A 52,239-nucleotide genomic window follows, 5' to 3' on the forward strand; every position below is an offset into this window, starting at 1 on the left:
ACTTGGTGCATGATCTATCGTAGCCTTGACGGATAACTGAATACTACCAAATTGGCTCGGAATTATTCAGAGGTTCCCTAAAAATTTTTCTTTGTTACTAGGTTGGTCTTTGTCTATTTTAAAGCTGACCTTTGTTCTAATGTTCTTGTATTCTTGGGGGCTCTTTTCATATTTGAAATGCTTGGCCGCCTCGATGGCCGCTTCTTCAAAGAAGCCGGTCGGAATACTCTCAACAATACTCAGGTTAACCGGATCGCCATTGTTGTTAACAAGGTACTCAACGATTACATAGCCTTCGGTATGATTTACCAGTGCTTCTGTTGGGTATATTGGTTGAGCCTTGTAGACAGGTACAGGACTCCCTCTTTTCCTGGCTTTGGCTTTTTCCTCTGCGCTGTACCTATAGAAGTCAATAAGCTGTGGGCACTCTTCATAGGAACTGCAACGCTTGGTTAATGGGGACTCAATGCAGCCAGAGAGAGCAATCGTGAATAATAAAACGAACCTTTTCATTACTAATTCTTCAAAATTTCCTGGTTTTTTTTTGGTTAGCTAAGCATTGTATAACTCAGGATTCACCAAGGGTACATTGGTGCTATAAAAGCATAATAAATATGCGACTAGGTCATAAGCAAGATATCTCGTGCTCGCAGCTATTTCCGCATCAATCTCAGCCCATTGAAAACCACCAACAGACTGGTGCCCATATCCGCAAATACCGCCATCCACATAGAGGCCTCACCGGCAAAGGCAAGTGCCAGGAAGATCACTTTGATGCCCAGGGCGAGGATAATGTTTTGCCAAAGAATATGGGCGGTAGTGCGCGAGAGGCGAATAAAGCTGGCGATTTTGCCCAGATTGTCATCCATCAGAGCCACATCGGCAGTTTCTATGGCGGCATCGGTACCGGTGGCACCCATTGCGAAGCCGATATCGGCGCGAGCCAGGGCCGGGGCGTCGTTGATACCATCGCCCACCATGCCCACTCGCCCGCGACCGGCCAGGGCTTCAACTTCGCGCAGTTTATCTTCAGGGAGCAGATTGCCCTGAGCCCGGTCAATGCCTACCTCCTTGGCGATGGCATCGGCGGTATGTTGGTTGTCTCCGGTTAGCATCAGGGTTTTTACCCCCAGCTGGTGGAGTTCCTCAATGGCTTTGCGGCTGGACTCTTTCACCGTATCGGCGACGGCGAATAGCGCCAAAACACCGCTTTCACCGACCAGCATCACGACGGTTTTGCCCTGGTACTCCAATTTTGAGAGCTGATCCTCAAGTTCCGAGCGGCAAACCTTTAGCTCCTCTACCAGGCGGTGATTGCCCAGATAGTAGCCGGCACCGGCGATCTCTCCGCGAATTCCGCGGCCAGCAAGGGCTTCAAAATTTTCCACTTCCTGAGTTTCCAGGTTTTTATGGCTGAGAAAACTCGCCACGGCTCTAGAGACCGGGTGATCCGAGCGCGAGGCGAGACTGGCGGCGAGGCTTCTCACACGCTCTTCACCGCCATTGGTCAAAACCTCGAAATCGGTGACCTCGGGCGCGCCGTGGGTGATGGTGCCGGTCTTGTCCAGGGCTACCCAGCGCAGGCGGCGTCCCTCTTCGAGATAGGCGCCGCCTTTGATCAGTGTGCCGTGGCGGGTCGCGGCCGCCAAGCCGCTGACGATCGTGACCGGGGTGGCAATGACCAAGGCGCAGGGGCAGGCGATTACCAGCAATACCAGGGCGCGGTAAATCCACTCCATCCAGGCGCCGGAGAAAAACAGGGGTGGAATCAGCGCCGTAGCCAGCGCCACCGCAAACACCAGGGGCGTATACCAGCGGGCAAATTGATCCACAAACCGCTGTGTGGGGGCTCGGCTGCCCTGAGCTTCCTCAACCGCATGGATAATTCGAGCGAGTACCGCATCATTGGCCGTGGCAGTGACCTTGTATTCCAGCGCACCGGATTCATTGATGCTGCCAGCAAACAGGTTGTCTCCAGCCGCTTTATCCACCGGCAGGCTCTCGCCGGTAATCGGGGCTTGGTTAACCGCAGAGTTCCCCTTGATAACCTCCCCATCCAGGGCGATGCGCTCTCCGGGCCTGACTCTGACTGTGGCACCGAGGGTAACAGTTTTTGCATCTTGTTCCCGCCATTCGCCGGTCTCTTCGAGTACCGTGGCGGTTTCCGGGGCCAGGTCCATCAGCTCGCGAATGGCGTTTCTGGCCCGATCCAGCGATTTGGCTTCAATCAGCTCGGCTAGGGTAAAGAGCACCATCACCATGGCGGCCTCGGGCCAATGGCCGATCAGAAGGGCGCCTGTGACCGCGATGGACATCAGCGCATTCATATTCAAGTTGCGGTTTTTAAGTGCGATCCAGCCTTTCTTGTAGGTGGATAAGCCACCGCCGGCAATGGCCGCCAGGGCCAGCAGCATCACTAGCCAGTTATTGCCGCCCTGAAGCCAAAACACCAGCTCGGCAGCCAGTGCGGCCGCGCCCGCAGCGCTCAAGATCCACCAGTTGGCTTTTGCGGCAGGTGGTGCGCTGTCAGTATCCGCAGGGGAGGCGCGCTTGGCATTGAGGTCCAGTGGCGCGAGTATGTCCAGGATCTGCTCTTGCATACCCGGGGCGTGTCCCACGCGCAGAGTGCGCTGTACCAGATTAAAGTCGAGACTATGAATCCCTTTGAGGGGCGTTAGCTTGGCGCGAATTAGACTTTCCTCGGTGGGACAGTCCATCTTAGTGATTGAAAAGAGAGAAACTTCGCCGTCTTCCCGGCCACCATTAGTGGGCGCTTGTTGAGGCTCAGTGGCATCACCACAGCCGCAGGGTGAATTTGGTTTATCCATGGTTAACTCTCGGATGACTCAACGAGTGAGACAGCATTACAATCCCTCTAGTAACTATAGAGTCAAGAGAGTATCAGCATGCTGTACCGGATAGGCGAGGTCGCCAAGCGGACGGATTGCAAGGTAGAAACGGTGCGCTACTACGAGCAGGTGGGGCTGCTCCCGCAACCTTACCGGTCCGACAGTAACTATCGCCTCTATAGTGAGGAACACTTGGCGCAACTGCGTTTTATTCGCCACTGTCGCTCTCTCGATATGCCACTGGAAGATATCCGTAATCTGTTAACGCTTAGGGAGCAACCGCATGAACATTGTGCTGAAATCAACACGCTTGTGGATAAGCATATCCGTAGAGTGAATGAACAAATGGCCTCGCTTGGGCAATTGCGAAAAAGCTTACTGGCCTTGCGCGGTCAGTGTGCTGGGCCGGGTTCCAGCGACACTTGTGAAATTGTGCGCGAACTCTCTGCTTGTGAATGTCATCAAGAGTAAAGCGGCGTATCACTCGCATAAAAAATAATTGGGATATTGAGCTGTGAACCTGGAGTCCGCCTGTTGAGAAAGTACCGCGTTGTATTCTCCCTTGTTTTACTTATTGGTCTATTTCTTGCCATCTGGGCGTTTTTCGCTGAACCCAGGAGTTTCAGTGTCAATGCGCAGACAGTGTATTTGGACACTTGGCCCAAAGCCTGCAGTGGGGTGCGAGTGGCCGTGTTGGCCGACTTACATGTGGGCTCCCCCTATAAAGGAATCGAGAGCCTGCGGAAGCTGGTTCGCCAGGTAAACGCCAGCCGCCCAGATCTGGTGCTTCTGCCCGGTGATTTTGTCATCCAGGGTGTACTCGGCGGTTCTTTTGTAACACCTGAGCAGGCGGCCGAAGTCCTTGCCGGGCTAAAGGCGCCCATGGGCGTGTTTGCAGTACTGGGCAACCATGACTGGTGGCTGGACCCGCAAAGGGTGGAGCGGGCGCTCTCCGGTCGAGGTATCAGGGTACTCGAAGATGCATCCACAGAAGTTGCCCACGTGAATTGTGCTTTTCGTTTGGTGGGCATCAGTGATTTCTGGGAGGGACCACACAATATCGGCAAGGCAATGGCGGGTATTGATGAGAATACGCCGATCCTGGCTTTTACCCATAACCCGGATATCTTTCCTCAAATGCCCAAGCGGATTGCCTTGACCGTTGCCGGACACACCCATGGTGGACAGGTGTATTTCCCTTTTCTCGGCCGGCCGATTGTGCCCTCCCGCTATGGGCAGCGCTATGCGATTGGCCATATTGTGGAGGAGGGTAAGCACCTATATGTCAGCCCTGGGGTAGGCACCAGTATCCTGCCGGTAAGATTCCTTGTCCCACCGGAAGTGACCCTTCTGACTTTGTCCGCGCTGGAAAAATAAGGCGTTCAATAGTAGCTGGTCGGAATGGTTATTTGTTTTGGCAGGATTGGAAGGGGGGGGCTGAAATAGAATGTCCAGCGATCTTTCAGCCTAAAGAGAAATCCAATGATAACCGTGAAGCGCAAGGTGCTGTTTGGAGACTGTGATCCCGAAGGGATTGTCTATACGCCTAGGTTTTCTCATTTCGCATTGGAGGCCACTCATGAGGCCATGACGGCGCTCTTGGAGGGACCGGCCATTACCACCATGAAGGCGCGCGGTGTCCTCACTCCGGTGCGGGCCTTTAATCTGGAGTTCCTGACCCCGGTTACCTGGGATCAGGAGTTACAGATAACGGTTGCCGTATTAATGACCGGCAAGCACTCGTTTACCTTGCAGGTGGAGGCTTATCTCCAACCTCGCGTGCTGGCTTTTACCGCAACGATCACCTACGTCACTCTATCGGCCACGAATAAGCAGAAGGTCCCTCTGCCGGAGTGGCTGAAGAGCGCACTCAGCGCCTATGCCGAGTAGAGAGGGCTTAGTTCATAAAGTTCTCTACTATGATGTCCTTCCAGTTTATCTCCAGAGTGACATTGACCTTTTCGGAAACCGGAAACATCTCTGGGTCTGTGAGGGTAATTTTGGCGAGCTGGTTCCGTTCCTGGGGTTTAAAGGTATTTTGGAATTCTTCCGGGAGTTGTGCCGAAAGGGGCAGTAACTCAGAGATAACCCCTTTGTCTTTGTAGCGGCCACTCTTTAACGTTACAACCATTCCCGGTTTGATTGAGAGAAGATAGCGGCGAGGCAAGTAGGCCAATACATAGGGCTCGCCCCAGAATACCTGCATGAGGGGCTCCCCCTCGCGATAGACATCCCCCACAGAGGGGACTGTGGCCCCAACCAATCCGGATACGGGGCTGCGGACCTGGCCATCGTCATAGTGCTTTTTCAATTTCTGAAAAGCTTCGGCAGAAACTTTGATGGCCGACTCCACGGCTTTTCTTTTCTTATCTAAAGTGGTGCTTTCTACTTGAATCTTGACGAGCGCTTGGCCGGCATCGAAATTATCCCTAAGCACCTCTTGGTAGCTGATCTTACTGATAAAGCCCTTATCGGCGAGCTTATTAATGCGTGCGATGATCTCTTCCACTTCGCGCTTGCGATGCTCCGCCGGGACCAGCAGTTGTTTGGCCGTTTCAGACAGCAGGGTGAATTCGGCGGAGATCTGTATCAGGTTAGCCTGACGGGCGGAGAGATCTGCCAATCGCTCTAGCAGCTCCATGGATTCAATTTTAAGGAGTAAGTCTCCCTCTTTAACGGATTGACCCTCATCGACTTCTACCGCAGTGACTCTTGTGATATAGCCCATTTCAACGGCGGCATAATCGCGCAGTACCAGTCCATCGCCCTTGAGCAGAAACATATCCCCAAATAAATAGCGGATGATACCCAGCGCAAATAGGATGAGTACGCCAATATAGATTCTTCTACCAATAGCGCTGTGATGGGGGCGTATTTCACTATCGAGGTTATCCGGGCGGATGTGTTTTCGTATGGTTCTCATTGTACTTACTCGCGCACACGATGTACTTTCGAAGGTGAATAGGTGTCGTAATAGGAGGTTTTAAATACCCACTCCTGTATATAAGAGTAGAGCCGAACGATACGCATCAGGTTGACATAAAAAATACTGTAGCCCAGCAGATAGGGCCAAAATGGTGCGGCCTTAAATTTATTTGTGGCGATCGCGCTGAGGGTAAAGGTAATAAGGTCCATGATGATAAGGACCATTTGGGCCGCTATAAGAATAAACCAGCCGTTGGAGCCGTAACTGTAAAATAGCCAGGCCAGATACACGGGTAGTATTAAGATCGCAACCACATTAAACAACAGAAACTCAAACTGGTGAAAGAACTCCCTGAATTTAACACGGTGATCAAAAGGGTTAATAAAGTGGCGATACTTTCTGAAGCGCAGGCGGATGGCATCCCGCTCCCAGCGGAACCGCTGCCGAATCAGGGCGGCCAGATTTGTGGGCACATCGGTATAGCAGATGGAGTCGGCCGCATAGCCTATTTTCCAGTTGTAATGGCGTAGACGCAGTGTGACATCCAGGTCTTCGCCGCCACCGGAATCGAAGCCGCCAGCCTCATTCAGCGCTGTTCTTCGGAAAGCGCTGAAAGCCCCAGAGGCGCAAGACATCTGCCCCAGCATAAAAAGCGCGTGCTTGCCAAGGCTAATACTAATAATATATTCAATGGCCTGAAAGATCGTGAGTAAATTAGCATCCCAGTTGCGCACTAAGATATTGTTTGAAGCTGCACCTACCTGGGGATTGTCAAATTGATGCAAAATGTTTTTTATTGCGTGGTAGTCGAAGGAGCAGTCGCAGTCCACATTTATAATGATATCCCCGGTGCAATAGCGCAGCGCTAGATTTACGGCGGCGGATTTTCCTCCGCGCAGCTCTGTTGAATGCGCACCATGGATAAGCCTTCGCCTTAACAAATTGCGTATTTTTTCTCTGGTGCTATCGGTAGAACCATCACTGACTACGATGATTTCATCGGGAGGGTGGCTCTGCTCCCACAAACTGAGCACACACTTTTCTATGGCATCCTCCTCGTTGTGGCCGGCAATGGTGACAGAGACTTTCCCCAAGCTCTTTGTGTCTACCTCAAATTCTGGTTTCGAGTTGAAAAATATTAAGGCGGTAAAAAATGAAAAGAGGTAGCGAGGGATTTCAAAAATAACAACTACCCATAGCATCAAAAAAAGCGTGGTATAGCTCTGGGAAATAAGGTAGTAGTAGCCGTCTTGAATGCCCTCCCACATCAGCTTAGGTCCTCTGGGCCATAGACCTGAAGGATAGGCTCCACATCCAGGCGCAAGGCACTGGCTGCCCTTTGCCCGGCCTCCTCACTGTATTTGTACAGGTCTTTCTGGTTGATATGGCTTACCAGGATAAAATCTTCGAGTCTGCCTTTGGCGGCGGTAACCGGGTACTTCCCTTTCATAACCTTGTTGAGGGAGTGGCTTAAGCTCTGGAAAAACTGATTGCGGCTATGAAAGAACTGACGATTACCGTGTTCCTGTTCTACAAGATATTCATTCTCGTATTTAATGCAGAGCAGGGCAAACTCGCTCTCCTTGCTTTTCCATTGTTTCAATTCCTTGTTTAAAACCACAATGAGCTCGAAGGGAAGCCCGGCGAAGATAGGGCTTTGCTGGGTGAGTTCCAGGAATGCATGACCAGCGTGTAGGTAGTGGACAGCCCTTTCGGTTAAATTGTATCGAAATACATCTCCGGTTTTGATCGAGTCCCCATCCGTATGTGTGTCGCAGTTGAGGCATAAAAAACCAACTTCTGTCTCTGAGCTGGTCTTTCCACAGGAGTTGCAAATCAGTATTGTGCCGGGCTTATCGTAATCGCTACCAAAATGGCTCATTTCCATTCTGCATTTGGGGCAGATCAAATATTCCCCTTGGCGAAAGTCTTCCTCGGGGCCCAGATAGGCACACTTGAAGTGATGCAGATAGAAAGATTCCGTTAAGTAGGGGGATCGACATTCCGGGCACTCTTCACGAACATTAAATTGAGATCCGCTACAGCCATTGCAGATATGCCTGCGATCGAAAAAGCTGCCCGAAAGCAGTTCCGCCGTCATCATTTTTGCACATTCGCTCAATACTTTTTCGGAATCCAAGAGAGTGTTGAAGCATACGGTTGTGCGTGAATCCGGTTGGTAGCTCGGGGCCAAACTGGCCCCAGAGACAAAGATGCGAGCCAGAATTTTATCGTCATCATTCTGGGGGTTTTGGAAATCGGGATGAAGCTGGGAGCGGCGGAAGTTAAACGAGTCGATCAGCTTGCCAATTTCTACAGGATCTGCCTTAACGGTATTGGAGGCGTCCAGATCCGCCCTGGCACCCAGTGTGCCGGTCAGGTCAATAACCGGCAGCAGGTGCAGGCCAATCTGGCTGTTCCAGAGCTTTTCAATACACTGCGGAGTCATGGGCTCCTCAACCACCAGGGCATCACACTGTTCAATGCCTGGGTGTACCGTATTGAAGTCGCTGGGCCAGCGAAAGTAGTTATAGGCATCACCGAGAAAGGATATGGTCAACTCTCCTACACAAGGGGCATCAAAGGCCACAAAGGGTCTCGTTCGCACGGTTGGCAGGGAAAATTCTGCCTCACGTAGAACGATAGCCCATGTGGTGTGAAGCGCCAATTCCCGGCTGAAAAGAGGGCGGCTGCTGGTGCTCAGTGGATGGTATGGGGGCAGTTCCGGGGCAGCGATATCGCTAATAGCGATAAATTGGCCACGGGCACTGACTGAAAGCGACTTGTTTGGTCAGCAAGGTGAGACCGACAGTATTGGCGAGGGCATTTGAGCGTGTCTGCGGGGGAGGGGTGACCGCCTCTGCGGTTTACTCCCTAACACGGTGTACTTTGGAGGGGGCGAAAGAGTCAGCATAGGACGTTTTAAAGATCCACTCCTGCACATAGGCATAGAGCCGCACTACCCGCATCAGATTGACATAGAGAATACTGTAGCCAATAAGAAAGGGCCAAAGTGCGAAGGTGCTGAATTTATAGGTGGCGTAGGAGGCGAGGGCAAAGGTGAGACAATCCAGCATAATGAGTACGATTTGGGCTCCGATTAAAATAAACCAGGCATTACTCCCGTAGCTTACAAACAGCCAAATTAAATAGATGGGTAGCGCTATTGCGGCGACCACATTGAAGATTAAAAACTCAAATTGATGGAAGAACTCTTCGAATTTTATGCGGCGCTGAAAAGGATTGATAAAGTGGCGGTACTTGCGGTAGCGCAAACGCACAGCATCCCGCTCCCAGCGGAGCCTCTGGCGAATCAGAGTTAAAATATTTGTGGGTACATCCGTATAGCATATGGCCTCCGGGGCAAAGGCGATATCCCAGCCGTAGTTGCGCAGGCGAAAAGTGATGTCCAGGTCTTCGCCTCCACCAGAATCAAATCCGCCAATCTGGTCAATGGCGGTCTTCCTAAAGCCGCTGTAGGCACCGGATGCACAGCACATCTGCCGGATCATGGCCAGCGCATGCCGACCAAGAGAGATACTGATGATGTATTCGATGGTTTGGAAGGCGGTAATCAGGTTGTCGTGGGGATTGCGCACAAACACATTGCCGGAAACCACGCCGACTTTGGGGTCTTCAAAAGGCAGCAATACTTCCTTCATGGTGTGGTGCTCAAAGGAGCAGTCGCAGTCCACGGTAATGACGATATCGCCGGTGCAAAAGCGTATCCCCAGGTTTAATGCGGAAGCCTTGCCGCCTCTGAGCTCCGTAGCGTGAGCCCCCTGGATAAGCCCCCTGGCCAATAAACTGGACATGATTTTTCTGGTGCCATCGGTGGAGCCATCGCTGACCACAATGATCTCATAGGGTTTGACACTCTGTGCCCAGAGGCTGTGCACACATTTCTCAATCGACTCCTCCTCGTTGTGACCGGCAATAATGACCGAAATTTTGCCGATTTTCTCTAAGTCCACCTCCTTCTCAATCCTGGAAGCAAAAAAGAAAACCGCGGTAAAAAACGAGAAGACATACCGAGGCAGTTCCAGAAAGATCACTATCCAGAACATGATAAACAGAGCACCCCGGCTCTGCGCGAACAGAAAGGTGAAGCCGTCGTGGATTGTCTCCCACATTAGAGCGGCTCACCATTGAGGGGGGCTTGGGGCTGCTTATGGGGGGAGCAACTTAAGAGGTCGTCGTAGGAATGGCTCTCTCTGAGCCTGAGCATGGTTATTCCTCCAGCTACGAGGTTAACCTGGTGGTCATTAGTGTCGACTTAATACATCTTTCAGGGCGCTTTAACCCCATTGATACGATAGATCAAGATGAGCAAGACGCCAAGAGATAGAGCCCAAGCAGCGCTGGCGCCCTGGGGCAGTTTGGCTGGGCAATTGGCCATTGCTTTGTTGCGTCACTCACTGCCTTTGGTCATTGTCCAGGCAGGCCCAATCCCGCTTGGTAGTTGAACCTAGATTTCCAACATAAGCGCCACCTATGGTTCATTATTTGATCAGGAGCGGCTCCGAGAATGGGTTGCCGCGAATACCATGTGTCCGTCCTTGCACGCTGGCAAACTCATTAGCCCAACCAATGATTAGTCTGACACTATTTGCGGCATCCTCCAGCATGGCCGACTGTTCTGAGTTCAATCTTAGCCAGGCACTTTGATTCTTATTAGGTGTTACATAGGCTGATAGGACTTTGTCAAATTCCGCACCAGTAATAATGTGTGAAGCAACCCTAACTCTCAGTGCTTCAGACATTGCTTTGCGGAAATGAACAACTCGGCTTGGGTGGAGCTTCCCCATCTCTTCTAGCATGGATAGCTGGGCTAGAGAGCTGACTTCGTCGACATCATAGAACCAGGCAAGTCCTTTCAGTATAAATTGTGGGGCTCGATAAAACTCACGCTTTACACGTTTAATATCTGAATAGGGCGCGGGTGGCTGGAAATTTTTATCATTAATGGCAACCTGCATAGCCTGCAGTCCCTGTTTTCTCTTCCTTGAAAGCAGCGTGTTAGAGCCAAATTCAATAGCTTGCTGACCTAAAACAAATTTAACTTCATCAACCAACTCTCTGTGTAACTTTGGATTGCCAAAAGCGTGAGCACATTCCTGAAGTCCGCTCACAATGTGTTTTCGTAGGTTTCGTTTAGGGTCACTTGGATACCGGTAGTACTCCTCGAGAAGCCCGCTAAGGGCCGATGTGGTATTAGTAAGGTCAAAAATAATACCGTCTTTTTTGATTAGGCCATCCCTGTTGTTTCTCTCCATCCATTTCTTTGTAACCATTCCCAGTGGATTTAGTCCTCCGGTACAAAAAACAAAACCTTTGCCAGGGCGGAGTGTTTTGACGCGGCTATCATTGATATCGTCCAATCGTTTTTTAACGGCAAGGTTGATATTTTTCCACTGTTTTTTTTGATTCTGGGTGATTTTGGGCACTACGATAAATGCATCCAGATCTGATTGAGGGCAAGCTTCACTCCTGGCACCAGAGCCCGTTATGCAAAAGGAAAAATCGGAAGGACAACCATGAGTTGTAAATTGGTCTTCATATAACCGCTCAATAAATGCAACCAGTTTCTTTGTCCATGAGGACATCATTTGCCAAGCGGTTTTATGGTTATCAAGCATTGCCTTGATTTCAGATCTTTGACTATCTAAAAAATCTGCCAGGCAGTGCGTACACGTATTTGTTAAAGCCCCGTTTAGTGTCGGACCAGGGCACAATTGGTTGTTGTGGTTGCAAGGCATCGGTTACCCCAAGTGAGAAAAGACATTTTTTGTACTATAAGCGAGGTTTAGTCGATTTTAGCACCATCTTCTTACAAGAAGATGGTGCCTGAAGTGTGGGCGAACGCTCATTTTGCTAGAAACTTGGGATGAGAGTATGGTTAACCGCTCTGATAAGTTGAGGTCACTGTTTATTCTTCTCCGGCTCATCTTTATAAATGGTATTGGCAACACCCTTTATCCCCGAGTAGAAGATAATAAGGCTAACCGGGTTAACACCCTCGTTACGTCCATAATGCCACTTATCGGTAACCTCGATATAAGCCCTCCCCTCATCCAGAGTGACGGTTTCCTTTCGATCTAATAAAGTAACCTTCAGCGATCCCTTGGCGACATAGACCCCATTAAGTACCGGGTGTTTATGCACAGGAAGGCGTGCACCGGGGGCGATTGTTACTTGTACGATGCTAAGCTCGGGTTGTCCTTCTTTTGGCGCGGGTAGAGTATCGCCAGCCCAGTCCTTGGTAGAGGCAACCAGGGTTTTAAATGTTACCCCTTTGATACTCTCCTGTAGTTGCGCGCTCAGTGGTAGCAACAAAAAGACCAGTAGGGTAATGATGGATTTCCATTGAGACATAATGAGCTTTCTCATAAAGGGTGGAGCGTACATCCGTGAAACCTGAACGACCTTCGACTTTTTTTATGAGCGCTCCAAGTACGCCGCAGTTGCCATACCACCCGCCGTGCAGACGCCGATAATCGCTTTATGTTTATTCCGCCTATCCAGCTCCATTAAGGTGGAGCCAAGATAGCGAATTCCGGACATACCATAGGGGTGGCCGAGAGCAATGGCCCCACCATTGACATTGGTTATCTCCCAGGGCGTGTCCAGTTCCGCTTGGTTGAAAAGCGTGGTAACCGCGAAGGCTTCGTGCAACTCCCAAAGGTCAATATCGCCCATGGCAAGACCGTGATGTTTCATCAGGCGCTGAATGGCTGGCGCCACGGCAATGCTCATTTCCTTGGGGGCTACCGCAGCCAGCTGCATCCCCCGGAATAAGCCGAGAACAGTTAGGTTTTTCTGTGCGGCTAGCTCAGCATCCATCATGACGACAGCCGCTGCACCATCGGAAAGCTGTGAGGCATTGCCCGCGGTTACGGTACCTCGCGCATTGACTGGCTCTAAGCTGGATAGCCCCTCTAAGGTGGTGCCGGGGCGGGGACCTTCATCTTCTGTCAGTAATACCGTCTTTTCGGAAATCTCCCCGGTCTCTTTGTCTTTTACCGACATCACCGTCTCGAAGGGGGTGATCTCCTGAGCCAATTTACCCGCGCTGATCGCTGCGGCGACTCTCTTTTGCGATTCCACCACATAAGCGTCTTGCGCTTCCCGCCCGATAGCGTATCGATCCGCAACGTAATCCGCGGTTTGGATCATGGTCCACCAAACACCGGGAAACTGATGCTGAAGGGGCTCATAGACAAAGTGGTTCAGGTTCAAATTGAATTGCACGAGACTGATGCTTTCTACACCGCCGGCAATACCGACCTGCATCTCTCCGTTGGCGATTCGGTTTGCCACGATTGAGGCGGCATTCAGGCCGGAGCCACAGTAGCGGTTAATCGTCAGTCCGGGGACACCGGTACCGCAGCCGGAAAACAGGGCGGCATTACGCGCGATGTTGTGCCCGGTGGCCCCTTCAGGGAGCCCACAACCGAGTACGACATCCTCGACTACCTGTGGGTCCAGGCCTGCTCTAGCAGTCACTTCCCGAATGACATGGGCAGCCATGGGAATACCATGGGTCTGGTTGAGTGCACCGCGTCTTGCCTTGGCAATGGCGGTTCTACAGTAGGCGACAACGGCGACATCTCGCATAAGTCAGATCCTGAAAGAGAGGGCGAATTTTTATACAGTAGATCAGTTATTGTTTATTGGAATTTCTTTGAAGTGGATAGATTACGTGAAGAAAATGGGGGTAAAAGAGGAATTCTTGGGGGCTACTTTAGGCATAAAAGTGTAGCTGTCTAAACGATCAAGGATGATATTTGTTACTTTTATAAGGTCTTATTGGATAATAATTCATCAAAAAGTCTCTTTTTGTAGAATAACCCGACTTCTTTGTTGGTACGTTCTCCTATAAAATGCGCGCCACTTCATATTATTTGAATTCTAAATAACAAACAGGAAGTTGGGGTTTATGACTGTCTCTCGTCGCACATTTGTCCAGGCAATGGGGCTTGCGCTGCTAACACCGTTTACCGTTCGCTCTCTGGCGGCCAGCAATAGTGAAACCTATGCACGCTTTAACCTGAGTGGGAGTCCATCGGGTTATGACATAGACCAGGATGGCTTGCTCTTTGATTTGTCTGTTGCCTCGGGCGACCCCAGCCAGACCGGGGTTGTGCTCTGGACCCATATCAACCCGGCAGCCCATGTGCCCGGTGAAATCCTGTACGTTGATGTGGCCCTGGACGAGGCGTTTACTCAGCCGGTTTTAAGCCTTCAGGTGAATGCCGAGGACATCAGTGCGGACCGGGATTACACCGTAAACCTCGATCTGGAAGGGTATCTTTCCCCCAGCCAGCGTTATTACTACCGCTTTAAGTACGGTGTCTTGTGCAGCCGCACCGGCCGCTGCCACACTCTACCCACGGGCGGCCTGGAAAGTATCAAGATGGCCGTGGTGACCTGCCAGGATTACACCACCGGTTATTACAACGCCTATAACCACCTGGCGGATGAGGATGTACACTGCGTTTTGCACCTGGGTGATTTTATCTATGAGTATGCGCAATACGAAGGTTTCGAAGATGCCATTGTTCACCCATTAAGCCTGCCTTCCGGCGGTAACGTGGCGATGGACCTTGAGGATTACCGTCACATTTACCGGGAGTACCGCAAGGATAAAAATCTGCAGCGTGCCATGGAAATGCATTCCTTTATCATTACTTGGGATGATCATGAAACCGCAGATAACGCCTATTGGGACTACGAGCGCGATACCTTAGGTGTGCCTTCCCATCCCTTCCAAACCGGAGATAACAACCCGGAGCAATTGCGTCAGCTGCGCCGCGACGCGCAACAGGCCTGGATTGAATATGTACCTGCGCGTGTGAAAGTCGACGAGGCGGCCAGTCACGCCTTTGACTATTTACAGATCTATCGCGCCTTCCAGTTTGGCGATCTGGTAGACCTGTACATGACGGATAGCCGTACCTATCGCACTAAAGAGCCCTGCAAAGATGGCAGTGCCTGGGAGAACTACTGGTGCACCGACTATGAAAAGAAATCCCAAACCATGTTGGGTAAAACCCAGCGCGATTGGCTGATCGATGGCATTGTCAATTCTTCGGCGCGCTGGAAAGTCTGGGGTAATCAGACCTTATTGGCGCAACTGGCCGGCACCGCTCTGGGGCAGCCACTGGTCTTTGCCAATTACGATGCCTGGGATGGATATCAGTGGGAACGTGAAAAGATACTCTCCAGCATTAAAGACAGCAGTACCGATAATTTTGTTGTTTTGACCGGGGATCTGCACACCAGCATTGCCTCTTATCTGAAAGTGAACTTTAACAAGATCAGCAACTGGAACTACGATAACCTGGTGGGCATTGAGCTGATGACCCCATCGATCTCCTCACCGAATTTAAACGATACGGTGGAAAGGGGCCGAGATGTAGGTGCTGTATTCACCTCTCTACTCAATGGTGGTGTGCAGGTGAATAACCCGCATATTAAAGATTTCTCCAGCGCTATATATGGTTACGCGGTCATTGAATTCAACCACAATGAGCTGAATTGGACCGTTTACAATATTGATAAGAAATCTGACAACCCTTCGACCAAGAAGAAGACGTATAAAAAGTTCAACTATGAACCGAAAGATATGTGGCTTACCGAGCAGTAATCCACACCACCAATAGTTATTTTCCAGAATCGCCACTTTGCTTAAGAGTGGCGATTCTTTCCGCTCCGTTCTGGCGAGCTTTTCTCTCGCTTGTCTTTCCTATACGCATTTATCCTTATTGGCCTATCTAATTGATCCATATGCCTCGGTTGATTAATGGTCAGCCGTAACCTATACACTCGGGAAGCTTATCGCCGGCCCAGTAACTCAGAGCGTCTGCTAATTTCTTGCCACCGGTTAAAAGGAAAGAATCGTGCTGCAAAAGGCCTACCCCTACTACCTAGCAAATGAGGCGGTTTTCGCCAATAAAGATCTTGTGGTTACGGATAAGTACTCTGGTGAAGTTGCAGCTCATGTGGCCATTGCGGATGCCAAAATCATTGATAGTGCGATTGATTGGGCGCTTTTGGCTGAAAAACCTATGGCAAAGCTGCCACCTTATCGCCGCCAGGATGTACTTAATCACTGTGTAAAGCGCTTTCATGAGCGCTTTGAAGAGCTGGCGGAGTCGTTGTGTATTGAAGCCGGTAAGCCAATTCATGATTCTCGTGGTGAAGTGACACGCCTGATCGACACTTTTCGGGTTGCCGCTGAAGAGTCTGTCCGTATCAATGGTGAGATTATCAACCTTGAAATTTCCAAGAATACCAGGGGCTACCGGGGGTATGTGAAACGTGTGCCAGTGGGCGCCTGCTCCTTTATTTCGCCTTTCAACTTTCCATTAAATCTAGCTGCACACAAAGTGGCTCCTGCCATTGCCTCTGGTTGTCCTTTTGTACTGAAGCCTGCGAGTAGAACGCCGATCGGTGCACTGATCATTGCCGAGGTTCTGGCGGAAACCGACCTGCCCAAGGGCGCTTTTTCGGTACTTCCCTGTCACCGAGAGGGTGCCGACTTATTTACCGTGGATGACCGCTTTAAGTTGCTCAGCTTTACTGGGTCACCTGCGGTGGGCTGGGACTTAAAAGCCAGGGCAGGGCGTAAGAAGGTTGTTTTGGAGTTGGGCGGTAATGCAGCCTGTGTGATCGATGAGAATACGGACCTGGATGATGCCGTACAGCGCCTGATCTTTGGGGCCTTCTACCAATCTGGACAGAGCTGCATTGGGGTGCAGCGTATCTATGGCCATAAAAGCCTCTATGAGGAGTTAAAACAGCGTTTAGTAGAGAGGACGAGGAAACTCAAGAAAGGGGACCCGAAGGAGGAGGGGACTTTTATTGGCCCGATGATCTCCGAAGGAGAGGCCAAGCGACTGCAGGGTTGGGTTAATGAGGCGATTAAAGACGGAGCCACGCTTTTGTGTGGTGGCGGCCGTGATGGCGCCATGCTTGACCCCACGCTCTTAGAAAACGTGCCCCACGAGTGTTCTGTCGTTCAACAGGAAGCCTTTGGCCCTGTGGCCGTATTGGAGCCATTTGATGATTATGATGAGGTATTGGAACGAGTGAATAACAGTGCCTTTGGCTTACAGGCAGGGGTCTTTACCAAAGACTTATATCGGGCACAAAAAGCTTGGGATACCTTAGAAGTTGGGGGCGTTGTGATTGGTGATGTACCTAGCTGGCGAGTGGACAACATGCCATATGGCGGCGTAAAGGATTCCGGCCTGGGTCGAGAAGGGGTACGCTGGGCAATTGCGGATATGACAGAAGAGCGTTTGATGGTAGTGCGTGAAATTGGAGATTAGGTGTTTAGAGACTCAATGTTTCCCTATATGCATTGGTAGATTTATTGGTGTGTTTGTGCAGATCATCGTGTCTATGTCAGTGCATTGATTCTAAATGTGGAGGGTATCAAAGCACTTAGCAGTTTTGATTTATGCATTATACGCAATAGAGGGCGTTCATTAGGGCCAATTGCGAGTAGGTTTTGGGGTTTCTTTTAGATTTGGGTTCCATCATCGAGGAGACCTTTGAATAATTCTGTGAGGCCTCTGATTTTCAGAGCGCTTCGCAATCAATGCACGCACTTGCGAAAAGGTCTAGACCTTCCAAGAAGTCGCAACATCGAGTGAGAATCGCTCAGAAAACCCCGACTGTATTATTCCTCACGCCCCAGTTGGCAGAGGAGCGGAGTCATCGACAAGGTGCGCTTGGCGCAGCTCTTGCCATACAGCCTCTGGAATAATGGTTTCCAGTGCCTCAACATCTTCTTTTATCCTACTGGGTTTGCTCGCGCCTGGTATGACTGCGGCGACTGCTGGATTGGCCAGTACAAATTGCAGCCCAATAGCCTTATTGCTAATCCCATATTTATCGCTAATCGCCTTAATCTTTGAAACTTTCTGCAATATAGACTCTGATGCTGGCGCGTACTCAAAATTTGGGCCTCCTACCAAAGCCCCTGAACTATAGGGTCCTCCAGCCACGATACCTAAGCCGCGCTTCACAACCTGGGGTATCACTCTTTGCAGGGCTCTAGAATGATCCAGCAAACTGTAGCGGCCAGCAAGCAAGAAACCATCGGGGCGAGGTCCCTCAAGGTCGAGAAGTATTTCAATGGGCTCCACTCGGTTCACCCCAAGCCCCCAGGCTTGAAGCACACCTTCATCACGCAATTTATCAAGAGCAACAAAAGCTCCTTTTCTTGCACTTTCAAATATACGAATCCATTCATCACCAAAAAAATCCTGGGCAACATCGTGAACCCATGCAATTTCTATACGGTCAGTCTTCAGCCGCTTGAGGCTGTCTTCAATTGAGCGCATCGTCGCATCGTAGGAGTAGTCATGAACTACCTTGTTGGGGCGGCCGTATTTGAAAATGTCACGTGTATCTTCAATGTTCCGGGTACTCCTATCCTCCGCTTCATCCAGGATCAAGCGACCGACTTTTGTACTGATTACGTAGTCTTCACGAGGGAACTTGGAAAGTGCTTCTCCCATACGAATCTCCGCAAGGCCGGCTCCATAAAACGGCGCAGTGTCAAAGTATCGGATGCCGTTTTCCCAGGCCGCCTCTACTGTTTCTAGGGCTTCTGCATCCGGAATCTGGCGAAACATGTTGCCAAGGGGTGCAGTACCAAAGCCGAGTTTACTGGGCAAGAGGTTTTTTAATTTCACGTAGAACTCCCATTCAATAGAGTTTATAAATCAAAATTTTTGACTGCCTGGCCTGAAATTTAGTGCTGTCACAGGCTAGCCTGCCATTACCCATCTACCGATGAACCCCGCTTGAGTGCAGCGAACTACAGAAGCTTTGTAGAGTTCTTGATGTAACTTTAATCAAAGGTAGTCGGTTGAGGCAGATAGTCTGCTGTAGTTGCTTTTGAAGAAAAAGCCGCCTATAAGCATATGACTATTGACTTGGAGTCAACAATGCAAATTACCCTTCAAGAGTTGCAGGTGTTTACTGCTGTAGTGGATACCGCTTCGATCACTTCGGCAGCCGAACGGCTAAACCAGACAGTCTCCGGGGTTAGCCGTGCTCTTGGCCGCTTGGAGCATAAACTTCAAACCACATTGTTACGACGGACTACCAGACGGCTGGAGCTTACCGAAGAAGGGCAGGCTTTTTTGAAGCATGCGCGAGATATCCTTACTTCCGTAGAGGAGGCGGAGGAGCAAATGGCGTCTCGCCTAAAGTGCCCCTCGGGTCTGTTGCGTATAGACGCTGCAACACCATTTATATTGCATGTAATCACCCCTTTGATAGAGAGTTTCCGTACCCAATACCCCCAGGTAGAGCTTGAACTCAATAGTAATGAGGGGATTACCGATCTGATCGAAAAGCGCACTGATGTGGCATTCCGAGTCGGCTCACTTCGGGACTCAACATTACATGCACGATTAATCGGCACTAGCAGAATACGAATACTGGCCAGTCCCGAATACTTAGAGCAACATGGTACTCCAGTGAATATGGAGCAACTTGCCCAACATACACTCCTTGGTTTCACAAAGCCCGAACTCCTCAATCAATGGCCCCTGCACGAGCGTAGCGGGGATATGTTGCAAATTAAGCCTGTGATTTCTTCATCCAGCGGCGAGACTTTACGGCACTTAGCGCTCTCAGGTGCTGGGATCGTATGCTTGTCAGACTTTATGACCCAAAGGGATCGTCAAGCTGGACGACTAGTGCAGTTATTTCCAGAGCAAACTTTAGAAGTTAAACAATCTATTAATGCGGTTTATTATCGTAATACCGCGCTTTCTTCACGTATCACCAGTTTTATCAATCACATTATAGAAGAACTTGGTGAGAGACCATTTGATGAACTTTAGCCACAGTTTTACAAGATTAAATAACCTAGGAAAGGCTTAAGTTGAAGCTATTGGTGGTTATTCTTCAGAATCCAATCGCTACAAAACGCTGCGATCCGATCCCACCCGGGTTCAAGCATTAAATAATGGCCGTAACCTACAGCATTATAAAAAGTGGTTGGCGCGCTCTGACGTTTGGCGATTTGGAGTGCCGTAGAGGGCGGTATTGCCAGATCATCGCTGCCAGAGACTATCAAGATGGGACAGCGGATCTTATCGTAATCAATCCTAGTGGTCTTGTTGTTATCGAATAGCCAGAAAAAAAGCTCAAAAAGCACTCGCCCAGACTCCGGCCCCAATCGGCTGAAGACCCGTTGTTGGTCTTCAATATCAAGTTTGTTGAGTCCAAATTTTGCCATTGTTTCAAAATCGGGTAATAGTACTTCCTCCCAAAAGCGGCCGGCAGACATAAACATCTTACCCAGAGCCCGCTCCTGCTTTGTGGTGGGGAGTATCCCCCAATTAACACTTCCGTTAAGCAGTACTATTGCTTCGGTTAGGCCCATGGCGGCCACTTTTTGTGCAATAACACCTCCCAGTGAATGGCCGACCACGATAGGTTTACGGCTTAAAGATTGTACGAATGATACGATGTCAGCGACGTAGTCGGCGATGCTTACTCCCTTAAGAAGTGTTTGCGATTCTTGCGATTTAAGGTTTTCATGATAACGATAGCTAGGGCTATGGCAGTGGAAGCCTTTCTGATTAAAGTACCGATGGAAGTTCTCCATAGTCCAGGGGCCGGCGTTGGTGCCATGGATAAGGACGATGGGCGTATCCATAATAATCTCCCGGTTAATCAACGACTTCTTACACATTGGGTGCGAGTAGAATGCCTATGCGGTCTCCAGGTAATACGCTGTAATCGTACCGTTTAGCTATAGTAGTTCAGACTTGACCTGATAGAGTATCTTCTGAAAAACCGGTAACCGTTAGATCAAGTCTGAACGACTAAATCTTATAGGTTCGCCCTGTGCTGAAATTGCAAATGAATAAAATCAACAAATTTTCTAATTTGAATGGGCATAAAATTCGATTGAGCATATTGCATAATAACTTTTCCCTGGTAGTTTCCTGAAACGTGCCAGTCTGGCAGTATCTCAATAAGTTCACCGGATTCAATTTCTGACTGAACGGTGAAATCCGGAAACGTACTTATGCCCATATGTTGTAAAACAGCCGCTTTTCGAATTTCTGTATGATTTACTGCAAATCGGCTTTGCGTTTTTACAGTGATTTTCTGGTGGGCGTTAGTGAATCGCCATTCATCATCGCCGATTTGTTCGCCTAATGAAATACATTGATGGAGAGCCAGTTCTTCAGGGTGCGCTGGATTTCCATGAATCTCCAAGTATTCCCGACTTGCACACATGACCAAATCGGCATTTGTTAAAGTTTTTGAAATCAAACCTTCCAGTGGTTGATTTGTCAGCCTAAATATCACATCCACTTCTTCTCCCACAGGATCTATAAAATGATCTGCGACCCGAAATTTAACGGATATCCCTGGGTAGCTATCTAAAAATGCCAAGACTATTGGCGAGAGCACATGTTTCGAAAAGGCTTTAGGCGCGGCAATACGAATCACCCCCGCGGCAGCGTCCAACATGCTGTGAGCCGCTTGAACGGCTGATCGTGCCGAATCAAGCATTTGCTTGCACTGCAAGTACACATCCGCCCCAGCAGTACTCAGTTTAACTTGGCGAGTGGTTCGCTCAAGTAGCTTTGTTTGCAGGCTCTTTTCCAGTCGATTTATAGAGCGACTAACGGATGAAGCAGCCATTCCAAGCTTTCTTCCTGCTTGTGAAAAGCTTTCTTCGTCCGCCACTGTGACGAAGACGGTCATCTCCGACAGTAGTGGCATGAGATCAGTATTGTTCATAGCGCAACAATCCTTTGCTTCGGGGGCGCATTGTGCCGATAAAATTACAAGTTATGATGTCCCATGTCAATTTGACATCAGTAATTATCTGTGGTGAAAGGAATTAGCACGTGAAAAAAATTAGAAGTATTGAGGATATCAAGACAGTATCAGGGAGAGTCGATCATATCTTAACGCTATTCAGCGGTGGCCTAGACAGCACATACCTATTAGAAATTCTTAAAGATATGGACGTTAAGGTCACTGCCTTAGCTATTGATCTGGGGGATGGGATTGATACCACACTTCTAAATCATATTGCGGATCACTATGGTATTGATCTGATCATTGAAGATGGTCGCCAGACATTTATTGAGCACTCTATCGTCTCTGCCGTGCAAGCCCAAGCGTTGTATTTGGGTGATTACCCTGTCAGCTCTTCTCTTTCACGCCCGGTTATCGTAAAGCATGCTGTTGCCGTGGCAGAGCAGCTTCAATGCGATGCCATTGTGCACACGGCAAATCAATCGCAAAACAGTTTACGTAGACTAAATGGGGCAATTGAGCGAAGTGAATTTAATGGTTACTACGGTTCTCCATATGAATACTCAGCTATATCACGCGATGACAAAATTTCCGGACTGTCTCTATCTGGACTATTTGAATTTAATAGCAGAAATGTAAGTGGCGATTCGAATTTGTGGTGCCGTGAATTTGAATCAGGCGTTTTAGATAATCCTGAAAAATTTCAGTTGTGCGAATCTCTATTTGATTGGTCGGTTTGGGACCCCAAAAAGCAATTGTCTAAACAAAACCATCAATTGGCCATAACTTTTCATAGGGGGATGCCAATAAAAATAAATAACCAAACCATGAGTCTACTGGACATGGTGATGTTTTTAAATCGACATATTGGAAGTTATCAAATAGGTCGGTATATCGGCTTTGATCATCTTGATTTTGGTGAGAAAGTGTTAGAAATCCGAGAGGCTCCGGCTGCTCACGCGTTAATGGCAGCTTATCATTACCTTGAAACGGCTATTTTAGAAACCGAAGTGTTAAGGATGAAGGCCCAGCAGAGTTTTGCTTGGACCAATGAAGCAGTTGAAGGTCGATGGGGTAGCATGCTGCAAAAGGCCACTCAGGCATTCATTAGCCATACCGCAGAAACGATTACCGGGACAGTGGCCTTCTCTTTATCACGAGGTCAAATGCTAATGAGCGGTATATATGCAGACCAACCCCGGTACCTTAAGGACCGAGATGCATGGGAAATCCAGGTGGCGTATGAGCGTAGCCAGCGTTCTTTAGTACTTAATGAGCCAAGTATGCAAATCGCCGTTAGCGCGTAAGGAGAAAAGCCGTGAATGTATCAGGAAAAATGAAGCCGGATTTTGGCATTGAGGAAAATGTTATTGCTCTAAAATCCAACCATTTCACAATGATTGAAGGGCCCCACATGCAGTCATTGTTAGGTTGCTCTATTGCAGAAGAAAATGAATTTTCCGCGCAATGGAACGAGCTCACTCTCGATCAATATATGGGGGATGGCGGTACATATCGCTTTCGTCGCTATGGACAATTTCAAAAATTTTCTGAGTCAAATAGTCTACAGCTGTTACCTCACGAGCCATATGTGCAAAGCAGTGAAGTCAATTATTTAAATGGCGATGTTAAGCGGATCTTCGATCCTCTTACAGATACTTTTGTACAATCACCGGTTTTGGAGCGAACGTTAATGCTGTTAGCGGATCTTTATGATCAAACATTAGGGCAGAAGTGTGACTGGAACATTCGTTTACACCCTTACCGTATTCAAACCACCTCTGATCAAATTGGGCAGCCTGCTCCTGAAGGGTTACATAGGGATGGGGTAACTTTCATAGCGTCGATGATGCTGCAACGTAGAGACGCGACTGGGGGGGTAACCCGATTAACCGACGATAAACGTCAGCCATTGGCAACAATTGAACTTAAGAATCGATTCGATATTGTTCTATCAGATGATGCAAAGACCTTGCATGATGTCAGCTCGGTGACACCTCTCAATGCAGCTGATATAGGCTACCGAGATGTATTGGTCATCGCATTTACTCTATTGGGGAACGCACCATGAATGCGACGGGTTTCGCCTGGCCTACTCGCGCGGGTATCCCCTGGATAGAGTTACTATTATTGCTGGTAGCCGTATTTTGGGGAACAAGTTACGGTATGACCAAAAGTGCGCTCGTTTATACCAGCGTCTTTATGTTTCTGGCAGTTCGCTTCTTGCTGACCTTTTTGGTTCTATTAATACCTACCTTACGAGACTTTAAGCAAGGGCGAAATAGTGATTGGAGAGCCGCGCTGCCAACAGGGGCGATACTGCTTTTGATTTTTTGTTGTGAGGTATTTGGTGTTTCACAAACAACCGCAACCAATGCAGCCATTCTTATCAGTTTGTCTGCTATCTTCACAGTTTTTGTAGAGATGTGGGTTAATAACAAGAGAATGAATCTTGGTTATTTGGGGTTTGCCTTCGCAAGTATTGTAGGGGTGGCACTGTTAACATTTGATGGGTCTTTCTCTGAATCGTTAAATACCGGTGACCTACTTATTCTAACAGCCGCTTTATTGCGCGCTTTTATGGTAACAACCACAAAACGCTTTACAGAAGGTAAGCAAATAACAACGCTTAGCTTAACTGCCTTGCAATCGCTAGTCGTTGGACTAGGTGCATTGTTTGTTGTGCTGGCCAAACCTGAAATACACTCAACCGGTTTACTTCCAGATGCAACTGAATTTTGGTTTATTACTGGTTACTTGGTGCTTTTTTGTACTTTGTTTGCATTTTTTGTTCAGAACTATGCAGTTAGAAAGCTGTCTCCAACCAAGGTTTCACTGCTAATGGGAAGTGAGCCTTTATTCGGTGCTTTGTTTGCGGTCGTCTGGTTAGGTGAGGCGTTAACATTAATACAGATCGGTGGGGCTATCACAATTTTCGTAAGTGTAATGCTGGTGACTATAAAGAAGGTGGAGTAATAACGTAAATAAGGATTGTTGGCGCCCATGAATTACTTTCTGGGCGCTGCTTGATTTCTGAAGGAGATTTCATCATTAGTGTATTAACTAATACCCTGAACAAATAGGGATTGTATTGTATGCTCTCAATTGTATTTTTTGTGCAGAGAAACACAACAGTTCTGATGGTTTTATAGAATCTTTATACCCGGTCCTGACTATTCCGCTAGTAGTTTTCTAACATTGTTTGAATCAAGAGGTTCAAGTGGTTAGGGCGCTATATAAGAGCCAAGCGTAAGAATCTCAAGAAGATAAATGTATATTTGAGTTTTTTTAGAAGCGTTTACAGGAATCGGACTTTACAGTGTAAGTTTTAGTGGGGCTCGCCAAATATCAAATTCCACTGCGTAATTTAATAAGTTTAAGTGTGGTTTAGCACATTGGAAATGATATTTTACTGGATGGTTATTTTTTATAATGTAGGTTATACATTACTTTACGACAAGGTCGTTCAATTGCGTAAAATAAAGATTAAGTCACTAAGCCTCGGATACGGCGAACGCAGAATTTGCGGCCTTTCCGTTTTCCGCTCTCAATCTTTTAAGTGCTTACGCTGCTATGTTTCGTCTCATCGCAACATAAGCCGTCAGGTCCACGGCGTTGAGCTTGCCAACATACGGTAAATCCTGAAAGAGAAGCCCATGTAACGGTCTTTGGGGTCTCCTCCAGTTAAGGCGCGGTTGATCTGGAGCTTAAGGAGGGAATCGAGGGTTTTGTAAAGAAGATTGATAGGGCACCGGATAAAACACACCCAGTGCCCCCGCTTTTCTGTGTCTTAGTTTTGCGGATCGTTACCTACCTTCCACTGATAAAACACTCCGGGCATCACTAAGAGCACAAAGAACAGTGTTGTTATCGTACCCCCCACCATGGGTGCGGCAATTCGTTTCATCACATCGGCGCCGGTGCCATCGGAAACCATCACTGGAATTAGCGAGATTAACAAAGTGAGGCTGGTCATCAGCATGGGGCGGATACGGCCGGCGGCTGCCTGGGCGACTGCCTTGGTGGCGGTAGGGCTCTGCTGGAGCCTGTTATCACCAGTGGCAGATAGGTAGTGCAGCATTAGTAGCCCCATCTCTGCGGCGAGGCCGGCCATGGCGATCATGCCGACCCAGACGGCGACACTGAGCTTGTAGTCGAGCAGGTACAGCAGCCAGAAGGCGCCGATTAATGCCATTGGCATGGCGGCAAGTACAAACAGGGTATCGGATAGCCTGCCGCGGTGGAGGTAAAGTAGGAAACAGACGGCAAGTAGGGTCAGCGGCACCAGCCATTGGAGGCGGGACTTGGCGCGCTCCAGGTATTGGTATTGCCCGGCCCAGGCAATCCGTTGGCCTGGAATCAGGTTTACCTGGTCTGCGACAACCTGCTTGGCCCGATTCACATAGTCCGCAACACCCACACCGCCTTTAAGATCGACAAAAACCAAGCCCACCAATTGTCCATCTTCATTGCGAATCATGGGAGGACCGGTGCGGAAGTCCAGGTCGGCCAGTTGGTTGAGGGGTACCTGTGAGCCATCGGAAGCCGGCACCAAGATTTGCTCCAGCTGTTCAGGCGTATCCCGGAAATCACGGGCGTAGCGCACGAGTACATCGTAACGCTCGCGACCTTCGATGGTTTGGGTTGCGGCCAGGCCACCGGCCGCTGCGGAAATTACGTCTTCGATATCCTGAACATTCAAGCCATGGCGGGAGGCCCGCGCACGATCGATATCAAAGTCTAAAAAGTAGCCGCCGGTAAGGCGCTCGGCAAAAACGCTGCGGGTTTCTTCCGCGGTGCGATGGTCGCTACGCAAGGCTTCTTCGATAGCAAGCGCCGTTTGCTCGATTTGTTCAAGGTTGTCACCAAATACCTTGATACCCAGTTGGCTGCGAATACCGGTAGCGAGCATCTCGGTGCGGGTTTGAATTGGCATCCACCAGATATTTGGCATGCCGGGGTAGCGCAGTTTTTCATCCATTTCCGCCAGAAGGTCGTCCCAGGTCATACCCGGCCGCCATTCGCTTTTGGGTTTTAGGGTGATGACGGTTTCCACCATGGAGAGCGGTGCGGGATCGGTAGCGCTGTTGGAGCGACCAATTTTACCAAATACCCGCTCAACTTCCGGGAAGGTTTTCAGTTCTGCGTCCATTTGTTGAAGCACTTTACCAGCTTCCGTCACAGACATGCCGGGTAGGGCGGTGGGCATATAAAGGATACTGCCCTCGTTTAGCGGCGGCATAAATTCGCCGCCCAGCTTGCTGATGGGATAGGCCACGGAGATCAGGGCCAACACCGCGAGCGCCACCACCAGTTTGCGTTGACGCACACAGAAATGGATTACCGGCTGGAGGGTAGAGATCAAAACACGGGAAATTGGATTATCCCTGGTGCGTATTTTGCCGCGCATTAACAGAACGGCGAGGGCCGGAATCAATGTGATAGCTAACAGTGCAGCGAAGGCCATACTGTAGGTTTTGGTATAGGCAAGGGGTTTAAACAGCCGACCCTCAGTCGCCTCCAAGGCGAAGACCGGCATAAACGATACGGTAATAATAATCAGGGAGAAGAAAATACTCGGGCCGACTTCCTGCATAGCCTGGATTATCAGCTTCCTTCGCTCGCCAGAAGATAAAGCTTTGTCGCCTACCGTGGCCAACTTTTTATGGATGTTATCCACCATTACTACAGCGGCATCCACCATGGCCCCAATGGCCACGGCTATCCCACCTAGCGACATGATATTGGCGGTCAGTCCCTGTAGAGAGAGCGGGATAAAAGCTAATAACACGGCAATGGGTAAAGTAATTACCGCTACCAATGCGGAGCGAACGTGGAGCAGGAAAATAGCGATCACGGCGGCGACCACCAGTATTTCTTCAATCAGGGTATTTTTCAGGTTGTCGATCGCGCTGTTAATCAGCTGGGAGCGATCATAAGTGACTACCAGCTCAACCCCCTCGGGTAAGCCAGCCCGGAATTGTTCGATGCGCTCCTTAACGCTTTCGATGACCTTCAAGGCGTTTTCACCGTAGCGCATTATCACGATGCCACCGACGGTTTGACCCTCGCCATCCAGTTCAGCGATACCGCGCTGCATGGCCGGTCCCAAGGTGATATCGGCAACCTGATCCAGAGTTACAGGAATTTTTGCCGTATTTACCCCGATAACGACATCTTCGAGATCATCAACACTGCGGATATAACCTCGCCCGCGCACCATATGTTCATGGCCGGCGATTTCCAGTACACGCCCCCCGGTGTCGTTGTTACTGCGACGAATGGCTTCGACCACTTTACCCAGGGGGACTTTAAACATCTGCAGGCGGTGGGGATCGATTTGAACCTGGTATTCCTTCTCGTAGCCGCCGATGGAAGCAACCTCCGCTACGCCTTCTACGGAAGTCAGCCAGTAGCGCAGTTTAAAATCCTGTAGGGCGCGCAGCTCCTGAAGATCGTGCTTGCCGCTGCGGTCCACTAAAGCGTACTGGAATACCCAGCCGACTCCAGTGGCATCTGGACCCAGCGTGGGCTGGACATCTTCCGGGAGTTGGCCGGCTACCTGGTTGAGGTATTCGAGCACCCGCGAGCGCGCCCAATAAATATCGGTGCCATCCTCAAAAATGGCGTAGACAAAACTGAGCCCAAAGAAGCTCTGCCCCCGCACATATTTGACTTTGGGCAGCCCCAACATGGCAGTGGAGAGGGGATAGGTGATCTGGTCTTCTACCAGGTCCGGACTGCGGCCGGGCCAGTCCGTCATGATAATCACCTGGGCATCGGATAAATCCGGAATTGCATCCAAGGGAACGTTGGTGAGGGCGCGATATCCAGCCAGCGCGGCAATGGCCACAAGTAGCAAGGTGATTCCCGGTTTGCCGGCACAGGCGCCAATAATACGGGCGATAAGCCCCTTGGGTTCGCGATTTACCACTGCTGCACCCCCGACTTCAGGCGGCTTTCCGCGGCAATCAGGAAAACACCGGAGGTGATGATTTTATCACCGGCCTGCAGCCCTGACCGAATCACGATACGGTCGCTATCACCATAACCGGTGCGCACCTGAACCGGCTCCAGGCGGCCCTGACCCAGATCGCGGAATACAATGCGCTTCTTGCCGGAAATCAGCACCGAATCCCGCGGCACAACTAATAGGTTGCCCAGTTCAGCGCTCAACATAATGTCGGCAAACAGGCCGGGACGCAGTTGGCCATCGGTATTGGGCAGGGCAACGCGCAGGCGTGCACTGCGATTGCTGTGATTGAGGAAGGGGTCAATTTGGGTAAGAGTGGCCGGGATTTCCTCGTGGTAGACGTTGGTTAAGCGCACCTTGGCAGGCATACCCTTTTCCAGCAACGGCAGCTGGTCTTCGTAGGCGTGGGCCTCAATCCAGACATGGCTCAGGTCGGCGACACGCAGCAGGTTGTCGCCCTTTTCAAATGCTGAGCCGGCGACAATGTTCTTTTCGATAATCACACCGCTGGCGGGGGCGAAAATCGGGACATAGTCCTGCGCCTTTTGCTGCTCGACCAGCCAGTCTATTTGTTCTTCGGAGAGCCCCCACAAGAGCAGACGTCTGCGCGCGGCTTTTTCAAGGGAGTTGCCTCGGCGGCGGGCCTTAAGATATTCGTCCTGCACCGCGAGTAGTTCAGGGCTATATACAGAAAACAGCACATCGCCGCGTTTGACCTCTTTGCCTTCAAAGTCCGCATCCAAATCACCAATCCAGCCATCGAAGCGCAAACTGATATCCCGCAGGCGGGTCTCGTCGTACGTTACCTGGCCGTGCAAGTGAATGGGTAGGGTGAAGGGCCGCCTTTCAACCGTGCCGGTTTTAATACCGATAGCCTGACGTCTACTGCTTTCAACGACGATGCTGCCGCTTTTCAATTCATCGTGACGAACCGGTTGTAAATCCATACCACAGATGGGGCAGGTGCCGGCCTCCGCTGCCCGTACCGACGGGTGCATAGCACAGGTGTAGTAAGCGGTATCGGAGGCCTCAGGTGCTGATTTCAAGCGCAGACCTTTGCGATTGGTGCTCATATCAAAGGCCAGGTCCACATGGCGATCGTGGCCGGTCGCTACATCTATCACCATGGGCCAAGAACCCACCATCGCGAGCTCGATCTCACCCTGGAAAATGCCGGGGCTGGTCTCGTTGATATCGGCCTGGGCACGCATCGCCGGCATGGCACCCATTGCGGGCATTTCTGCTACTGCACGAACTTCGGCTCCGCTGACTGGTTGGTTTTCTCTGTCCCTAACTTCGATATGAATCTGGTTCTTACCAGCGCGGGGCTGCTGTGGATCTACAGTTACGGCAATCTGGAAGGGGCCGGCAGGAATAAACTCCATATGGGCGGTCACAGCCAATCCGGTCGTTTTCTTCCAATAGAAGGCCGCGCCCGCCGCCACCAGCAAAATAACGAAAGAAACGAAGCTCAGTGTTTTGGCGCGGCTCATTGCACACCGCCAAAGACAGAGGGGATGAGGATTTGGGTACCGAGCTTCGTGCAAAGTTGGGCGCCAAGTTGACTAGCAAAGGTACTGCCCATTTCTTTGCTGCTACGGGCAGCAACGGCTTGTAGGGAAATCAAAGGGTTCACTCCTGGAACAATCTTTCTGAAGCCCAACAGCAGCAATGACAAAAGTCTAAAGACGCATGGTGCTGCGGGAAATTTCGTAAGTCAGAGAGAGGGAGTGATCAAATACGCAGGCGCAGAGTGGCCAACCAGGTTCTATTACCTGGGTAGCTGGAGGCTAGGGGGAAGGGTGTAACCGCGTTGGGCGCTGGTGGGGCCAAAATTTGCGGCCACTGGTAAGTGGGTGGTGGTGCCAGCTGAGGAAGTTCCAGGCCAAGGAAGGCAGCGTTTAAGGCGACTTCGTGATCATCCAGGGAGGTCTTGAGAGAGACCCGGGCATCGTATTCACAGCAGTCGACATCATCCGGCTGCGAGTTGGTAACCATGTGGTCACAACAACACTCCGCTGCCGGCTCCGGGCTCTCCATCATTTCGCAGGCAAGTACGGTTTGCACCTGGAACATCACCAGGAGCAGGGCCGCCATAACAATTAGTTTGGCGCGAAATGTGGAGGAGTAGTGCTTCATTACTGATAAATCATACACCAGAGATTGGCTGTCCGACAAAGATTGTCTTCACCACGTGACTGACTGGTGTTCTCAGGTTTCTCCAGGCAATGAAACATCTAAACGAGACTCAGCAATTTCCCATGAGCCCTATGGTGGGAATTCCGACATCCATTTTCTCTTCGAAGCAGGCTTCCAAGCGATAATTAAGCAGTGCCCCTCTTAATAATGGGCCAAGTCACATATAGCTATCGAAAGCGACATAAGGTTCCCCAATGCCATTCCTTCCAAATGCCGTCTTATTGTTGATTTCTTTAATGAGCATCATCTTTACAGCTTCGGCTGTCGCTAGCTCTACTCAAGATGCCTTACAGATATTGCATGCTACGGCGAATGATCTCAATAAGAAAATTGATAGCGACTGGATACTGAGTAGGGAACGGAATTTGACAGCTTGGCTGCGAATGAAAGCAGTTCGCCAAGCGAGTTATGACGGTGAAGACTTGTCTTTCCTCCAAAAGCACGGCCTTGAAAAAAAGAGTCCGACTTGGTATGAGGTGAATTTAAAAGAACATCCTGAGTGGATGACCGCATACCGGTTGCTAATGCCGTTATCCTCTTGGCGAGGACTGCCTGAACACCAAGCTAAACTTTATGAACTTGGCATGACGGTGGTTGAAGTCAATAGACTCACTGGCTATATCCTGGCCAATGATATTCAGGAAATAACGATCCAGGCAGCGTTGGATTTTTTACGGGAGGAGGAGTCCACTTACGTAAGTAGATTTCTTCAAGGAGGTGAAGACTTTTCCTTAATCTATTTAGAATTTGTGGATAAGTTTTACGCGCTCTCACATGTATTGGAAACCGATTGGGCGATAGGCCTGTTTAACCTGTTCGATCGTGATGGTCAAGATATTTTATTGACTTACAGTTTGTCGAAAGTTAACTCCCGGATAGGTCTGGGGAAGAGTAGTTTTAGCCTGGATGAGAAGGTTGACATATTCATGGGGTATTTTCTCTCTGGAGGATTTCATGCATCAACGAAAGAGTCATTGCAGAGACACAAAGAGAGAAGGCGAGCCGATAGAGCTAAAATTAATGTGGAATTTAAACCCCCGACCGATAATGCCATGAATGAGTGTCGCTGCGCCCCAAAGCAATGTTCGTATACCCATCCTTGAGTAATTTCTTGGTATCGCTTGCGTGGCCCAATCATAATTTTGAGTGGTAGTAGCAATGGTTGTAAGAAGGATCTGTATTTGTCTTTTCGTGCTCCTCATTTCATTGCCTTCACTAGCAGAGGATGCCACTCCCGCAACTGAATCCTACGGCCCCCTTAGAAAAATGACCAACCTTTGGCTAAGAGGGGAGATTAGCAAAAGGCAGATTAGAGAGCTGGCGCTAAGTGGACGCTACGTTAACAACTCCGATAATGATAATGCGCACGTTTCATTTTTTCTGGATGAGATGCAGATAGTTGTTCGTGGATCATCGGTAGCAGGGCGTTCCGCTCAAATAAATATCCAGGTAAATGAGTCCAAATTTGATCTGGATTATGATCTCGTTTCAATGCACCTTCTTATTAATGGCCATGGTAGTGGGCTCTCCAATGAGCAGAAATTCCTTCTGATTGTAATGCGATATCGATTGGCAGCCGAAGGTTGGAGTAAATCTCTTGGTATAGATCAAATGGAAAAGAGCCTGATCTATCGGACCCTAAATTATCTCTCCGAAATGCCGGCAGACTATAAGATGTGGGTGATGGCTAAGGAAATCAAATACCCTCTACATTGATAAGCGGGCCCATCAAGCAAACATGCGTTGAATGTTCCTTATATTTCATTCAGCTTCGTTCGTGCTGAAGAGTTTGTCCATCCACGAATAACTCACCAACGCCTTAAGTCCCACAAATCTAATGCTCTATTGGCTTGTAGGATGCTGGTCCAATGGAGGTCTCAAAAGATATAAGATTCTAGTCCGTCAATATGGAATAAAAATATCCTTTGGTGATTTTGATTATTTGGTACAGATGTCAATAAGAAATTGGTGATACTTATCGTCCCAAGCTTGTATCCCAATAAAAAAACACTAATCTCAGACTTTTTTCCTGAAATGGATTTGTATGCAAACTCGGATTTCACAGTTGGATCTATTAAGAGGTATTGCCCTGTTGGGAATTCCTTTTATGAATGTGGTGAGCTTTTCAATGCCCATGGCCGCCTACTTAAATCCAAAGGCTTATTTTAGCGATGGGCCATTCAATGATCTTGTTTTTATTGTTTTGCATCTAATTGCGGACCAAAAATTCATGGGGTTGTTTGCCATGCTTTTCGGGGCGGGCATTGTCTTACTGGCTGAGAAACGATTATACCAACAAAAATCTGCTGCCAAGATTCATTACAGTCGTAATTTCTGGTTGTTGCTTATAGGTTTGCTCCATGCAATCTATATCTGGGAGGGCGACATACTTACTGTTTATGCCATTGTCGCTATGGTGCTTTATGTGTTCCGTTGGCTACGTGGCGGTTGGTTCATTACTCTGGGAGTTTTGAGTTTAATAGGCGCTGTACTACTTTCAAATTATACCGGAGCTTTGTTATCGGGGCTTGGTGGGGAAGCTAAATATATAGTCTCAGATATCTTTCAGTAAAACTGAATGCAAAGCGAGCTTCACTTAATATGATTTCAGCTGTTACAAATCAAGGAGCAGTGGGCTTTCAAATTTACGAAGGGAGTATAAATGCCGATAGATTGATTGGTTTTCTTAAGCGATTAATCAAAGCAGTAGGCCGCAAAGTTTAGCTTATTCTAGACAGCCTTAGAGTGCATCATGCTCGAGTGGTTAAAGCTTGGCTGTTAGAACACGAGAGTGCGATAGAAATTATTTATTTGCCATCGTATTCACCCGAACTGAATCCAGATGAATATTTGAACTGCGACCTTAAAGGGGGTGTACATAGTGGAATTCCAGTACGATCCAAAAAAGTTGAAAAATAAAATACTTTCTCATATGAGAATGCTACAAAAGAAGCCCGCACGCGTAGCTTCCTATTTCCAGCATGAGTCAATTAAATATGCAGCATAAAGGAACTATTAGTTCGCTGAGTTAATAATTCTGTGCCCGTAGGCACAGAATTAAGTAGTTTATATAGATGTTCTGTAATAATTCAAGGTTATGGCTGTCATTCAGATTCCACTGTGATCACTAAAGTACCTGTAAATGGACCATCGCTTTCCCTGCCTCCCCAATCAGAGAAGGGAATTGCGATATCAAATCTTGCATTATTATTTGCGCAGTCACTTGCTTGAAGCATTAGCCCCTGCCTGGGCACTCCAGCTGTCACTGGTGTAGCTATTCCACCCGTGCTATTGGAAAAAAGAACATCGTACATGATAGGAGAGGTACCATTACTACTGATTAGGAAAAAGCTTGGGTCCGTACCAGCATTTGCAAATGTGATACCAAAGGTACTAAACCCTGTTCCTGCAACGCAAAATGAATCCGTGCCCAGCGCAAAATCCCCTGGGGTAGGGTCCGAGATAGTTACAGGATCGACGTTATCTATTATTATGTTTTCATTGAATTGCAGTGTGATTGCGCTTGATTCCTGATCTGTAGCGGATAGCGCGGGTATAGCAGCGCTCATGGCCATACTGATAACGACTATTAAAAATATTAACTTTGAAGTATGAATATTCATGACGTACTTCCTTGTAAAAAAATCAATGACACTCGCACTAAAAGCAACACAAATTATCCAGAGTATAATATTGGCCACTTAAAGAGCTTTTTGACCTTAAGAGGGTAGTCTAAGATCTACGATGAAAAATATTTGAGATTACTTTCATCTTAAATTGAGAATATATTACCAGGAAGAAGACTGGGATCGCGGCCGTGACTCTGCCGGTGAGCAATCTTTATCTTCAGAACAGGGTATTGGGCCGGACTCCACGCCGCCGGGGCGTCACGCTGTTGCATGAAATGCGTTCCCGTGAAATAGATGTTGTTGTTGCTTCAGATAATACACGGGACCCCTTTTGCGCCTACGGGGACCTCGATCTGATCGAAGTCCCGTAGGCGACTCGTATTCTGCACCTGGACCATCCGGTTGGAGACTGGGTTCGGTCAATAACGACCACGCCGGCGGATATCATGGGGATTTCTGCCGGTCGGATCGGGGCTGGTGAGTCGGCGGACCTGGTTCTCTTTCGTGCGCGCAATTGGAATGAGCTCCTATCACGCCCAAGCGGTCCGCGGCATGTGCTGCGCGCGGGGCGCAGCATCGATCAGGACTTGCCGGATTACCGCGAACTGGATCATCACATGCAAATGCACATGGGAGAGCAACGCCCATGACTGATATCTCCGCTTTGAAAGCGAATCTCCACGGTATCAAGGTCGAGGACGATCCACGGATAGTGAGAAAAAAGAGTCGGGATTTCTTCTGGTTCTCCCCAGTCCTTAAAGAGCAACTTGATGGTGTGACAGGTGATCTGCTGGTCAGCCCGAAGAATGTTGACGAGGCCATCCGCGTTCTAAAGGCGTGCTATGCCGCGGACATTCCGGTGACAGCTCGAGGGGCAGGGACCGGCAATTATGGTCAGGCCATGCCACTTTCCGGTGGCGTTGTCCTGGACTTGTCAGAAATGGATGCTGTTATGGACATTAATTCAGGCGTTGTTGTTGCCGAGCCTGGAGCCGTTATGGCGGATATCGATGCGCAGACGATATCCCGGACCGGTCATGCGCTGCGCATACATCCCTCCACATACCGTATCGCGACGATTGGAGGATTTCTCGCGAGTGGAGCTGCGGGAGTTGGTTCAGTGAATTGGGGTGGGCTCAGGGATCTGGGCAACGTCATCCGTTTACGAATGGTAACCATGGAGCCGGAGCCGAAAGTTCTGGAGCTGACAGGCAGTGATGTACAAAAGGTTCTACACGCTTACGGTACGACAGGCATCATCACCGAGATCGAAGTACCACTGACGGAAGCTTATGACTGGGTCGATGTGCTCGTCGGTTTTGATGATTTTATAAACGCGATCCGTTTTTCCGAAGAGCTGGCCAACATGGATGGCCTTTTGACAAAAAATATCACTGCGATTGAGGCGCCGTTGCCCTATGACTATTTTTTGCGACACAAAAAATTTATCCGCAAGGAGCAGTCCGTTGTTGTTGCCATGGGGGCATTGGATGGACTCCTGAGCCGATCATCAGGTGCTGGGATGTTGTACCGCTCCGATAGGGCAACCGCCGAAGATATCGCGCATTTGCCTCCGGCTTATGAATTCGCCTGGAACCACACAACCTTGCGAGGCTTAAGTGTTGATCCGTCAATTACTTATCTTCAGGTGCGTTATCCTGATGTGAACCCGCTTGAGACAGTCAGCAAGTTGCAGGGCATATTTGCTGAAGAGTTGCAGGACCATCTGGAGTTTATCCGCTACAACGGACGCCTAGTCCCCATTGGTCTGCCCATTGTTTGCTTCACGGATAAAGCCCGGCTTGATGAAATTATCAAGCGGCATGAGGCGCTCGGGTGTACGATTTTCAATCCGCACCGCTACACCCTGGAAGAAGGGGTTATGAAGCAAATCGACCCGGTGCTACTTGCATTCAAAAGGCAGACGGACCCCAAGGGGCTACTCAATCCGGGCAAGATGATCGCCTGGGACCATCCCGACTATAGGTTTGATAGTGATCAAGGGTTTTTGTTTCCGGGTTTGCAGCGTTCGTAAACTTACGCTGTTCACTGGAGCCTCGATAGGCAGAATAGTCGGATAATTAAAGACTTAAGGGCAAAGTGCATGGATGTTCTCGCTCATCCCTGCGAAACGAGTGTTGATGCTGTTTTAGCCGGAGCTATGTTTCCATTTCTCTCCAAATTACAGCGGGAACTTTATTGGTTCGTGTAACCCTCTGTAGTTTTTGTACCCGTTTTACCAGAAATGAGTTGGGGTATTGATGGACCATTGAAGCTAAATTGTGAATGCCGTTTAATATTTGTTTACTTACCTGCTTCGGTTCGGCAGCGCCAGTGAAAGTAATGGTAAAGACACTGGCCTCCCTGATAGCTGTCTCTTTTTTGCTTCGTGTGAGAATCAGCTGGACCTCCTCAACACCAGGAACCTGCTCTGCGAGTTCGATGACTTTACCAGTACTGATCAGTGCACTCAGTAGGCTTACTGAATCATCCGCACGCCCTTCAATAACTAGCGCCTCTGAGCGCCCACAGCGGCAGCTGGCCGGTTTAATCCTATCGCCCAATCGATAACGTAAGAGGGGTACTGTCCAACCATTGCCAATACGTGTAAGTAAAGCCCCGCGCTCCTGAGGCTCTATTAGTTGATCCGCCAAAAGGTGATAGGTGTCGCGGTCACACTCGGGACCATTGACCGCAATACTATGAGTTTCCACTGAACCATAGTCACACCAGAAGCCGGCACTGGGGAAGGCTTTGCGCACAGTTCTATATTTTTTCTCGGTCCAGGGTTCGGCCAACCAGATAATGGTATTGATTGCCAGCTCATCACCTCGATCCAAGATTCCCTTAGCGAAGTCAGCCAATCCAGTAGGAGCACCGGCTAGTGTATTAACGCCGACTTTCCGGAACATGGGCAGCCAAGTAGCGACTTCCGCTGGTGTAAAAGGCCCTGTAGGTGCGCTTACAGCCCGGCTTTGTTCCACAAGGGCTTGAATGAAATAATGGGCACCCCATAGTCGCCCCGGATTAAATAGATTAAGAACCACATTGCCCGGTCCGAGTGGACGCCACTCGGATAACAGCCTCCCTAAAGCCTGATGAAAGGGGGTGTACGCCAGTTTGGGGTTACCTGTAGTCCCGCCGCTAGACATTAAGATGGCACCATTCTCGCGAGCAAAAGCCCCAGTGATTCGCAGTATTTCCTCCGGGCCACTGATTGGTAGATCTTCTATACAGCGGGCACCATCCCGAACTTTGAGACCGCCGTGTTTGGATATTTCCCTGGCATGGGTTATTAATTCATCCCACTCGATATTCCCTATACTCATACTTAGCAGCCTTTATGCTTTTGCTCCATTTGTGTGCTTTTTTAACGTTTTTTGGCCGAGATTACAGAGAAGTAACCCAGTGATGGGTACGTTTGTGGTGCCTCAAAACCAGCATTAACCAATAGTTTATAAAGTTCGGGCTCAGAAAATAATTGAGCACCGTGGTTCATATATAGATGAAAGGAGAATAAGCTGGGTGTAAGGCGCTTCTCGTCATAGAGCATATCGTGAATGAAAATGTAGCCCCCGCTGGGTAATAAACAGAAAGCTTTTTCAACTAATGACTGACCGACAGGCTCAAGCCAATCATGCAGCACATTACTAAAACAGATCCCATCAAAGCCTTTGGGCCACTCTGCACTAAATAAATCCCCTTTCACAATGGTAATTTGTTCGGTTTTTTTGAATTTCTGTACATACTCTTTGGCAGCCTCACAAACTGGGGCAAGGTCAAAGAGTAGGGCACTGCGTTCAGGATAGGTATCGCAGAAAGCGAGTGCAATCGTCCCAGAACCGGCACCGGCATCCAGCAAAGTCTTCACTGGGCTAAACATACCCTTTGAGGCCGCGGTTACAGCGGAAGCGAAACCTTGTGAGTGCATTAGATGGGTAAAGGCTGCAGCCGAGTCACTATCCATCTCGCCTTGCTGCCACATATCTGTTACGGAATGACCTTTGCATTCAAGTTCATATTCACGTTTAAGACTGGTTAAAATCTTTTTATCCAAGTGATTGATGTCATAGATTGCGAAAGGGTCCAGCAGAACTTCTCCCCAATAATAGGGGCTACTTTTATTCAGGTAATTTTCAGTAAGTTCAGAGTTCGTAAAGTGTTGGTCTTCAATGTTGACGTAGCCCAAGTGATGGAGTGCCAAAAGGTATAGCTGCATACCTTTATTGCTGAGTTGTAATTTCTCTGCTAGTGCTGCACTTGTGTTATAACCTTCATTAATCAGCCCGGCAATATCAAGTTGTGCTGCGACTTTAAGGCAGGCAAAAGTATAGTTGCCCATTAGGCGATCCCAGAGTGGGGAGTCCGATGCGGTCGGTGCTTGTATATGCATTAGGCACTCCTTCCTTGAGTTGACAATTTTAGCGGTAGTGGATTACACCAGTTTTATACAGTTCTTCTATCTCTTCTCCAGTAAGCCCCACTTTGCTTAAAATTTCCCTTGTGTTTTCGCCGTAGAGAGGAGCCTCCTGGAATTCCATTGCTGGAGTATCCCCAATAGAAAAGGGTGCGCTTAGGTATTTGATCGATTCCCGGCACTTGCTGCGAGTATAAGGAATTGAAACAATCTTGCCGTTATTACGGACATAGGAGTTGTTTAAAGCTTGAGCGATGTTATAAACAGGAGCACAGGGAACTTTCCCCTCCATCTGGTTAGCCCATTCTGCAGTGGTTTTTTTCTGGAAGAGGCGATCCAGGGTCTCGGTTAACGCTTCCCTGTGCTGTATTCTATCCGCATTTGATTGAAAGCGTGGATCCTCTTTGAGAGCATTTTCATTGAGCTCCATACATAGGATTTCCCAAAATTTTTGTGTTAAGCAGGCAACATAGAACCATCCATCGGCGGTTTTCACCAGTTGAGAAGGTGCCTGTGATGCGTGAGCAGAGCGTGGCTGCTTACCAGAAGTTACCCCCTCATTGAGGAACCATAGGCCCTGATAACAAAGGCAGTTGAGGGCAATATCAAACAAGTTTGTATCGAAATCGCCACCTTTACCTGTGATTTCGGTGCGCAGCAACCCAGAAACGGTACACAGTGCCGAATACACGCTCCCCAGTAAATCGACGACAGATACCCCAACTTTGGTGGGTATAGAACCTGGCTCTCCTGTGACCGACATCCAGCCGGTCTCTGCCTGCATGAGAAAATCATAGCCGGGCCAGCTTTTTCTATTGTTATCTCGGCCGTATCCAGAAAGGTGGGTACAAACGATTTTAGGATTGACAACTTTTAACTCTTCATATGTAACTCCAAGCTCCTCTGGTAAAGAACCGCGAAAGTTATCAATGACTGCGTCCGATTTAGAGACAAGCTTTAGGAAGACGTTTCTCCCGTCTGGCGTTCGAATATCCAATGCCAGGCTTTTCTTATTGTGGAGCGTTGACTCTCCACTTTCGTTATCTTCCTTATTCTCATCGAGATACAATGAGCCCATTCTTCTTAATGGGTTTCCATTTTGTTTAGGGTCCTCAATATTAATAACTTCGGCGCCTAACATGGCCAATAATGTGCCATGAAAAGAGCCTGCGCCCCAGGTTTCGAAGGAAAGAATGCGCTTATCTTGGAGAGGTAGCATTATGATAAGACCACTGTAATATTAGATATAGCTAACAATAGTCCGATATGAGCGCTGATGGATTGTTATACCACTTCAATTCGAAGTCGCCTATGGCTTTGAAGGGGATGATGTCATCCCGCTTTGGATAAAAAATTGATTTCTGAAGCCGATGCCAATGATTTTTCCTTGAAGCCTGAAGGAAGCTATAGGCATGTCGTATCTGGTTGCGAAAAACCTTGGATAATGCATATATTGGACATAAACCGCGTGAATAGTCTTACGTCAGGCTTGGTTTTTAGAGGTTCGTTAGCTGAAGATATCAGTCAATAGTGACTACGACTTTACCCATGGCTTGCCCACTGGCTAACCGTTCATGGGCTTTACCAATATCAGCTAGTCCATAGGATGTTTCGTCAAGTACTGGTCTGAGGCCATCCTCTTCAACAATAGACTTCAACGCTTTTAAAATGACACCATGCTTTTCACGATAAAAATTATGCAACATTGGGATAAGCATAAATACGACATGTAAAGATAGTCCTTTGAGGTGTGCTGTTGTTAGATCAAGTTCAACCATGGCAACCGTTGAGATAACTTGGCCATTGAGCGCAGATGCTTGAAATGAATTTAACATATTTGTACCACCAACGGAGTCAAACACAATATTGAAACCATCTCCCTTAGTGTATTTTTGTACATAGTCCTCTACTGATTCCTTTTTATAGTTGATAGGTGTCGCACCAAGTTGCTCTATCATCTTCATCTGTGGCTCACCAGAACCTGTTGAAAACACATCGGAACCAAAGTGCTTGGCTAGCTGTAAAGCAATATGACCAACTCCACCTGATCCACCATGGACTAGTACTCTCTGACCTGCTTGTATCCCCGCGCGTTGCCAGCCTTCATAGGCAGTAATACCAACTAATGGTAATGCAGCAGCCTCGCGCATACTTAAATTGGATGGTTTCAATGCTATTAATTTTGCATCTGAAACCATATATTCAGCCAGGGTCCCAGGTAGATTTGCTAATCCACCGGCACAACCATAAACTTCATCGCCAATTTTATAATCGGTTACACCATCACCAATTTCTTCAATTGTGCCAGAGAAATCCATACCCAAAATTGCGGGTAAGGGCGGAGAAAAAGGCAGTTCCTCCCCCATTTCTCTTAGCATTGTATCTACAGTGTTGACACTGGTTGCAGAGATTTTTATCAGTACATGTCCACTTTTGATGGTCGGCTTTTTTACGGTTACTTTTTTAAATACATCTGGGCTGCCGAAGGCGTTAATGATCATTGCTTTCATTTACAGTTTCTCGAAATTAATTGGTGGTCAGGTAAATTAAGAAGCACTCTTAATGTGATTGTTTGACTAAGACTCGAAAATCCATCACCATATTTTTTAGTTGAAAGGGTGTTATTGATTTATATACACAATAACACCCTTTGTAAGTTTAATTAATATTTTGCACCTTCATTACGAGTTCATTCCAATTGCGCTGATTTTCAATGTCATGCTCTAATCCTTGCTGATCCGCGATTGAGAATCGTTTTAGTGCGGGTGTTTTACTGGTTGCTTGGTATAGCCAGTAGGCTTCTGCTTTCAATGCCTCATCAATTGGTTTGTCGATTGATTCATATACAGCCTGCTTACACGCATTGATAGATTCAGCAGGGAATCGTGCAATTCTTTTTGCTAGAATGCCTACATATTCGTTGATTTCACCAGGGTCAAGTGCTTTATTAATTGTTCCAAATTCCTCTGCTTCATCCGCATCGAAGTCTCGGGCACTTAGAATGATCTCCAGCGCTCTCCCTAAGCCGGTCTGGCGAGCCATCCGAGATGCACCACCGCCGCAGGGCAGAATTCCCATACCAACTTCCATTTGCATAAACTTAAATTTGCCACGTGCGGCAAAGCGCATATCCATTGCCAATGCCAACTCGTGGCCGCCGCCTCGAGCAAAGCCTTCTAGTTTGGCAATGGTTGCCTGTGGAACTTTACTAATTCGCTCACAAACTGCTTGTAAATCGAGTAACTTGACTTCTTCACGGGATATTGCCTCATCAGACATATCCTTTAAGAGCTCGGTATCATAATGGCAGACCCAAATTTCAGGGTTTGCCGATTGAAAAACTACCACTTTGGTATTGCGATCCCGTTCCAGACGCATGGCTAAATTGTTAAGGTCCGCCAGCATTTCTTGCCCCTGGACATTAACTGGCCCAAAATCAAATGTGACCGTTAAAATGCCTTCCTTTTGAGCGGTTGAGAATGTAGTAAAGCCTTCATACTTCATCATTATGTCCTTTTAGGGGGGGAAGGTATTAGTTGTTTAAGTTACAGGTTATGGATTAGGGGATTTGAGCCCCTAACTCATTAGCAACGCGTTCAATTTCTAAAATAAGCAATTTACTCTTTGCCTCATCAAGAGCATCGGGGTGTGGCTGAGACCAATTACCCAGGTCGTTATCAAAGTACTTGCCGGTAGCACTGGAGAATTCATCACTAAGAGCTGCTCGAACCAATACATTAGCCCCAATACCGATATCTCTCCCAAGCGAGCCATAAGCCTCTTTGACCATTTTGCTGCCCAGGAATGATGCCGGGTTAATGGCAATAAATGCTGGGGCTTTATTGTCAAGGGATTTGGATAATTGGAATGTCCACATCGTAATAGCCAGTTTACTCTGGGCATAAGCATCACTATCGGAAAGAAGTTGCTCACCTTTAAGCGCTTCCAGATTCACAGGCGCTTGGGCGGCAGAGGATAGATTGATGATACGGCCATTACTATTGAACAGAGGTAAAAGGTGCTTGGTTAATATATATGGTGCAATAGTATTTACGATAAAACGAATATCGTACCCTGAGTCTGTAACCGGGTTAGGTATTTTAAGTACACCAGCATTGTTTATTAGTACGTCAATATTTGAATAATGATTTTTAACTTTTACTGCCAGTGCCTCAACTTCAGATAGGTTAGTGAGATCTGCCAGAAAAATATCTATTGTGGTTTCAGGGTAATCTTGTGAGATGCTTTTCGTTACCTGTGCCAGTTTAGACTTGCTTCTGCCATGCAACAGTAAAGTATGGCCTTTTGACGCTAATAGCTTTGCCGTTTCCAGTCCAATACCATCAGTTGCGCCTGTTAGTAAAATTGTCTTCTTCATTAATTATTCCTATCCTTTCAACTCTGGAAGAATATTTGTAGCAATCTGTTGAAGTGTTTCTTGTACGTCGCGTTTATTAAAGCGTAGATTAAGCGCAATATGATTAATGCCAATTGCCGCTCTTGACTTCAAATACACAGCTAATTGATTGATGCCGATGCGAAACCCCAAATGTATTGGTTGTGGCGGACAATCAGGGTCGCCAATAACATCAATATACAGTGGCTCCATAACTGGCTTGGCCGGGACCTCTTCTCTGCAGATGTTTTTTCTTAGTTGTTTGATAAAATGCTTCTGCTCTGCATGGGGCCTGGGGTATGTAATCCATCCGTCGCCATTGCTCACTAGCCAATCTGGGGCCTGCTGGGAGGACCCTGTTATTAGTAATGGCACTTGTTGGCCATAAGGCTTTGGCAAAAGGTCCACTTCGCCAGATACTGCCCCAAGACGATTGTCAAAATGAGGGTAGGGGGCTGTTATTTTTCGAATGTATTCGTAACTCTCACGAAAAATCGCCCCCCTCTCCTTATAAGGAACATTCATCGCTGGGTACTCTTCAGGGCGATCGCCGCTGGCAATGCCAAGGATAAATCGCCCTCCGGAGAGGTGATCAACCGAGGCAGCTGCTTTTGCAACGTGTGCTGGGTGGCGTAATGGCAAAATAAGACTCGCTACGCCGAGGCTAATCTTTGAAGTAGCACCTGCAAGTAATCCAAGATAGACGAAAGGGTCAAACACTTGCCCGGCATCACCAAATGAAGGCACATTGAACGGCACGTCTCTTAGCCAAACGGCGCTAAAACCTAGCTCCTCAGCGAGTTGAACTCTCTCAATATGATCTGCCATAGTTGGCACAGAGGTTGCCGAGTAGTTTTCAATAGGGACGACTATGCCTAAAGAAAGTCGTCCAGGCTTAAATACGCTATTGAAGCCAGTATTGATTTCGGGAAACCAACCATCTCTATCTCTTTGGCCAGAAGTCACTAAACATCCCCTTCAACATAGTTGACACAACGGGTTATGGTTGTTGGCATTGCCATGTCCTTTGCACAATTGGGATCATTCGGTCATATCCCATAAATGTTCAGAAGAAAGAAAATTACATCTATCGATCTCCTCTAATCGCGAACGAAATTCCTGTTATTGCTTGGCTACAAGCCCTTTGAGGGCAACTACTCAACAGTTGGGCAAAGCCTAATTCATTGGTTATTGCGAATAAATGATGTATAAATGGATTCAGAATACTGATTTTGGATATAATTAGTGGATACGAACGGAATAAGGCTTTTTGTGCTGGCTGCTGAGCTGCTCAATATCAGTTCCGCAGGGCGCCAGCTTGGTTTGGCTTCATCAGTAGCCAGTGCGCGCCTGTCAAAGCTTGAGGTTCAATTAGGGGCGGATCTATTCCATAGATCCACTCGGAAGGTCACTTTATCGACAGAAGGAGCCGAATTCCTTCCCTATGCTAGAGAGATCCTTGCCCAAGAAGATGCTGCCTTGGCAGCCCTGGGTAAAGGCAGTTCAAATGTGAGCGGAACGCTAAGATTTGCGGCTTCAAGCACATTTGTACAGCGCTTTGTAGCACCAATACTGCCTGAATTTCTTGAGCGATATCCCGGTGTGAATGTGGAGCTTAAGCTATCTGATACACAAGTTAACCTAATCGAGGGAGGCTTTGACTTAGCCCTACGCAACTATGCCGTAGAAGACAGTAGTCTTATTGGACGTAAACTTGCAGAAGACAAGAGAATCCTGTGCGCTTCCCCCAGCTACTTAAAGAAATACGGTGCCCCAAATACGCCTGAAGATCTCATTCGGCATCAGCTTTTGGTGTTTATGAATTCAAAGCCCAGAAAGCTGATATCTGAAAGTGATAAACAAGCTGGATCATTTCCTCCACCGAAAGGCAAGTCTCGAGTAATTTGTGATGATGGCGCCAGCATGCGTATAGCGGCCAAGGCCGGGGTTGGGGTTTGTATGAGTTCGTTATGGAATATTCATTCTGAGTTAGAAGAGGGCACACTGGTTCGGGTGCTTCCGGATTACAGAATTGATGACCAGGCAGCGATTTGGCTTGTCTACCCTAAATCTAATGTACTCACGTCAAAAGTCAGGGTGTTTATTGATTTCCTTGTTGAAAAGATTGGTGATTCGGCCACCTTGGCAAACTTGAAAATCTCATAAATTATTCCCCGCGTTATCCAGCTGTTCCGTAACTGGGGAGATAAATTGTATAGAAAATTGTGGCTGGAACTGTAAATTTAACGCTGTAGATGAAAGGACAGTTTTAATAGAGATGTAAGAAAGGAGTTGTTGTCGGCTAGAAATACAACAAACCCCTTCTTTAACTGGGGACACAAAAGAATTGCGTCTTTTGGGGTGAGGCTCAGTGGTGCGTTAATCCTGGACTCCGGCTAGCCTCAAATAAGAACCATGATCGCCTTTCGGCCTGATCAATATACTCCTCCAGTATACTTGCAGTTGCAATATCACGGTGCTTATCACAGAGCTCATGGACTTTGCGCATGTTGGCAATCATTTGCTGATTGTCTTCACCAAGTTCCGTAAGCATATCTTGTGGGTCTACATAATCCGCATCATTATCTGAAGATCGTTGCAGTTTGGCGATCTGACCAATGGAGCGAAGTGTGGTTCCCCCCAGTTTACGCACACGCTCTGCTAAAACATCGGTCATCTTGAAAATTTGACTGGCCTGATCGTCAAACAGTAGATGGTAGTCCCGGAAGTGTGGACCGCTCACATGCCAGTGAAAATTCTTCGTTTTCAAGTATAAGCTAAAGGTGTCTGCCAATAGTGTATTGACAGCAGTAGTAATGCTGCTCCTCGCGTTCTCGCCCAGATCCGTTGGAGCCGTAAGCCTGGCTTGATCCTTTGCGCTCACTTTTTCACTGGTTGCTTTTCTCATACGAAGCCTCACAAGGTTATGGCAAGGGGGGAGGACTAGAGGAGTAGATATTATCTTGGCATAAGATTAGACCTCTATGGGGTGACTTTCCAGTCAAATTGAGATCACTCTGAGACTCCCGGCTTTGCTCCCGCACAATATTTGGCAGGCGTCTGATCTAAACCAAAAGCCTTCATAAGTTGTCTACTTGCCCCAACATAGGACCCTAGCGTTGCGCCTGACCAGTAGCCTGTATCACAAGTCAAAGAAACACAGTCTCCTCCAAAAGTTACAAAAGGCTGATCACGCACTATTTTGCATGTGCAAATGGCCTTGAGTGGGTTCATTGGGTCGACAATGCAGGGTTGATCCAGGCAATCCGTCCAGGGTTTTCCCTCGGGACAGGAAAGTACTGGTTTAGTAGGTGCCTGAGCGAAAGAAAAAGTCGATAAGGTTTTTTTTACACCGGTCGAGTCAGTCACAGGAATCCGGGCTTTACATTCTGACATCCCAAAGTTCAAACCCCTGTTAACATCACATTGACAAATTGCATTTGAATCCGGGTTTCTGGGGTCCGGGATACAAGGAGCTGAAGTGCATAAGACATATTCATTACTGCAAATGATGCCCTCACTATTTTGGAGAGGCTTAAGCTTGCCTTCTTCAGCTGCTGTGTTAAACCCCGTAAAGGCAAGGGCAATCAAAATCATTGTGAATAAGAATGAATGTTTCTTCATGCACGTTTCCTTTATGAATTTAGGGTCGACTAGGATGTGAGTAGGTATTTATTCAAATTCAAATAATAGCAGTCGTTGATCAAATAGTGATTCCTATGTTGCTATCGGCCAGACAGTGTGTGGGAACACCCGAAGGATATGAATTTCAAATGGTCATTTTCAGCATCTAAATTGGTGTCGGGGTTTGCTAGATCACTACATGATGTATAGGGATAGAGTAGGGAACTATGATGATAACCTTTTACTTAACAGAAGGTCTTCTCCAGCATGGTTTCAATTTTGAAGGTAACCGAAAATTCTATAGGTTGTACTATTGAGTAGTATTGAGCCATTTAACAATGGCTTCATGCTCGCCTTCTCCTATTGTATTCATGCTTGGATGATGCCTACCATTAACTTTGAATATTTCTATATTATCTTTCTGCAATTGCTTATAACTTGCATACGGTGAAATTTGGTCTGAATCTGAGAGTATTAGTAGTGTCGGAGTCTGGGAGGATTTTAATAGAGGCTGTATGTTTGTATCTTTTAGCTTTACATTAGATTTTCTTAGAGCTAAAGCCGCTCCCTTGCGTATATTTTTCTCAGGGATAATCCGACTAAGTATGGGGTGGTCAATCTTTGCATAATTGTATACGGCCTCATCAAATTGCAGCATCGGAGCTAAAAGAATGACTCCGCTGATGTCTGATCTTAACGAAGAAATATGTGAGGCCGTTAAGGCGCCCATAGAGCTTCCTACAAGATATATATTTCCATCTTTAATAACCCCTTCTTCAATTAGGTTGTCAATAAGAGAGTTGATATATTTGCTATCATCCACTCCATATTTTTTTTTGCCACCAGTATCACCATGACCGAGAAGGTCTGGAACAACAACCTGAAGCCCAAGAAAGCGAAAATAAAGAGCAGAATCCAGCATGAATTCTTTTGAAGTGCGAAATCCATGCAATAAGATGGCGGTGCCAAAGTAACTTCGATCTAAAGAATTTCTACTTAAGTTAATCTTAACGATATTTTCTCTGTCACCCCGACTTAATGTTACAGAGTAGTTAAGATTATTTTCGACTAAAGGTGAACCGTAATAATAGCTAATACATATCTTTTTTTCTGATGGGCAATATTCTGTTTTCTTGAAATCTAACTTCTCAATGCGCTCGGTAGTTATTCTGTCAACAAATGAAAAGTTTTCAGCTTTTTCTATTGAGCTAGCGATTCTTTGAGAGCAGGCTGGGATAACTATGCATATTGAGATAACGGTTAATACTTTGGCTGAAATTGACTTGGCTTTCATATTGCTTGAGTTTAAATGGCAACTACAGTTTATTCATATGGCGCGTAGATAAATTCACGGCGCCATAAATTCCTCACTTGGTGATATCCCGCGTCAGCTTACTCTTGATATTTCAGCTTAGCTGAGCTTAAAATTCAGCTCAAACTTCCATTGCTTGGTCAAAGTCACTATCAATTAGGAAGTATATCTTGGCGGACGAGGTTTCTAGTGTTTTAACAATATACCCGCCTAATGTAAATTTTAGGTTGATCAAAATAAACATCTAGGCCTAATCCTATTGCCGTCATTTCATATCTTGTAGTTTAAAGATCATTAGCGAGCTTTAATCACTTTAATTTTGGATAGTGCTTACTTGGCAGTAGAGTAGGGCGGTCGTTTTACCGCGCCTCCTTAACCCGCTTGCTTCGCCCGCTTTCATGTCGTTCCCGCATATCGGAATCAATATAGCGATCGGTTGTGGCCATACTGGCATGGCCCGCATCATCACGAACATGTTCGCGGGGACGATATTTCACATCTTCGGAGATTCCTGTGTGTCTTAGCCAGTGCACCGTGGCAGCTTTCAAGTCTTCCGCATCTTCACCAAGGCCTTCTTCAACCATCCGTTGGTAAGCGGCATCGAAACAGTTCTGTACGATTAGCCTCACCTGTCGCGTGCTAGTAATAGGGCCTTTGCCTCGAGATTTCTGTACCAGTGGCGTCTGCTCATTGATACTAGGCAGAGCAGGGAGATGCAAATGTTTTCTATATCGTTTGAGGGCACTTAGCATCTGGTTGCAAACGGTGATAGCACGACCCTTATTACCTTTACCGGTGACGTGAAACCACCAGTTTCCGTCACGATCTTTCTTGAAATCACCCATCACTGGCGCCGAACGTTCATCCGCAACCAACTCGGAAATACGCAGATACATGGCGAATAAGGCGTTCATGATGAACAGAGTACGTTCGTGTTCAGCTGGTGATATTTCTGCCAGGATTTCTGCGGTTTCCAGCACATAGTCCCACTGTAGGTTGCTGATTCGACGCACGACTTGGCTTTGCTGATCGCGCCGTACAAACTTGCTTTTCTGGCGGATCAGGGCCACAGGGTTGGCGGGCACAAGGCCTTCCTGAAAGAGAAAATCGAAGAAAGACGACAGCGCGGTAAAGGTGCATTTTATTGCGGCCTGGGATGGCCTGAAGTCTTTGGATGATGGTGTTTTACCAGCACGAAATTCTACTTTGGAGACATTCACCACAAATGGCCGCCAGTCGGCATTTGCGATGCGTTGGCCATTATGGGTTTTAAACCTAGCGACATTTTTGGTGCCGATCCAGGTGATTGGGGGCTCAATACAGAACTGCACGAATGCCTCAATGTGTTCGCGCTTCAGCGATAAGATCGAGGCCTCCTCAATGCGCCAGGCCCATTGCAGCAATCTCTCAATCTCGCGGCGATAGCTATTAAACGTAGCTTGGCTGCCGTTGTAGCTGTAAAGAAACTTGAGTGCGAACTCCAGATCGGTATCAGCACCGAGAACGTGCGTATTGAGGTAGTGGTTGGCGGAAAAGTTGGTGCAACGAAATGGATTCTCAAAGTGACTGAGGTTGTCGATAAATGGCGTTGGTGGCTGATTGATGGCAGACATATGAAGGCTAGGTATTGTTGTTGGAATTTGGCTGATTATACGGCGAAATCACCGAATTATGAAATATCCGATATTCACAAATATCGGAAATAGCGGGAGCCCTGATGGGGCCTAACTCTTAGCTTTTTTCTTGGCTGCTATTTCCGATAACCATGTCTGTCCCTCTTGTGGGAACGACTGATTGCGATGTTCTGGCCGAACTTGTATCTGGTCGAGCTCTCCGATTATCTCACGTAATGCCCCCATGATGCTTTCCGTCTGTTTGGGGTTCCTGGTCTTAAGGTTAACCAGGTCTCGATTAATGCTCTGAAGGAAGTCGCGGAGCGGCTGAACTTCATTGGCAAAAATCGTGAGATGCACATCAAACATAGCTGGGTTATCAACTAACACACCAGCGCCCGCGCAGTTCATGCAAACTCTCCATTGTCGATCAATGACTATCCCTGCACATTGACTACAAAGCCTCTCAAGCAGCTGTATCGGGTATTCAATTGGTCAACTAGGTGTAAGTTCAGCAGTGTCGGGCTCGCTTTCGAAATCGTTGCTGGTCGGGTCGTTCTCGGCGGGATCAAAGCTGTCGGCACGTGCCATGTGCCAGGCCCGGGCATAGAAGCCCCCCTCGGAGGGTTCCCCAAGCAATTCGCCAGGTTTGAGGAAGACGTGGATTTGCGAAAACAGCTGCTGGCCCTTAACTGGCACAAAACGACTATCCATGGAGAAATCTACCATTGATTTCACGGCAGTATCGATCATTTATGGGCTTTAACCCAGCACGGAAAGTCGGCATTGTTGCCCTGGCAGATACTCCGAGTTGCAAAGGGCTGGATGATATTGGGCATCATTTCTTAAACTCCCAGTAGGCGGTATCTACCAACATCGTCCCTACCCCAGATTTCGAAACTGTACCTGAGGAGGTACTTTTGAGAGGTATCGGATGTTATAAACATGCGCCAGACGATGTTACTGAAATCAGTCGTGGGCATACTGGTCGCATAGTTTCAGTGGAATACGCGAAATTTGTAATTCGACCGCAATCGTCCACAATTTATGCATCGAAGATGGTACCAGGACTGGCTATCGAATTTGAAGGCGGCGTTATAGACCCTGCCCATTCCCTTATGCTACGTCAAGGTGGAATAGTTTATACCTCTTATCGCTTACCATAATTTGGGTAGTCGAAGAACTCCTTATTGCCCTCAGGCGAATAAGTTAAAAGGAAAGATTAATGGCCCACCCAGAAATTACGATGTCTGACGACACAATCCACAACCCCAAGGAGCCCCGACACTTTATGCGTGCCAAAATTGTGCCAAGGACTGTGCGTGTACGTCATGGTGGCAAAGTGATTGCCGAAAGCAATAACGTTTTGAGAGTTACCGAGCTCGAAAAAGATATACTTGATCCCGTTTTTTATTTTCCCAAAGAAGATATTTTCATACCTCTCTTTCCTCTTGACGGTAAGACTAGCCATTGTCCACTTAAAGGCGATGCCAGCTATTTCGCTGTCGATGATAAAGGCGAAACCATTGCATGGGCCTATGAAGCCGCTTTTGAGCTTGCCAAAGTAATCAACGGACGTATCGCGTTCTTCCCCGATCATGTCGTTATCGAAGAGGTTGGCGCCTCATCATGAGGTCAAAAATAGGTATGGCAAAAGTGCCTCTGAATAGCTGGATTAATGAGTGAGTGAAAAATTTCTTTTTAAGAACCATATGATCCAGCTAGAAAGAACAAATGGAGCAGTTAAAATAATAACATTAGCACTCATAAGGGTCACTGCAATTGGAACGGTTAACACACTTCCTGCAAGTGGGGCTAACCACTGTTTACTTCCATTTGATAATGCAATAGCACTCAGGGATGCATTATAACCAAAGACCCCAGCAAGGATAAGTGTTGGTGATAAATCTAGGAACATGGCCAGTAATGTAGCAAGCACACCGCCAATTATGCTCCAAAAAGCATGTGCTTTGCTGGAAATGAAAACTCCAACCAAAAAACAAATACCTGTAATGGGATTGTTTTGAAAGATAATCTGGCCTATACCTTCGAATACACCCCATGTTGAAATTTTTTCACTCGTAAGTGTTTCGGCCGACGCTAAATTTAGTGTTGGGGCCAATGTCCATATCGCCCATATGACCAGGATGTATGGCGCGGTATAAGCTGGAAGTGAAATATGACACATCATAAAGCGTATAATGAAGACTGTTAGAGCGCTTCCACCAATAATTAAAAAAACAGTAAGTGCAGATGGGGCATAGAGAGAGAATATGACCACACCAACCAAAGCGCCATTATACCCAAATCGTCCCTCTTCAATTTGTTTCGCTGGGTAATGTAAAGTACATGCACAAGCCGTTGCCGTGATAACACCAAGAGTGATTCCAAGAGCCATGATAGTGGAATTATTAACCCGGCGATCCTATAGTTCTATATAATATCCAAATGGATATTATTGATGCAAGAAAATTACCCGCTTCCG

The 52,239-nt window shown here is 47.9% G+C and carries 48 protein-coding genes; 18 read left to right on the top strand and 30 right to left on the bottom strand.

The window, feature by feature from the left end:
* Positions 1-66 precede the first annotated feature (66 nt).
* Both Q1A69_RS14900 and Q1A69_RS14905 read right to left on the bottom strand, forming a co-directional pair.
* Positions 67-513, bottom strand: a complete 447-nt coding sequence (locus tag Q1A69_RS14900) for an energy transducer TonB (RefSeq protein WP_299586957.1) — start codon at positions 511-513, stop codon at positions 67-69.
* Between the two features lie 140 nt (positions 514-653).
* Positions 654-2,828 (bottom strand): heavy metal translocating P-type ATPase, encoded by a 2,175-nt coding sequence (locus Q1A69_RS14905; protein WP_299586959.1) that lies wholly within the window; start codon positions 2,826-2,828, stop codon positions 654-656.
* Between the two features lie 78 nt (positions 2,829-2,906).
* Here Q1A69_RS14905 and cadR point away from each other — a divergent pair, with 78 nt between their 5' ends.
* The 3 genes from cadR (at position 2,907) to Q1A69_RS14920 (ending at position 4,739) form a co-directional block, all read left to right on the top strand.
* Entirely contained in the window at positions 2,907-3,320 is a 414-nt protein-coding gene (cadR, locus tag Q1A69_RS14910; protein ID WP_299586961.1) for a Cd(II)/Pb(II)-responsive transcriptional regulator, read from the top strand.
* 63 nt (positions 3,321-3,383) lie between these two features.
* Positions 3,384-4,226, top strand: coding sequence for a metallophosphoesterase (locus tag Q1A69_RS14915; protein ID WP_299586963.1), 843 nt, complete (start codon positions 3,384-3,386; stop codon positions 4,224-4,226).
* A 105-nt stretch (positions 4,227-4,331) separates the two neighbouring features.
* Positions 4,332-4,739 carry a thioesterase family protein gene (locus Q1A69_RS14920; RefSeq protein WP_299586965.1) on the top strand — a complete coding sequence of 136 codons (408 nt, stop codon included), beginning with the start codon at positions 4,332-4,334 and terminating at the stop codon, positions 4,737-4,739.
* Between the two features lie 7 nt (positions 4,740-4,746).
* Here the strand turns inward: Q1A69_RS14920 and Q1A69_RS14925 are convergent, their stop codons facing one another.
* From Q1A69_RS14925 to Q1A69_RS14940, 4 genes are all read right to left on the bottom strand, one after another.
* Positions 4,747-5,772 carry a biotin/lipoyl-binding protein gene (locus Q1A69_RS14925; protein WP_299586968.1) on the bottom strand — a complete coding sequence of 342 codons (1,026 nt, stop codon included), beginning with the start codon at positions 5,770-5,772 and terminating at the stop codon, positions 4,747-4,749.
* A gap of 5 nt (positions 5,773-5,777) precedes the next feature.
* Entirely contained in the window at positions 5,778-6,869 is a 1,092-nt protein-coding gene (locus tag Q1A69_RS14930; RefSeq protein ID WP_299586970.1) for a glycosyltransferase family 2 protein, read from the bottom strand.
* 173 nt (positions 6,870-7,042) lie between these two features.
* Positions 7,043-8,335: a hypothetical protein gene (locus tag Q1A69_RS14935; RefSeq protein ID WP_299586972.1), complete on the bottom strand. Its 1,293-nt coding sequence runs from the start codon at positions 8,333-8,335 to the stop codon at positions 7,043-7,045.
* 307 nt (positions 8,336-8,642) lie between these two features.
* On the bottom strand, positions 8,643-9,908 hold the full coding sequence (locus Q1A69_RS14940; protein WP_299586974.1) for a glycosyltransferase: 1,266 nt from the start codon (positions 9,906-9,908) through the stop codon (positions 8,643-8,645).
* A 71-nt stretch (positions 9,909-9,979) separates the two neighbouring features.
* Here Q1A69_RS14940 and Q1A69_RS14945 point away from each other — a divergent pair, with 71 nt between their 5' ends.
* Positions 9,980-10,123, top strand: coding sequence for a hypothetical protein (locus tag Q1A69_RS14945; protein WP_299586977.1), 144 nt, complete (start codon positions 9,980-9,982; stop codon positions 10,121-10,123).
* Positions 10,124-10,277: 154 nt separating this feature from the next.
* On the opposite strand, the gene Q1A69_RS14950 is transcribed toward Q1A69_RS14945, so the two are convergent.
* The 3 genes from Q1A69_RS14950 to Q1A69_RS14960 form a co-directional block, all read right to left on the bottom strand.
* Complete coding sequence (locus tag Q1A69_RS14950; RefSeq protein WP_299586980.1) at positions 10,278-11,414, bottom strand: DUF294 nucleotidyltransferase-like domain-containing protein; 1,137 nt, start codon at positions 11,412-11,414, stop codon at positions 10,278-10,280.
* 283 nt (positions 11,415-11,697) lie between these two features.
* Entirely contained in the window at positions 11,698-12,150 is a 453-nt protein-coding gene (locus Q1A69_RS14955) for a cupin domain-containing protein (RefSeq protein WP_299586981.1), read from the bottom strand.
* A 63-nt stretch (positions 12,151-12,213) separates the two neighbouring features.
* The gene (locus tag Q1A69_RS14960) at positions 12,214-13,392 is read right to left on the bottom strand and encodes a thiolase family protein (protein ID WP_299586983.1); all 1,179 of its coding nucleotides are present in this window, start codon (positions 13,390-13,392) and stop codon (positions 12,214-12,216) included.
* 322 nt (positions 13,393-13,714) lie between these two features.
* Here Q1A69_RS14960 and Q1A69_RS14965 point away from each other — a divergent pair, with 322 nt between their 5' ends.
* Together Q1A69_RS14965 and Q1A69_RS14970 are read left to right on the top strand one after the other, a co-directional pair.
* Positions 13,715-15,424 (top strand): alkaline phosphatase D family protein, encoded by a 1,710-nt coding sequence (locus tag Q1A69_RS14965; protein WP_299586985.1) that lies wholly within the window; start codon positions 13,715-13,717, stop codon positions 15,422-15,424.
* A 253-nt stretch (positions 15,425-15,677) separates the two neighbouring features.
* A complete protein-coding gene (locus tag Q1A69_RS14970; RefSeq protein ID WP_299586987.1) occupies positions 15,678-17,111 on the top strand; it encodes an aldehyde dehydrogenase family protein in 1,434 nt (477 codons plus the stop codon).
* A gap of 360 nt (positions 17,112-17,471) precedes the next feature.
* On the opposite strand, the gene Q1A69_RS14975 is transcribed toward Q1A69_RS14970, so the two are convergent.
* On the bottom strand, positions 17,472-18,485 hold the full coding sequence (locus Q1A69_RS14975; RefSeq protein WP_299586990.1) for an aldo/keto reductase: 1,014 nt from the start codon (positions 18,483-18,485) through the stop codon (positions 17,472-17,474).
* A 255-nt stretch (positions 18,486-18,740) separates the two neighbouring features.
* Between Q1A69_RS14975 and Q1A69_RS14980 the strand changes: the two genes are divergently transcribed.
* Entirely contained in the window at positions 18,741-19,646 is a 906-nt protein-coding gene (locus Q1A69_RS14980) for a LysR substrate-binding domain-containing protein (RefSeq protein WP_299586992.1), read from the top strand.
* A 47-nt stretch (positions 19,647-19,693) separates the two neighbouring features.
* Here Q1A69_RS14980 and Q1A69_RS14985 read toward each other — a convergent pair whose 3' ends face one another.
* Together Q1A69_RS14985 and Q1A69_RS14990 are read right to left on the bottom strand one after the other, a co-directional pair.
* Positions 19,694-20,467: an alpha/beta hydrolase gene (locus Q1A69_RS14985; protein WP_299586994.1), complete on the bottom strand. Its 774-nt coding sequence runs from the start codon at positions 20,465-20,467 to the stop codon at positions 19,694-19,696.
* Positions 20,468-20,643: 176 nt separating this feature from the next.
* Positions 20,644-21,567, bottom strand: a complete 924-nt coding sequence (locus tag Q1A69_RS14990) for a LysR family transcriptional regulator (protein WP_299586996.1) — start codon at positions 21,565-21,567, stop codon at positions 20,644-20,646.
* A 110-nt stretch (positions 21,568-21,677) separates the two neighbouring features.
* Here Q1A69_RS14990 and Q1A69_RS14995 point away from each other — a divergent pair, with 110 nt between their 5' ends.
* From Q1A69_RS14995 to Q1A69_RS15005, 3 genes are read left to right on the top strand one after another with little or no spacing between them, the layout of a single operon-like run.
* Positions 21,678-22,898, top strand: a complete 1,221-nt coding sequence (locus tag Q1A69_RS14995) for an argininosuccinate synthase-related protein (protein ID WP_299586999.1) — start codon at positions 21,678-21,680, stop codon at positions 22,896-22,898.
* An 11-nt stretch (positions 22,899-22,909) separates the two neighbouring features.
* Entirely contained in the window at positions 22,910-23,662 is a 753-nt protein-coding gene (locus tag Q1A69_RS15000) for a 2OG-Fe dioxygenase family protein (protein ID WP_299587001.1), read from the top strand.
* Positions 23,659-24,567 carry a DMT family transporter gene (locus Q1A69_RS15005; protein WP_299587003.1) on the top strand — a complete coding sequence of 303 codons (909 nt, stop codon included), beginning with the start codon at positions 23,659-23,661 and terminating at the stop codon, positions 24,565-24,567. The genes Q1A69_RS15000 and Q1A69_RS15005 overlap by 4 nt, the downstream gene beginning before the upstream one ends.
* Positions 24,568-25,381: 814 nt before the next feature.
* On the opposite strand, the gene Q1A69_RS15010 is transcribed toward Q1A69_RS15005, so the two are convergent.
* The 3 genes from Q1A69_RS15010 to Q1A69_RS15020 all read right to left on the bottom strand — a co-directional run bounded on the left by Q1A69_RS15010 (position 25,382) and on the right by Q1A69_RS15020 (position 30,742).
* Positions 25,382-28,525, bottom strand: coding sequence for a CusA/CzcA family heavy metal efflux RND transporter (locus tag Q1A69_RS15010; RefSeq protein WP_299587005.1), 3,144 nt, complete (start codon positions 28,523-28,525; stop codon positions 25,382-25,384).
* Positions 28,519-30,057 (bottom strand): efflux RND transporter periplasmic adaptor subunit, encoded by a 1,539-nt coding sequence (locus tag Q1A69_RS15015; RefSeq protein ID WP_299587008.1) that lies wholly within the window; start codon positions 30,055-30,057, stop codon positions 28,519-28,521. The genes Q1A69_RS15010 and Q1A69_RS15015 overlap by 7 nt, the downstream gene beginning before the upstream one ends.
* A gap of 241 nt (positions 30,058-30,298) precedes the next feature.
* Positions 30,299-30,742 (bottom strand): hypothetical protein, encoded by a 444-nt coding sequence (locus Q1A69_RS15020; RefSeq protein ID WP_299587011.1) that lies wholly within the window; start codon positions 30,740-30,742, stop codon positions 30,299-30,301.
* A 215-nt stretch (positions 30,743-30,957) separates the two neighbouring features.
* Here Q1A69_RS15020 and Q1A69_RS15025 point away from each other — a divergent pair, with 215 nt between their 5' ends.
* From Q1A69_RS15025 to Q1A69_RS20420, 4 genes are all read left to right on the top strand, one after another.
* Complete coding sequence (locus tag Q1A69_RS15025) at positions 30,958-31,866, top strand: hypothetical protein (RefSeq protein ID WP_299587014.1); 909 nt, start codon at positions 30,958-30,960, stop codon at positions 31,864-31,866.
* A gap of 55 nt (positions 31,867-31,921) precedes the next feature.
* Complete coding sequence (locus Q1A69_RS15030) at positions 31,922-32,479, top strand: hypothetical protein (RefSeq protein WP_299587016.1); 558 nt, start codon at positions 31,922-31,924, stop codon at positions 32,477-32,479.
* Positions 32,480-32,807: 328 nt separating this feature from the next.
* Positions 32,808-33,335 (top strand): hypothetical protein, encoded by a 528-nt coding sequence (locus Q1A69_RS15035; RefSeq protein ID WP_299587018.1) that lies wholly within the window; start codon positions 32,808-32,810, stop codon positions 33,333-33,335.
* 155 nt (positions 33,336-33,490) lie between these two features.
* Positions 33,491-33,682: a transposase gene (locus Q1A69_RS20420; protein ID WP_366525593.1), complete on the top strand. Its 192-nt coding sequence runs from the start codon at positions 33,491-33,493 to the stop codon at positions 33,680-33,682.
* Between the two features lie 185 nt (positions 33,683-33,867).
* On the opposite strand, the gene Q1A69_RS15040 is transcribed toward Q1A69_RS20420, so the two are convergent.
* Complete coding sequence (locus Q1A69_RS15040; RefSeq protein WP_299587020.1) at positions 33,868-34,386, bottom strand: hypothetical protein; 519 nt, start codon at positions 34,384-34,386, stop codon at positions 33,868-33,870.
* Between the two features lie 452 nt (positions 34,387-34,838).
* Here Q1A69_RS15040 and Q1A69_RS15045 point away from each other — a divergent pair, with 452 nt between their 5' ends.
* The gene (locus Q1A69_RS15045) at positions 34,839-35,042 is read left to right on the top strand and encodes a hypothetical protein (protein WP_366525592.1); all 204 of its coding nucleotides are present in this window, start codon (positions 34,839-34,841) and stop codon (positions 35,040-35,042) included.
* Complete coding sequence (locus Q1A69_RS15050; protein WP_299587023.1) at positions 35,039-36,427, top strand: FAD-binding oxidoreductase; 1,389 nt, start codon at positions 35,039-35,041, stop codon at positions 36,425-36,427. Before Q1A69_RS15045 ends, Q1A69_RS15050 begins: the two co-directional genes overlap by 4 nt.
* A 124-nt stretch (positions 36,428-36,551) precedes the next feature.
* On the opposite strand, the gene Q1A69_RS15055 is transcribed toward Q1A69_RS15050, so the two are convergent.
* The 7 genes from Q1A69_RS15055 to Q1A69_RS15085 form a co-directional block, all read right to left on the bottom strand.
* On the bottom strand, positions 36,552-37,721 hold the full coding sequence (locus tag Q1A69_RS15055; protein ID WP_299587025.1) for an AMP-binding protein: 1,170 nt from the start codon (positions 37,719-37,721) through the stop codon (positions 36,552-36,554).
* A 41-nt stretch (positions 37,722-37,762) separates the two neighbouring features.
* The gene (locus Q1A69_RS15060) at positions 37,763-38,785 is read right to left on the bottom strand and encodes a methyltransferase (protein ID WP_299587029.1); all 1,023 of its coding nucleotides are present in this window, start codon (positions 38,783-38,785) and stop codon (positions 37,763-37,765) included.
* Between the two features lie 28 nt (positions 38,786-38,813).
* Positions 38,814-40,028, bottom strand: a complete 1,215-nt coding sequence (locus tag Q1A69_RS15065) for a CoA transferase (RefSeq protein WP_299587032.1) — start codon at positions 40,026-40,028, stop codon at positions 38,814-38,816.
* A gap of 301 nt (positions 40,029-40,329) precedes the next feature.
* On the bottom strand, positions 40,330-41,319 hold the full coding sequence (locus Q1A69_RS15070; protein WP_299587035.1) for a zinc-dependent alcohol dehydrogenase family protein: 990 nt from the start codon (positions 41,317-41,319) through the stop codon (positions 40,330-40,332).
* A 148-nt stretch (positions 41,320-41,467) separates the two neighbouring features.
* Positions 41,468-42,313, bottom strand: a complete 846-nt coding sequence (locus tag Q1A69_RS15075) for an enoyl-CoA hydratase/isomerase family protein (protein WP_299587038.1) — start codon at positions 42,311-42,313, stop codon at positions 41,468-41,470.
* A gap of 55 nt (positions 42,314-42,368) precedes the next feature.
* Positions 42,369-43,187 (bottom strand): SDR family NAD(P)-dependent oxidoreductase, encoded by an 819-nt coding sequence (locus tag Q1A69_RS15080; RefSeq protein WP_299587040.1) that lies wholly within the window; start codon positions 43,185-43,187, stop codon positions 42,369-42,371.
* A 9-nt stretch (positions 43,188-43,196) separates the two neighbouring features.
* Positions 43,197-44,171, bottom strand: coding sequence for an LLM class oxidoreductase (locus tag Q1A69_RS15085; RefSeq protein ID WP_299587043.1), 975 nt, complete (start codon positions 44,169-44,171; stop codon positions 43,197-43,199).
* A gap of 279 nt (positions 44,172-44,450) precedes the next feature.
* Between Q1A69_RS15085 and Q1A69_RS15090 the strand changes: the two genes are divergently transcribed.
* Positions 44,451-45,371, top strand: a complete 921-nt coding sequence (locus Q1A69_RS15090; RefSeq protein WP_299587045.1) for a LysR family transcriptional regulator — start codon at positions 44,451-44,453, stop codon at positions 45,369-45,371.
* Between the two features lie 202 nt (positions 45,372-45,573).
* Here Q1A69_RS15090 and Q1A69_RS15095 read toward each other — a convergent pair whose 3' ends face one another.
* The 6 genes from Q1A69_RS15095 to Q1A69_RS15120 all read right to left on the bottom strand — a co-directional run bounded on the left by Q1A69_RS15095 (position 45,574) and on the right by Q1A69_RS15120 (position 50,507).
* The gene (locus tag Q1A69_RS15095) at positions 45,574-46,113 is read right to left on the bottom strand and encodes a DNA starvation/stationary phase protection protein (RefSeq protein WP_299587048.1); all 540 of its coding nucleotides are present in this window, start codon (positions 46,111-46,113) and stop codon (positions 45,574-45,576) included.
* Positions 46,114-46,217: 104 nt separating this feature from the next.
* Positions 46,218-46,829: a hypothetical protein gene (locus Q1A69_RS15100; protein ID WP_299587051.1), complete on the bottom strand. Its 612-nt coding sequence runs from the start codon at positions 46,827-46,829 to the stop codon at positions 46,218-46,220.
* Positions 46,830-47,139: 310 nt separating this feature from the next.
* Positions 47,140-48,123, bottom strand: a complete 984-nt coding sequence (locus Q1A69_RS15105; protein ID WP_299587053.1) for an alpha/beta fold hydrolase — start codon at positions 48,121-48,123, stop codon at positions 47,140-47,142.
* A 377-nt stretch (positions 48,124-48,500) separates the two neighbouring features.
* On the bottom strand, positions 48,501-49,754 hold the full coding sequence (locus tag Q1A69_RS15110; RefSeq protein WP_299587056.1) for a site-specific integrase: 1,254 nt from the start codon (positions 49,752-49,754) through the stop codon (positions 48,501-48,503).
* 111 nt (positions 49,755-49,865) lie between these two features.
* Positions 49,866-50,165, bottom strand: a complete 300-nt coding sequence (locus tag Q1A69_RS15115; protein ID WP_299587058.1) for a hypothetical protein — start codon at positions 50,163-50,165, stop codon at positions 49,866-49,868.
* An 84-nt stretch (positions 50,166-50,249) separates the two neighbouring features.
* Complete coding sequence (locus Q1A69_RS15120; RefSeq protein ID WP_299587060.1) at positions 50,250-50,507, bottom strand: hypothetical protein; 258 nt, start codon at positions 50,505-50,507, stop codon at positions 50,250-50,252.
* A gap of 472 nt (positions 50,508-50,979) precedes the next feature.
* Between Q1A69_RS15120 and Q1A69_RS15125 the strand changes: the two genes are divergently transcribed.
* Positions 50,980-51,387 (top strand): DUF427 domain-containing protein, encoded by a 408-nt coding sequence (locus Q1A69_RS15125; protein WP_299587063.1) that lies wholly within the window; start codon positions 50,980-50,982, stop codon positions 51,385-51,387.
* Between the two features lie 42 nt (positions 51,388-51,429).
* Here Q1A69_RS15125 and Q1A69_RS15130 read toward each other — a convergent pair whose 3' ends face one another.
* Positions 51,430-52,152, bottom strand: a complete 723-nt coding sequence (locus Q1A69_RS15130) for an urea transporter (RefSeq protein ID WP_299587066.1) — start codon at positions 52,150-52,152, stop codon at positions 51,430-51,432.
* Positions 52,153-52,239 lie beyond the last annotated feature (87 nt).

Source organism: uncultured Microbulbifer sp., assembly GCF_947498635.1.
GTDB lineage: Bacteria > Pseudomonadota > Gammaproteobacteria > Pseudomonadales > Cellvibrionaceae > Microbulbifer > Microbulbifer echini.

Bases quoted from the DNA above. Each gene is read 5' to 3' on its own strand.
- Q1A69_RS15075 (WP_299587038.1), bottom strand. From the start codon at position 42,313: ATGAAGTATGAAGGCTTTACTACATTCTCAACCGCTCAAAAGGAAGGC.
- Q1A69_RS15120 (WP_299587060.1), bottom strand. From the start codon at position 50,507: ATGATCGATACTGCCGTGAAATCAATGGTAGATTTCTCCATGGATAGT.
- Q1A69_RS15005 (WP_299587003.1), top strand. From the start codon at position 23,659: ATGAATGCGACGGGTTTCGCCTGGCCTACTCGCGCGGGTATCCCCTGG.
- Q1A69_RS15100 (WP_299587051.1), bottom strand. From the start codon at position 46,829: ATGAAGAAACATTCATTCTTATTCACAATGATTTTGATTGCCCTTGCC.
- Q1A69_RS15025 (WP_299587014.1), top strand. From the start codon at position 30,958: ATGCCATTCCTTCCAAATGCCGTCTTATTGTTGATTTCTTTAATGAGC.
- Q1A69_RS15070 (WP_299587035.1), bottom strand. From the start codon at position 41,319: ATGAAAGCAATGATCATTAACGCCTTCGGCAGCCCAGATGTATTTAAA.
- Q1A69_RS15050 (WP_299587023.1), top strand. From the start codon at position 35,039: ATGACTGATATCTCCGCTTTGAAAGCGAATCTCCACGGTATCAAGGTC.
- Q1A69_RS15125 (WP_299587063.1), top strand. From the start codon at position 50,980: ATGGCCCACCCAGAAATTACGATGTCTGACGACACAATCCACAACCCC.
- Q1A69_RS15045 (WP_366525592.1), top strand. From the start codon at position 34,839: ATGGGGATTTCTGCCGGTCGGATCGGGGCTGGTGAGTCGGCGGACCTG.
- Q1A69_RS15015 (WP_299587008.1), bottom strand. From the start codon at position 30,057: ATGAGCCGCGCCAAAACACTGAGCTTCGTTTCTTTCGTTATTTTGCTG.
- Q1A69_RS14980 (WP_299586992.1), top strand. From the start codon at position 18,741: ATGCAAATTACCCTTCAAGAGTTGCAGGTGTTTACTGCTGTAGTGGAT.
- Q1A69_RS14950 (WP_299586980.1), bottom strand. From the start codon at position 11,414: ATGCTTGATAACCATAAAACCGCTTGGCAAATGATGTCCTCATGGACA.
- Q1A69_RS14965 (WP_299586985.1), top strand. From the start codon at position 13,715: ATGACTGTCTCTCGTCGCACATTTGTCCAGGCAATGGGGCTTGCGCTG.
- Q1A69_RS15040 (WP_299587020.1), bottom strand. From the start codon at position 34,386: ATGAATATTCATACTTCAAAGTTAATATTTTTAATAGTCGTTATCAGT.
- Q1A69_RS15095 (WP_299587048.1), bottom strand. From the start codon at position 46,113: ATGAGAAAAGCAACCAGTGAAAAAGTGAGCGCAAAGGATCAAGCCAGG.
- Q1A69_RS15035 (WP_299587018.1), top strand. From the start codon at position 32,808: ATGCAAACTCGGATTTCACAGTTGGATCTATTAAGAGGTATTGCCCTG.
- Q1A69_RS15080 (WP_299587040.1), bottom strand. From the start codon at position 43,187: ATGAAGAAGACAATTTTACTAACAGGCGCAACTGATGGTATTGGACTG.
- Q1A69_RS14940 (WP_299586974.1), bottom strand. From the start codon at position 9,908: ATGTGGGAGACAATCCACGACGGCTTCACCTTTCTGTTCGCGCAGAGC.
- Q1A69_RS15105 (WP_299587053.1), bottom strand. From the start codon at position 48,123: ATGAAAGCCAAGTCAATTTCAGCCAAAGTATTAACCGTTATCTCAATA.
- cadR (WP_299586961.1), top strand. From the start codon at position 2,907: ATGCTGTACCGGATAGGCGAGGTCGCCAAGCGGACGGATTGCAAGGTA.
- Q1A69_RS14955 (WP_299586981.1), bottom strand. From the start codon at position 12,150: ATGTCTCAATGGAAATCCATCATTACCCTACTGGTCTTTTTGTTGCTA.
- Q1A69_RS15060 (WP_299587029.1), bottom strand. From the start codon at position 38,785: ATGCATATACAAGCACCGACCGCATCGGACTCCCCACTCTGGGATCGC.
- Q1A69_RS15065 (WP_299587032.1), bottom strand. From the start codon at position 40,028: ATGCTACCTCTCCAAGATAAGCGCATTCTTTCCTTCGAAACCTGGGGC.
- Q1A69_RS14920 (WP_299586965.1), top strand. From the start codon at position 4,332: ATGATAACCGTGAAGCGCAAGGTGCTGTTTGGAGACTGTGATCCCGAA.
- Q1A69_RS15030 (WP_299587016.1), top strand. From the start codon at position 31,922: ATGGTTGTAAGAAGGATCTGTATTTGTCTTTTCGTGCTCCTCATTTCA.
- Q1A69_RS15115 (WP_299587058.1), bottom strand. From the start codon at position 50,165: ATGAACTGCGCGGGCGCTGGTGTGTTAGTTGATAACCCAGCTATGTTT.
- Q1A69_RS14960 (WP_299586983.1), bottom strand. From the start codon at position 13,392: ATGCGAGATGTCGCCGTTGTCGCCTACTGTAGAACCGCCATTGCCAAG.
- Q1A69_RS14925 (WP_299586968.1), bottom strand. From the start codon at position 5,772: ATGAGAACCATACGAAAACACATCCGCCCGGATAACCTCGATAGTGAA.
- Q1A69_RS14990 (WP_299586996.1), bottom strand. From the start codon at position 21,567: ATGAACAATACTGATCTCATGCCACTACTGTCGGAGATGACCGTCTTC.
- Q1A69_RS14945 (WP_299586977.1), top strand. From the start codon at position 9,980: ATGGCTCTCTCTGAGCCTGAGCATGGTTATTCCTCCAGCTACGAGGTT.
- Q1A69_RS14985 (WP_299586994.1), bottom strand. From the start codon at position 20,467: ATGGATACGCCCATCGTCCTTATCCATGGCACCAACGCCGGCCCCTGG.
- Q1A69_RS15110 (WP_299587056.1), bottom strand. From the start codon at position 49,754: ATGTCTGCCATCAATCAGCCACCAACGCCATTTATCGACAACCTCAGT.
- Q1A69_RS14905 (WP_299586959.1), bottom strand. From the start codon at position 2,828: ATGGATAAACCAAATTCACCCTGCGGCTGTGGTGATGCCACTGAGCCT.
- Q1A69_RS15130 (WP_299587066.1), bottom strand. From the start codon at position 52,152: ATGGCTCTTGGAATCACTCTTGGTGTTATCACGGCAACGGCTTGTGCA.
- Q1A69_RS14900 (WP_299586957.1), bottom strand. From the start codon at position 513: ATGAAAAGGTTCGTTTTATTATTCACGATTGCTCTCTCTGGCTGCATT.
- Q1A69_RS15055 (WP_299587025.1), bottom strand. From the start codon at position 37,721: ATGAGTATAGGGAATATCGAGTGGGATGAATTAATAACCCATGCCAGG.